Origin of the sequence: Mesorhizobium australafricanum (genome assembly GCF_033977265.1) — a bacterium.
In the GTDB taxonomy this organism is placed as follows: Bacteria; Pseudomonadota; Alphaproteobacteria; order Rhizobiales; family Rhizobiaceae; genus Mesorhizobium; species Mesorhizobium australafricanum.
Window position 1 is genome coordinate 1 of the sequence record NZ_JAVIIT010000023.1, and the last position, 56,971, is coordinate 56,971.

The 56,971-nt window shown below is 64.0% G+C and carries 53 protein-coding genes, 1 tRNA gene and 1 pseudogene (1 of these 55 cut by a window edge); 20 read left to right on the forward strand and 35 right to left on the reverse strand.

The annotated features are described in order from the left end of the window. Positions 1-193 precede the first annotated feature (193 nt). The gene (locus tag RFM98_RS28370) at positions 194-622 is read right to left on the reverse strand and encodes an Lrp/AsnC family transcriptional regulator (protein WP_320311871.1); all 429 of its coding nucleotides are present in this window, start codon (positions 620-622) and stop codon (positions 194-196) included. Positions 623-818: 196 nt separating this feature from the next. On the opposite strand from RFM98_RS28370, the gene RFM98_RS28375 reads away from it, so the two are divergent. After that, the gene (locus tag RFM98_RS28375; protein ID WP_320311872.1) at positions 819-1,928 is read left to right on the forward strand and encodes a saccharopine dehydrogenase family protein; all 1,110 of its coding nucleotides are present in this window, start codon (positions 819-821) and stop codon (positions 1,926-1,928) included. A 36-nt stretch (positions 1,929-1,964) separates the two neighbouring features. On the opposite strand, the gene lpdA is transcribed toward RFM98_RS28375, so the two are convergent. The 4 genes from lpdA to RFM98_RS28395 all read right to left on the reverse strand — a co-directional run bounded on the left by lpdA (position 1,965) and on the right by RFM98_RS28395 (position 7,150). Further along, positions 1,965-3,377 (reverse strand): dihydrolipoyl dehydrogenase, encoded by a 1,413-nt coding sequence (gene lpdA / locus RFM98_RS28380; protein WP_320311873.1) that lies wholly within the window; start codon positions 3,375-3,377, stop codon positions 1,965-1,967. 197 nt (positions 3,378-3,574) lie between these two features. Then, entirely contained in the window at positions 3,575-4,885 is a 1,311-nt protein-coding gene (locus tag RFM98_RS28385) for a dihydrolipoamide acetyltransferase family protein (RefSeq protein ID WP_320311874.1), read from the reverse strand. 16 nt (positions 4,886-4,901) lie between these two features. Beyond that, positions 4,902-5,915: an alpha-ketoacid dehydrogenase subunit beta gene (locus RFM98_RS28390; protein WP_320311875.1), complete on the reverse strand. Its 1,014-nt coding sequence runs from the start codon at positions 5,913-5,915 to the stop codon at positions 4,902-4,904. Positions 5,916-5,917: 2 nt separating this feature from the next. After that, complete coding sequence (locus tag RFM98_RS28395; RefSeq protein ID WP_320311876.1) at positions 5,918-7,150, reverse strand: 3-methyl-2-oxobutanoate dehydrogenase (2-methylpropanoyl-transferring) subunit alpha; 1,233 nt, start codon at positions 7,148-7,150, stop codon at positions 5,918-5,920. A gap of 459 nt (positions 7,151-7,609) precedes the next feature. On the opposite strand from RFM98_RS28395, the gene holA reads away from it, so the two are divergent. Beyond that, positions 7,610-8,653 (forward strand): DNA polymerase III subunit delta, encoded by a 1,044-nt coding sequence (holA, locus tag RFM98_RS28400; protein WP_320311877.1) that lies wholly within the window; start codon positions 7,610-7,612, stop codon positions 8,651-8,653. 34 nt (positions 8,654-8,687) lie between these two features. Here holA and RFM98_RS28405 read toward each other — a convergent pair whose 3' ends face one another. The 7 genes from RFM98_RS28405 to mnmE form a co-directional block, all read right to left on the reverse strand. Further along, complete coding sequence (locus RFM98_RS28405; RefSeq protein ID WP_320311878.1) at positions 8,688-9,464, reverse strand: DUF2182 domain-containing protein; 777 nt, start codon at positions 9,462-9,464, stop codon at positions 8,688-8,690. Positions 9,465-9,509: 45 nt separating this feature from the next. Further along, positions 9,510-10,136, reverse strand: coding sequence for a DUF1326 domain-containing protein (locus tag RFM98_RS28410; RefSeq protein WP_320311879.1), 627 nt, complete (start codon positions 10,134-10,136; stop codon positions 9,510-9,512). A 665-nt stretch (positions 10,137-10,801) separates the two neighbouring features. After that, the gene (locus tag RFM98_RS28415) at positions 10,802-11,695 is read right to left on the reverse strand and encodes a ParB/RepB/Spo0J family partition protein (RefSeq protein ID WP_320311880.1); all 894 of its coding nucleotides are present in this window, start codon (positions 11,693-11,695) and stop codon (positions 10,802-10,804) included. 65 nt (positions 11,696-11,760) lie between these two features. Further along, positions 11,761-12,558 carry a ParA family protein gene (locus RFM98_RS28420; protein ID WP_027169565.1) on the reverse strand — a complete coding sequence of 266 codons (798 nt, stop codon included), beginning with the start codon at positions 12,556-12,558 and terminating at the stop codon, positions 11,761-11,763. Positions 12,559-12,575: 17 nt separating this feature from the next. Continuing rightward, positions 12,576-13,211 carry a 16S rRNA (guanine(527)-N(7))-methyltransferase RsmG gene (gene rsmG / locus RFM98_RS28425; protein ID WP_320311881.1) on the reverse strand — a complete coding sequence of 212 codons (636 nt, stop codon included), beginning with the start codon at positions 13,209-13,211 and terminating at the stop codon, positions 12,576-12,578. Beyond that, the gene (mnmG, locus tag RFM98_RS28430; protein ID WP_320311882.1) at positions 13,208-15,082 is read right to left on the reverse strand and encodes a tRNA uridine-5-carboxymethylaminomethyl(34) synthesis enzyme MnmG; all 1,875 of its coding nucleotides are present in this window, start codon (positions 15,080-15,082) and stop codon (positions 13,208-13,210) included. Before mnmG ends, rsmG begins: the two co-directional genes overlap by 4 nt. A 162-nt stretch (positions 15,083-15,244) precedes the next feature. Continuing rightward, the gene (gene mnmE, locus RFM98_RS28435) at positions 15,245-16,555 is read right to left on the reverse strand and encodes a tRNA uridine-5-carboxymethylaminomethyl(34) synthesis GTPase MnmE (protein ID WP_320311883.1); all 1,311 of its coding nucleotides are present in this window, start codon (positions 16,553-16,555) and stop codon (positions 15,245-15,247) included. A gap of 139 nt (positions 16,556-16,694) precedes the next feature. Between mnmE and RFM98_RS28440 the strand changes: the two genes are divergently transcribed. Continuing rightward, the gene (locus RFM98_RS28440; RefSeq protein ID WP_320311884.1) at positions 16,695-18,707 is read left to right on the forward strand and encodes a thioredoxin domain-containing protein; all 2,013 of its coding nucleotides are present in this window, start codon (positions 16,695-16,697) and stop codon (positions 18,705-18,707) included. 303 nt (positions 18,708-19,010) lie between these two features. On the opposite strand, the gene rho is transcribed toward RFM98_RS28440, so the two are convergent. From rho to hemE, 3 genes are all read right to left on the reverse strand, one after another. Then, entirely contained in the window at positions 19,011-20,276 is a 1,266-nt protein-coding gene (gene rho, locus RFM98_RS28445; protein WP_320215772.1) for a transcription termination factor Rho, read from the reverse strand. Positions 20,277-20,455: 179 nt separating this feature from the next. After that, on the reverse strand, positions 20,456-20,992 hold the full coding sequence (hemJ, locus tag RFM98_RS28450) for a protoporphyrinogen oxidase HemJ (protein WP_320311885.1): 537 nt from the start codon (positions 20,990-20,992) through the stop codon (positions 20,456-20,458). Further along, positions 20,989-22,017, reverse strand: coding sequence for a uroporphyrinogen decarboxylase (hemE, locus tag RFM98_RS28455; RefSeq protein WP_320311886.1), 1,029 nt, complete (start codon positions 22,015-22,017; stop codon positions 20,989-20,991). Before hemE ends, hemJ begins: the two co-directional genes overlap by 4 nt. A 401-nt stretch (positions 22,018-22,418) precedes the next feature. Between hemE and RFM98_RS28460 the strand changes: the two genes are divergently transcribed. The 5 genes from RFM98_RS28460 to dnaQ all read left to right on the forward strand — a co-directional run bounded on the left by RFM98_RS28460 (position 22,419) and on the right by dnaQ (position 26,361). After that, on the forward strand, positions 22,419-23,240 hold the full coding sequence (locus RFM98_RS28460) for a pyruvate, water dikinase regulatory protein (RefSeq protein ID WP_320311887.1): 822 nt from the start codon (positions 22,419-22,421) through the stop codon (positions 23,238-23,240). 307 nt (positions 23,241-23,547) lie between these two features. Continuing rightward, complete coding sequence (locus RFM98_RS28465) at positions 23,548-24,147, forward strand: Maf-like protein (protein WP_320311888.1); 600 nt, start codon at positions 23,548-23,550, stop codon at positions 24,145-24,147. After that, positions 24,140-24,973 carry a shikimate dehydrogenase gene (locus tag RFM98_RS28470; RefSeq protein ID WP_320311889.1) on the forward strand — a complete coding sequence of 278 codons (834 nt, stop codon included), beginning with the start codon at positions 24,140-24,142 and terminating at the stop codon, positions 24,971-24,973. Before RFM98_RS28465 ends, RFM98_RS28470 begins: the two co-directional genes overlap by 8 nt. Before the next feature lie 4 nt (positions 24,974-24,977). Continuing rightward, the gene (gene coaE / locus RFM98_RS28475; RefSeq protein ID WP_320311890.1) at positions 24,978-25,583 is read left to right on the forward strand and encodes a dephospho-CoA kinase; all 606 of its coding nucleotides are present in this window, start codon (positions 24,978-24,980) and stop codon (positions 25,581-25,583) included. Between the two features lie 73 nt (positions 25,584-25,656). After that, positions 25,657-26,361, forward strand: a complete 705-nt coding sequence (gene dnaQ / locus RFM98_RS28480) for a DNA polymerase III subunit epsilon (protein ID WP_320311891.1) — start codon at positions 25,657-25,659, stop codon at positions 26,359-26,361. A gap of 156 nt (positions 26,362-26,517) precedes the next feature. On the opposite strand, the pseudogene RFM98_RS28485 reads toward dnaQ, so the two are convergent. The 3 genes and pseudogenes from RFM98_RS28485 to RFM98_RS28495 form a co-directional block, all read right to left on the reverse strand. Next, positions 26,518-26,806 (reverse strand): annotated as a pseudogene (locus RFM98_RS28485) (GIY-YIG nuclease family protein). Positions 26,807-27,047: 241 nt separating this feature from the next. Continuing rightward, entirely contained in the window at positions 27,048-27,548 is a 501-nt protein-coding gene (secB, locus tag RFM98_RS28490) for a protein-export chaperone SecB (RefSeq protein WP_320215781.1), read from the reverse strand. Positions 27,549-27,963: 415 nt separating this feature from the next. Beyond that, the gene (locus RFM98_RS28495) at positions 27,964-28,458 is read right to left on the reverse strand and encodes an FxsA family protein (RefSeq protein WP_320311892.1); all 495 of its coding nucleotides are present in this window, start codon (positions 28,456-28,458) and stop codon (positions 27,964-27,966) included. Positions 28,459-28,659: 201 nt separating this feature from the next. On the opposite strand from RFM98_RS28495, the gene RFM98_RS28500 reads away from it, so the two are divergent. The 4 genes from RFM98_RS28500 to RFM98_RS28515 all read left to right on the forward strand — a co-directional run bounded on the left by RFM98_RS28500 (position 28,660) and on the right by RFM98_RS28515 (position 31,512). Beyond that, complete coding sequence (locus RFM98_RS28500; RefSeq protein WP_320311893.1) at positions 28,660-29,364, forward strand: Tim44/TimA family putative adaptor protein; 705 nt, start codon at positions 28,660-28,662, stop codon at positions 29,362-29,364. Positions 29,365-29,499: 135 nt separating this feature from the next. Next, positions 29,500-30,603, forward strand: coding sequence for a murein transglycosylase A (mltA, locus tag RFM98_RS28505; RefSeq protein WP_320311894.1), 1,104 nt, complete (start codon positions 29,500-29,502; stop codon positions 30,601-30,603). Next, on the forward strand, positions 30,600-31,124 hold the full coding sequence (locus RFM98_RS28510) for a Smr/MutS family protein (RefSeq protein WP_320311895.1): 525 nt from the start codon (positions 30,600-30,602) through the stop codon (positions 31,122-31,124). Before mltA ends, RFM98_RS28510 begins: the two co-directional genes overlap by 4 nt. A gap of 25 nt (positions 31,125-31,149) precedes the next feature. Beyond that, positions 31,150-31,512 carry a helix-turn-helix domain-containing protein gene (locus RFM98_RS28515; RefSeq protein WP_320311896.1) on the forward strand — a complete coding sequence of 121 codons (363 nt, stop codon included), beginning with the start codon at positions 31,150-31,152 and terminating at the stop codon, positions 31,510-31,512. A 401-nt stretch (positions 31,513-31,913) separates the two neighbouring features. Here RFM98_RS28515 and RFM98_RS28520 read toward each other — a convergent pair whose 3' ends face one another. The 4 genes from RFM98_RS28520 to RFM98_RS28535 all read right to left on the reverse strand — a co-directional run bounded on the left by RFM98_RS28520 (position 31,914) and on the right by RFM98_RS28535 (position 35,289). Next, entirely contained in the window at positions 31,914-32,162 is a 249-nt protein-coding gene (locus RFM98_RS28520) for a hypothetical protein (protein WP_320311897.1), read from the reverse strand. A gap of 309 nt (positions 32,163-32,471) precedes the next feature. Beyond that, positions 32,472-33,089 (reverse strand): transglutaminase-like cysteine peptidase, encoded by a 618-nt coding sequence (locus RFM98_RS28525; RefSeq protein ID WP_320311898.1) that lies wholly within the window; start codon positions 33,087-33,089, stop codon positions 32,472-32,474. A gap of 187 nt (positions 33,090-33,276) precedes the next feature. Beyond that, positions 33,277-34,554, reverse strand: a complete 1,278-nt coding sequence (locus RFM98_RS28530; RefSeq protein WP_320311899.1) for a polyhydroxyalkanoate depolymerase — start codon at positions 34,552-34,554, stop codon at positions 33,277-33,279. Positions 34,555-34,926: 372 nt separating this feature from the next. Then, a complete protein-coding gene (locus RFM98_RS28535; protein WP_320215790.1) occupies positions 34,927-35,289 on the reverse strand; it encodes a septal ring lytic transglycosylase RlpA family protein in 363 nt (120 codons plus the stop codon). Positions 35,290-35,598: 309 nt separating this feature from the next. Between RFM98_RS28535 and RFM98_RS28540 the strand changes: the two genes are divergently transcribed. The 7 genes from RFM98_RS28540 (at position 35,599) to RFM98_RS28570 (ending at position 44,180) form a co-directional block, all read left to right on the forward strand. Further along, positions 35,599-35,784 carry a hypothetical protein gene (locus RFM98_RS28540; protein ID WP_320311900.1) on the forward strand — a complete coding sequence of 62 codons (186 nt, stop codon included), beginning with the start codon at positions 35,599-35,601 and terminating at the stop codon, positions 35,782-35,784. 690 nt (positions 35,785-36,474) lie between these two features. Next, positions 36,475-37,815: an FAD/NAD(P)-binding protein gene (locus RFM98_RS28545; RefSeq protein ID WP_320311901.1), complete on the forward strand. Its 1,341-nt coding sequence runs from the start codon at positions 36,475-36,477 to the stop codon at positions 37,813-37,815. 410 nt (positions 37,816-38,225) lie between these two features. After that, a complete protein-coding gene (locus tag RFM98_RS28550; protein ID WP_320311902.1) occupies positions 38,226-39,662 on the forward strand; it encodes a pyridoxal-phosphate dependent enzyme in 1,437 nt (478 codons plus the stop codon). Then, positions 39,659-40,840, forward strand: coding sequence for a trans-sulfuration enzyme family protein (locus tag RFM98_RS28555; protein ID WP_320311903.1), 1,182 nt, complete (start codon positions 39,659-39,661; stop codon positions 40,838-40,840). The genes RFM98_RS28550 and RFM98_RS28555 overlap by 4 nt, the downstream gene beginning before the upstream one ends. 561 nt (positions 40,841-41,401) lie before the next feature. Beyond that, positions 41,402-42,643, forward strand: coding sequence for a D-amino acid dehydrogenase (locus RFM98_RS28560; RefSeq protein ID WP_320311904.1), 1,242 nt, complete (start codon positions 41,402-41,404; stop codon positions 42,641-42,643). Between the two features lie 11 nt (positions 42,644-42,654). Continuing rightward, entirely contained in the window at positions 42,655-43,461 is an 807-nt protein-coding gene (locus RFM98_RS28565; protein ID WP_320311905.1) for a maleate cis-trans isomerase family protein, read from the forward strand. 542 nt (positions 43,462-44,003) lie between these two features. Then, complete coding sequence (locus RFM98_RS28570; protein ID WP_320311906.1) at positions 44,004-44,180, forward strand: hypothetical protein; 177 nt, start codon at positions 44,004-44,006, stop codon at positions 44,178-44,180. Between the two features lie 122 nt (positions 44,181-44,302). Here the strand turns inward: RFM98_RS28570 and RFM98_RS28575 are convergent, their stop codons facing one another. Both RFM98_RS28575 and RFM98_RS28580 read right to left on the reverse strand, forming a co-directional pair. After that, complete coding sequence (locus RFM98_RS28575) at positions 44,303-44,809, reverse strand: GNAT family N-acetyltransferase (protein ID WP_320311907.1); 507 nt, start codon at positions 44,807-44,809, stop codon at positions 44,303-44,305. Next, on the reverse strand, positions 44,806-45,051 hold the full coding sequence (locus tag RFM98_RS28580; protein ID WP_320311908.1) for a type II toxin-antitoxin system TacA family antitoxin: 246 nt from the start codon (positions 45,049-45,051) through the stop codon (positions 44,806-44,808). The genes RFM98_RS28575 and RFM98_RS28580 overlap by 4 nt, the downstream gene beginning before the upstream one ends. Before the next feature lie 402 nt (positions 45,052-45,453). On the opposite strand from RFM98_RS28580, the gene RFM98_RS28585 reads away from it, so the two are divergent. Next, on the forward strand, positions 45,454-45,645 hold the full coding sequence (locus RFM98_RS28585; protein ID WP_320215802.1) for a Flp family type IVb pilin: 192 nt from the start codon (positions 45,454-45,456) through the stop codon (positions 45,643-45,645). 101 nt (positions 45,646-45,746) lie between these two features. On the opposite strand, the gene RFM98_RS28590 is transcribed toward RFM98_RS28585, so the two are convergent. The 11 genes from RFM98_RS28590 to queG all read right to left on the reverse strand — a co-directional run. After that, the gene (locus RFM98_RS28590) at positions 45,747-46,052 is read right to left on the reverse strand and encodes a UBP-type zinc finger domain-containing protein (protein WP_320311909.1); all 306 of its coding nucleotides are present in this window, start codon (positions 46,050-46,052) and stop codon (positions 45,747-45,749) included. A gap of 28 nt (positions 46,053-46,080) precedes the next feature. Then, the gene (locus RFM98_RS28595; RefSeq protein ID WP_320311910.1) at positions 46,081-47,754 is read right to left on the reverse strand and encodes an FAD-dependent oxidoreductase; all 1,674 of its coding nucleotides are present in this window, start codon (positions 47,752-47,754) and stop codon (positions 46,081-46,083) included. Positions 47,755-47,842: 88 nt separating this feature from the next. After that, complete coding sequence (locus RFM98_RS28600; RefSeq protein WP_320311911.1) at positions 47,843-48,565, reverse strand: hypothetical protein; 723 nt, start codon at positions 48,563-48,565, stop codon at positions 47,843-47,845. 121 nt (positions 48,566-48,686) lie between these two features. Then, positions 48,687-48,771, reverse strand: a tRNA-Leu gene (locus RFM98_RS28605). A gap of 310 nt (positions 48,772-49,081) precedes the next feature. After that, the gene (locus RFM98_RS28610) at positions 49,082-49,702 is read right to left on the reverse strand and encodes a 2,3-bisphosphoglycerate-dependent phosphoglycerate mutase (RefSeq protein ID WP_320311912.1); all 621 of its coding nucleotides are present in this window, start codon (positions 49,700-49,702) and stop codon (positions 49,082-49,084) included. 89 nt (positions 49,703-49,791) lie between these two features. Continuing rightward, complete coding sequence (dapB, locus tag RFM98_RS28615; RefSeq protein WP_320311913.1) at positions 49,792-50,613, reverse strand: 4-hydroxy-tetrahydrodipicolinate reductase; 822 nt, start codon at positions 50,611-50,613, stop codon at positions 49,792-49,794. Then, positions 50,610-52,481 carry an ABC transporter ATP-binding protein gene (locus RFM98_RS28620; protein ID WP_320311914.1) on the reverse strand — a complete coding sequence of 624 codons (1,872 nt, stop codon included), beginning with the start codon at positions 52,479-52,481 and terminating at the stop codon, positions 50,610-50,612. The genes dapB and RFM98_RS28620 overlap by 4 nt, the downstream gene beginning before the upstream one ends. Before the next feature lie 390 nt (positions 52,482-52,871). Beyond that, positions 52,872-53,891, reverse strand: a complete 1,020-nt coding sequence (locus tag RFM98_RS28625) for a glucokinase (RefSeq protein ID WP_320311915.1) — start codon at positions 53,889-53,891, stop codon at positions 52,872-52,874. Between the two features lie 155 nt (positions 53,892-54,046). Further along, positions 54,047-55,129, reverse strand: coding sequence for a penicillin-insensitive murein endopeptidase (gene mepA, locus RFM98_RS28630; protein WP_320311916.1), 1,083 nt, complete (start codon positions 55,127-55,129; stop codon positions 54,047-54,049). A gap of 137 nt (positions 55,130-55,266) precedes the next feature. Continuing rightward, positions 55,267-56,169, reverse strand: coding sequence for an SDR family oxidoreductase (locus RFM98_RS28635; RefSeq protein WP_320311917.1), 903 nt, complete (start codon positions 56,167-56,169; stop codon positions 55,267-55,269). A gap of 13 nt (positions 56,170-56,182) precedes the next feature. Next, positions 56,183-56,971 carry the 3' portion of a tRNA epoxyqueuosine(34) reductase QueG gene (gene queG / locus RFM98_RS28640; protein ID WP_320311918.1) on the reverse strand. It continues 363 nt past the right edge of the window, so the window shows 789 of its 1,152 coding nt (coding positions 364-1,152); its start codon lies beyond the right edge, outside the window; it ends in the stop codon at positions 56,183-56,185.

Consider the following 56,971-nt stretch of genomic DNA (forward strand, 5'->3'; position numbering starts at 1 on the left):
CGTACTTCTCGCAAGATCGACAAAACCAATGGCATTGCGGCCTCCTCTGCTTCGAGAAAGCCACTCAAGAATCCTTCTTTTGCTGCATGGCAATACACAATCGACTTATCTGCGATTCCCCTGCCCTTGAGGGGGAGATGTCCGGCAGGACAGAGGGGGGCGCTGTCCCGCCAGCATCTCCAACTGGCTCCGCCTACCGATCCACCCTTGTCGACAGAATAATCGACGACGACGTCCGCTCCACCCCGTCCATCGCCCCGATCCGGTCGAGCAGCGCGTCGAGATCCCTGATCGACGGCGCCTCGACGATGACGATCATGTCGAAATTGCCGCTCACCGAATGCACCGTGCGGACCGGCGGCATCGCCTGCAAGGCGCGCACCACCTTGTCGGCGAGTTTCGGCGTGACGGTGAGCAGCACATGCGCCTTGACCAGCCCCTGCTCATAGTCGGGCGACAACCTGACCCCATAGCCGGCGATGATGCCGCGCTGCTCCAGCCGCTCGATGCGGCTTTGCACCGTGGTGCGCGACACGCCGAGCTGTCGCGCCAGCTCGGCCGTCGAGGCGCGGGCGTTGGCGCGCAGCAGGGAAAGCAGGGCTTGTTCGGCTTCAGTGATCATTTCGACGATACCTTTCGGCAGATCGCTTAAAGTTAAGCGTCATATTGCCAGATTCCACGCTTCCTTTCGACCGGCAAGCTGCGATGATTCCTAGCAATTCGCAATTCCAGGAAAGATGTGAAGCGGCCGGGGTCGGCGGCTTCGCCGCAGCCTTCCACCCGGAACTGCGAAAGCAACTCAGGAATTGGCAGGGGTATTGATCATGAAGAACATCGTTGTCGTCGGCGCCGGCAAGATCGGCTCGACCATCGCGGAAATGCTGAGCAGCACCGGCGACTACCGCGTCATCCTCGTCGACCGCTCGGCCGCCCAGCTTGCCGCCGCCGAATTGCCGGCCGGCGTCGCGACGCAGGAGCTCGACATCGCCGCCGCGGGTGAGCTTGAGAAAGTCCTTGCCGGCAAGTTCGCCGTGCTGAGCGCCGCCCCTTTCCACCTCACCACGCGCATCGCCGAGGCCGCCGCCGCCACCGGCGTGCACTATCTCGACCTCACCGAGGATGTCGTCTCGACCCGGCGGGTGAAGGAGCTGGCGCGTGACGCCAAGAGCGCCTTCATTCCGCAATGCGGCCTGGCGCCGGGCTTCATCTCGATCGTCGCCAACGACCTTGCCAGCCGCTTCGACACGCTGGAAAGCGTGCGCATGCGCGTCGGCGCGCTGCCGCAATATCCGTCCAACGCGCTGAACTACAACCTCACCTGGAGCACCGACGGCGTCATCAACGAATATTGCGAGCCCTGCGAGGCGATCGTCGAGGGCGAGCTGATCGAAGTGCCGCCGCTCGAGGAGCGCGAGGAATTCTCGCTCGACGGCGTCACCTATGAGGCCTTCAATACCTCCGGCGGCCTCGGCACTTTGGCCGAGACGCTGAAGGGCAAGGTGCGCACGCTGAACTACCGCACCATCCGCTATCCCGGCCACGCCGCGATCATGAAGGCGCTGCTCAACGATCTCGGTCTGCGCCACCGCCGCGACGTGCTGAAGGACATCTTCGAAAGCGCGCTGCCGGCGACGCTGCAGGACGTGGTCATTGTCTTCGTCACCGTGTCGGGCCGCAAGAACGGCCGCCTGCTGCAGGAAACCTACGCCAACAAGATCTATTCCAAGCGCGTCGGCAATTTGGTGCGCAGCGCCATCCAGATCACGACGGCTTCCGGCATCTGCGCCGTGCTCGACATGCTGGCCGACGGCAGCCTGCCCGCGAAGGGTTTCGTGCGCCAGGAAGACATCGCGCTCGACGCCTTCCTCGCCAACCGCTTCGGCCGCGCCTACGCGCAGCACGAGATGGTAAGCCGGCTGGCGGGTTGAGCTCTTCCCCTTCTCCCGTTGTGGGAGAAGGGGGAGCTAAATATGCAGCGCGTGGCCCAGCGCCTTCAGCGCCGCTTCCTGGAAGCCTTCGCCTTGCGTCGGATGCGCATGGATGGTGCCTGCGATATCCTCCAGCCGCGCGCCCATCTCGAGCGCCAGGCCAAACGCCGCCGACAATTCCGACACGCCTTGCCCGACCGCCTGGATGCCCAGCACCAGATGGTTGTCGGCGCGGGCGACGACACGCACAAAGCCGTCCTCGCCCTGTTTCGTCATGGCGCGGCCGTTGGCGGCGAACGGGAACTGCCCGATCTTGATCTCGCCGGCGAGCGCCTTCGCCTCTTCCGGCGACAGGCCGGCGGTGACCAGTTCCGGATCGGTGAAGCAGATCGCGGGAATGGCGCGCTTGTCCCAGCTTCTTTTGTGGCCGGCGACGATCTCGGCCACCATCTCGCCCTGCGCCATGGCTCGATGCGCCAGCATCGGCTCGCCGGTGACGTCGCCGATGGCATGGATGCCGCGCATCGAGGTGCGACACTGGTCGTCGATGCGGATGAATTTTCCGGCCCTGTCGAGATCGATCTGTTCCAGTCCCCAGCCCTCGGTGAGCGGCTTGCGGCCGACCGTCACCAGGATCCTGTCGGCGGCGACCTTGGTGTTTTTGCCATCGGCCGTCTCCACCAGCAGCGCATCGCCCTTGCCCGCCTGTCCCTGGGTCGACAGGCCCTTGGCTTTGGCACCTGGCATCACCTCGACGCCAAGGTCGCCGAGGCGCTTGAGCACCGGCCGGGTCAGCTCGGCATCATATTGCGCCAGCACACGCGGCAAGGCCTCGACCACGGTGACATGAGAGCCCATCTTGGCGAAGGCCATGCCGAGCTCGAGCCCGATATAGCCGCCGCCGACGACCGCGAGCTTCTTCGGCACCTCGCTCAGCGCCAGCGCCTCGGTGGACGAGATGACCGGTCCGCCAAAGGGCAGGAACGGCAGCTCGACCGGCGCCGAGCCGGTGGCGATCACGACCGTCTCGGCGCGGATCACCTGCATGCCGGTCTCGGTTTCGACCTCGACCGTCTTGCCGTCCCGGAACGTCGCCCAGCCCTGTACGGTCTTGACCTTGGCCTTCTTCAGCAGGCCGGCGACGCCGCTGTTCAGCCGGCTAACGATCCCGTCCTTCCAGCCGACGGTTCTCGCCAGATCGAGCGTCGGCGCGGCGACCTCGATGCCGAGCGGGCTCTTGCCGCCGGCCATATGCGCGATCTTCTCGAACTCGTCCGCGGCATGGATCAGCGCCTTGGACGGGATGCAGCCGACATTGAGGCACGTGCCGCCCGGCTTGCCCGCCTCGACAATCACCGTGTCGACGCCAAGCTGACCGGCGCGGATGGCGCAGACATAGCCGCCCGGACCGGCGCCGATGACGAGCAGCTTGCAGGAGATTTCTTTCATGGGGTCACGCTATTTTGGTTGGAGGAGACCCCCTCATCCGGCCGCTTCGCGGCCACCTTCTCCCCGGGGGGAGAAGAGGACAGCGAAGGCGCCGGCGACCTCCTCTCCCCCCGGGGAGAGGTCGGATTGCCCCGAATTGCCCTTCGCAATTCGGCTGGCAATCCGGGTGAGGGGGTCTTTGCGACCGTTGTCATTCTTCAATCCACGAAAATCAGCGCCGGCGTCTCCAGCAGCGCCTTGATCCGCTGGACGAACACCGCGGCATCCCAGCCGTCGATGACGCGGTGGTCGAAGCTGGACGACAGGTTCATCATCTTGCGCGGGATGAACTGCGTGCCGTCCCACACCGGCCGCACCATCATCTTGTTGACGCCGACGATCGCCACTTCCGGATAATTGATGACCGGCGTCGTCGCCACGCCGCCCATGGCGCCCAGCGAAGTGATGGTGATGGTCGAGCCGGAGAGTTCCTCGCGCGTCGCCGTGCCGGTCTTCGCCGCGTCGGCCAGCCGGTTGACTTCCGCCGCGCAATCCCACAGGTCGCGTGCCTCGGCATGCTTGACCACCGGCACCACCAGCCCGTTCGGTGTCTGCGCGGCGATGCCGATATGGATGCCTTCATGCTGGCGGATGATGCCGGCATCGTCGTCGAATAGCGCGTTGAGGTTGGGCTGCTCGGCGATCGCCTTGACCATCGCGCGCATCAGGAAGGGCAGCAACGTCAACTTCGGCCTTTCCGTCCCCTTGGCTCCGCGCTTCTCCTTGTTCAGCGTCGCGCGCAATTCCTCCAGCGCCGTGACGTCGATCTCCTCGACATAGGTGATGTGCGGGATGCGCGATTTGGCCAGCGACATCTTTTCGGCGATCTTGCGCCGCAGACCGACCACCTTGATGTCCTCGACGCCGTCCTTTTGGGCAAGCCCGGTGGCGCGCGCGACTTGCGGACCGCGCGCGACAAACGCGTCGATATCCTCATGGCTGATGCGCCCGGCCGGCCCGCTGCCCCCAACCTGGCGCAGATCGATGCCGGCCTCCCTGGCGCGCAGCCGAACGGCAGGCGACGCCAGCGGCTTTTCGCGCTGCGCCCGTGGCGCGCCGGAAACGGATGCCGGGCGCGAAGCTTTCGACGCGGCGGCGACTTTCGGCGCTTCGGGCGGCTTGGGCACGGCTTTCGGAGCACTCGGCGCCGGTTCGGGCTTTGCCTCGGCGGACTTAGCCGGCGTCTCAGCTTTTGGCGCCGCTTCGGCGGCCTTCACATTGCCTTCGCCGGCTACCTTCAGCCGCACGATCGGCGAGCCGATCGCCACCGTGTCGCCGATCTCGGCGCCGAGCCAAAGAATCTCGCCATCGACCGGCGAGGGTATTTCGACGGTTGCCTTGTCGGTCATGACGGCGGCGAGAACCGTGTCCTCGCGCACGAGGTCGCCGACCTTGACATGCCACTCGACAAGCTCGGCCTCGGCGACGCCTTCGCCGACGTCGGGCAGCTTGATGATGTGTTCGCCCAACTAAGCCTCCCCCACTCTAAGCTTCCAATGTTTCGACGAGCGCGCGGCCGACCCGCGCCGGGCCGGGGAAATAGTCCCATTCCTGCGCATGCGGATAGGGCGTGTCCCAGCCGGCGACCCGCGCCACCGGAGCCTCCAGATGGTAGAAGCAGTTTTCCTGCACCAGCGAGACCAGCTCGGCGCCGAAGCCGGAGGTGAGCGTCGCCTCATGCACGACGACACAGCGCCCGGTCTTCTTCACCGAGGTGACGATTGCGTCGAGGTCGAGCGGCAACAGCGTCCTCAGATCGATGATTTCGGCATCGATGCCGGTTTCCTTGGCCGCGGCCTCGGCGACATAGACCATGGTGCCATAGGCTAGCACGGTGACCGCCGAACCTTGCCGGCGGATCGCCGCCTTGCCAAGCGGGATCGTGTAATGACCGTCGGCGACCTCGCCGAGCTCATGCTTCGACCAGGGCGTCACCGGCCGGTCGTGATGGCCATCGAAGGGACCATTGTAGAGCCGCTTCGGCTCGAGGAAGATCACCGGATCCGGATCCTCGATCGCCGCGATCAGCAGCCCCTTGGCGTCATGCGGATTGGACGGCACCACCGTCTTCAGGCCGGAGACATGGGTGAACAGGGCTTCCGGGCTCTGGCTATGCGTCTGGCCGCCGAAGATGCCGCCACCGGTCGGCATGCGCACCACGATCGGGCAGGTGAAATCGCCGTTCGAACGGTAGCGCAGCCGTGCCGCTTCCGAGACGATCTGGTCGTAAGCCGGATAAACATAATCGGCGAACTGCACCTCCACGCAAGGCTTCAGCCCATAGGCGGCCATGCCGATGGCCGCGCCGACGATGCCGGATTCGCTGATCGGCGCATCGAAGCAGCGGCTCTTGCCATATTTGGCCTGCAGGCCTTGCGTGCAGCGGAAAACGCCGCCGAAAAAGCCGACATCCTCGCCGAACACGACCACACCCTCGTCGCGCCCCATCGATACGTCCATGGCGTCGCGGATCGCCTCGATCATCGTCCGTCTTGGCATGATCAGACCCCCGCCTGCTGGCGCTGGCGCCTGAGATGCGCCGGCATCTCGGCATAGACGCCCTCGAACATGTCACGCGTCGACGGCTTGCCGCCGGCATGCAGCGTGCCGTGGCTCTCGGCCTCCTTCTGCGCCGCGATCACCGTTTCCAGGATCTCGGCTTCCGCCTGGGTGTGCCGCTCTTCCGACCAGACACCCCGGTGGATGAGATGGTTCTTCAGCCGGATGACCGGATCGCCGAGCGGCCAGGCATCCGATTCCGCCTTCGGCCGGTAGGCCGACGGATCGTCCGAGCTCGAATGCGCCCCGGCGCGGTAGGTGACATATTCGACCAGCGTCGGCCCGAGATTCTTCCGCGCCCGCTCCGCCGCCCATTTCGCCACCGCGTGCACCGCGAGATAGTCGTTGCCGTCGACGCGCAGCGCCGGAATGCCGAAGCCCAGCCCACGTGCCGCGAAAGTGCCGGAGCCGCCGCGCGCAATGCCCTGGAAGGTCGAAATCGCCCACTGGTTGTTGACGACGTTGAGGATGACCGGCGCCTTGTAGGTCGAGGCAAACACCAGCGCGGAGTGAAAGTCCGACTCCGCCGTCGAGCCGTCGCCGATCCAGGCAGCGGCAATGCGCGAATCGTTGGAGATCGCCGAGGCCATCGCCCAGCCGACCGCCTGGATGTACTGCGTCGCGAGATTGCCGGAGATCGAGAAGAAGCCGTGCTCCTTCGAGGAGTACATGATCGGCAGTTGGCGGCCTTTCAGCGGATCGGCCTCGTTGGAATAGATCTGGTTCATCATCGTGACCATCGGATAGCCGTCGGCGATCAACAACCCGGCTTGCCGGTAGGTCGGGAAATTCATGTCGCCGGGCTTGAGCGCCTTGCGGAAGGCGCAGCTCACCGCTTCTTCGCCCAGATGCTGCATGTAGAAGGAGGTCTTGCCCTGGCGCTGCGCCATCTGCATGCGCGCGTCGAAGGTCCTGAGCGTCATCATGTGGCGCAGGCCTTCGAGCAGTTCCTCGTCGGTGAGCAGCCCAGCCCATGGCCCGACGGCTTCGCCGGCGCGGTTCAGCACCCGGATGATGGAGAAGGCCATGTCGCGGATCGTGCGCGGATCGACGTCGATCTCCGGACGCGGCACCGAGCCTGCCTTGGGAATGGTCACATTCGAGAAGTCGGGCGTGCCGCCGGGCCGAACCTCGGGCTCGGGCACGTGAAAGCGCAACATTCCAGCATCGGCCATGAGCTCACATCCTCCAATGTTGCCGGTGCGATAGTGGCACATCCGCGCCGCCAATTCATCGGGCGAGATGGCGGGCCGTCCTCCCGGTCATTCGCCCCCTCGAGGCGAGTGCGGCACGCACGGACAAGATGCAGATATGGCGACGAAATTTCTTGTCGATGTTCTTGGGCGTCGCGCAATTTGGTGGACGTTTGTGGGACGGTTGTCGCCAGATAAGACAATTGCGGGGTCACGAGGGCGTGGCGCGGTTCTTCCTTCTCCCCTTGTGGGAGAAGGTGGATCGGCGCGCAGCGCCGAGACGGATGAGGGGTGTTCCAGCGGAGTGAGGCGTCGGCTTTCCCTGGAACACCCCTCATCCGGCCGCTGCGCGGCCACCTTCTCCCACAAGGGGAGAAGGAAGAAGACGCTGGCGCCGATCTCCGGTTCACCCCCACCCCGCGCCATGCTAACTCACCCCGCATGGCACAGAAGAAAGGATACGAGGTCGATTCGTGGCTCGCGAGGCCGGATCCGGCCATGGCGATCGTCCTGCTTTACGGCCCCGACCGCGGCCTGGTCGCCGAGCGGGCCAAGACCTTCGCGACGAAAACCGGCCTGCCGCTCGACGACCCGTTCTCGGTGGTCAAGCTGGACGGCGCCGAAGTCGACCGCGACCAAGGCCGATTGCTCGACGAGGCGCGCACCGTGCCGATGTTCTCCGACCGCCGGCTGCTTTGGGTGCGCAATGCCAGCGGCCAGAAGGCGCTCGCCGACGACATCAAGGCGCTGACCGCCGAGCCGGCGCGGGACGCCATCATACTGATCGAGGCGGGCGACCTGAAGAAGGGCACCGGCCTGAGGGCCATCGTCGAGGCCGCCGGCAACGCCATCGCCTTGCCCTGCTATGCCGACGAGGCCCGCGACCTGGATACGGTGATCGACGACGAACTGCGCAAGGCCGGTATGTCGATGACCCTGGACGCCAGGCAGGCGCTGCGCCGCAATCTCGGCGGCGACCGGCTGGCCTCGCGCGGCGAGATCGAGAAGCTGGTGCTCTACGCGCACGGCCGGAAGGAAATCGACGCGGACGACGTCAATGCGCTGTCCGGCGATGTCTCCGGCGCCTCCTTCGATGCTGCGGTCGACGCCGTGCTGGATGGCAGGGTCGGCGATTTCGACTTGGCCTTCAACCGGCATTGCCAGTCCGGCGGTCACCCGTTCCTGGTGCTGTCCTCGGCGATGCGCCAATTGCAGGCGATGCAGGTGATGCGCGGCCAGATGGAAACCGGAGGCCGAAACGCCGCCTCGGTCGTCGCCGGCGCCCGCCCGCCGGTCTTCTTCTCGCGCCGCAAGCTGGTGGAAAAGACGCTCGAACGCTGGAATGTCGAGGCGCTCGGCCGCGCGCTGGGCCGGTTGCAGACGGCGGTGCTGCAGACGCGTAAACGGCCGGACTTGTCCGAAGCGCTGGCGAGACAGGCGCTGCTTGGCATCGCCATCGAGAGCGCGCGGCTGGGGCAGCGGTAGAAAGGCGATCCTTTCGCCCGTGAGCCGCCTTCGCTCAGTTCATCATCATGGCGTCCGCCGGCTGGAAGGTTGGCAGCGCCTGTGGAAAGACCAGCACCGCTGCGCCGTAAAGGACCAAGGCGACACCCGACACTTTCGCTATCCTCTCTCCCAAGGGAAGCGTCTTTTCCGCAAAGACCAGCAAGGTGACCACGGCCATTGCGGCGACGTTCATGATCCCGAGCGGAAAAAGAGCGAGAAACAAAAGCCAGCAGCAGCCCAGGCAAAACAGCCCATGCTCCAGGCCCATGCGCACCGCGCCCCACTGACCATCGCGCCATGAGGTCAGGATGAAGCCGACCGGCGTACGGCATTTGGCCAGGCACAGATCTTTCAGCGGGGAGAGCTGGTAGGCACCCGCAATCATCAGCAGCGCGCCGCCGATGCGCGCGGCCGTCGCCGTGGACAATCCCACATGCGCGGCAAGCATCTCCGAGCCCGCCGCGCCGGCAAAGGCGAGGACGCCCATCACGCCCCAAACCAGCAGGTACCCGGCCACGAACACCCAGGTCGAGACAAAGGTTTCGCCGCGGCCCTGTTTGCCGGCCTGCACTTGGTGAAACGTCAGGATCATCGGCGCGGCCGTTGGAAACATCATCGCAACCATCATGATCATCCAGACGGCAAGAAACAGCGGCGCCTTCATGCCCATGGTGGGGGAGTACATTTCCATGCGCATGTCCGCGTCGTTGCCGATCCGCTGCCAGACGAGCAAGGCCCACGCTGCCGCCGCGATAACGATCAGCAACGCGAGAATGACGTTTCGCTGCAACGTCGGCGCCAGGGGCGAGTGAGGTCCGATCATGCGACTGGGGTGCTATTGCTGGCCGGACCAATTGATCGGAGCGTAATGTCCGTTCCGGCGGGAATTGTCCCAACTCATGTCATGGTCGCTGAACGTACTGCCTTCCGCCCCCATCGCCAGAGCCAGCCAGTCGGGATTGATGGGATGACCGGTGGCCGCCCACATCTGCCCATCCTCGCGCATTGTCGGCAGCGGTTCGACCGCCATCTTCATGATGCCCGCAATCTCCGCCGATCGTTTCTTGCCGTCTATTCGATAGCTTATCGGAACCTTCTTGGCTCCGAGGTTCGTGCCGATCATCGGTGCCAGCAATGCCATCGGGCCACCCGCGACGCCGGTGAAGATCGCGCCTAGCGCCTCTGTTTGCCTGTCATCGGCCCGTTCGTCGATATAGGCGGCAGCCGTCCAATTGCCGTCCGCCATCGGACCTGGGGTGTGGGCAACCATCGCGACGCTGAGGCCATCCAGTCGAACATCGCCAAAATTGCCCTTGTCGATATGAAAGACCAAGCCGACGTCGCAAACGCCTTTCGTCGGTTTCGATGTCAGCTGCGCGTTGGTGGACAACAGGCAAGGGCATACGACATCGCAGCTACAATTTTCGAAATAGCTTCCAGACAATTGCCAACTCGTTGCCATTTTCACCTCCCGGCTCTGTCAGGCGGGTCGGCATGGATCGCTTTGGCGAGGTAGCGCCGCTTGGATCGTAGAAACGGCATATAGCCCAACATCGCGACTGCTCGGCACGCCAGGGCATTTAGTTTAGTTGTGTCTAATGCAGGTTACGCCGACGCCCGGGACTGTCAAGCCGAGCGCCCCCGCACCGGCGGCTGCGCTGGCCAGACAGGCCCTGCTTGGCATTGCGATCGAGAGCGCAAGGCTGGGGCAGCGATAGGCGGTTCGCCGATCTCCCCCACGTGGGAGATGTCGCCGAAGACGACAGAGGGGGTTCTATCCCGCCGGCATCGTCGCGGAACTGGCTGGTGAGCGTTCTGGACCGTGCCGGCTCTTAACCGTCACAGCATGGATTCTAGGGTCTGCGCGCGTCGCTTCGCTCCTTGCTCCGCCCTAGAATGACGAAGGACAGGTTCGCGGGCAGTGTCCTCTGCCCCAGCAGGGCACCTCCCTCACGAGGCCCCACAACGGGGAGAGCAACCGTCACCAACGCCTCGCCATTCGCCATTGCAAAAGAAAAGGGCCGGCATGGCGCCGACCCTTTCTTCGTCTATCACCGATATATCAGGCGTATCCAACCTTAAGCCGAAACCTCACATATCAGCCAAATACCGTTACGCCCCAACCGCCTACCGCTCATCCTTCAATCGCCGGCACAGCTCATCCAGCTGCTCCAGCGAACGATAGTTGACCTTGAGCGTGCCGCCTTTGCCCTTGTGATCGATGCTGACGATCATGCCGATCGTGTCGGTTACCAGCTTTTCCAGCGCCAGCGTGTCGGGGTCCTTGTCCGGGGCGCTCGCCGCCGACTTCGTCTTGGCCGGAGTCGGGCCGGCGGGCATCTGCGCCAGCGCTTCGGCCTGGCGTACCGAAAGCCCTTCCTTGACGATGCGCTTGGCGAGCCCGGCAGGGTCTTGCGCGGTGACCAGCGTTCGGGCATGGCCGGCCGACAATTCGCCATCGACCAGCATGTCATGGATGACATTGGGCAATTTGAGCAGCCGCAGCGTGTTGGCGACATGGCTGCGGCTCTTGCCGATCACGTGGCCGAGATCGGCCTGTGTGTAGCCGTGCTCGTCGATCAACTGCTGATAGCCTTGCGCCTCCTCGACCGGATTGAGGTCGGCGCGCTGCACGTTCTCGATGATCGCCAGTTCCAGCGCCGTGCGGTCGTTGACGTCGCGCACGATCAGCGGGATCTCGGTCAGGCCGGCGCGCTGCGCCGCTCGCCAGCGCCGCTCGCCGGCGATGATCTCGTAGCGGCCGGGCTGCGCGGGCGAGGGCCGCGCCACCACCGGCTGCACCACGCCATGCTCGCGGATCGACTGGGCAAGGTCGGTGAGCTCGGCTTCGCCGAAATGCCGGCGTGGATTCTTCGGGTTCGGGCTGACGAACTCGATCGGCACCTTGCCGTCGGCCGCCACCACGGCGCTCGGCTTTTCCGGCGCCGCCGGACGGTCGATTTCGCCGATCAGCGCCGCGAGGCCACGGCCCAGTCTTTTTCTTGATTGGTCTTCGCTCATTGGTTTGTCCAGATCGTTTCGGGATCGAATCGGCTAATTAACCAAGCTGCCGGAGCGCCTGGCGCTTAGGCGGCGCGCAGCTTGCGCTCGCGGCGGATCACCTCGGAGGCGAGCTGCAGATAGGCCTGGCTGCCCGAGCATTTGAGATCGTAAAGGATCGCCGGCTTGCCGTAGGACGGCGCTTCGGAGACCCGTACATTGCGCGGGATGATCGTCTCGTAGACCTTGTCGCCCATATGGGTGCGCACGTCCTGCACGACCTGGTTGGCGAGATTGTTGCGGCCGTCATACATGGTGAGCACGATGCCCTGGATGGTGAGGTCCGGGTTGATCGTGCCGCGCACCTGCTCGACCGTTTCGAGCAACTGGCTGAGGCCTTCGAGCGCGAAGAATTCGCATTGCAGCGGCACGAGAACGGAATCGGCCGCCGCCATGGAATTCAAAGTCAAAAGATTGAGCGAGGGCGGGCAGTCGATCAACACATAGCCGAACGGCGCCGATCGCTCTGCGGCGGCGCGCAGCGCATTGCGCAGCTTGAGCACCCGGTCGGGCGCGGAGGCGATCTCCATCTCGATGCCGAGCAGGTCGAGCGTCGAGGGAATGATCGATAGGCCCGGCACCGCGGTCGGCACCGCAGCCGCCTCCAATTCCAATTCGCCCGTCAAAACATCGTAGGACGAGGTGGTGCGGTCCTTGCGATCGATGCCGAGGCCGGTGCTGGCATTGCCCTGCGGATCGAGGTCGACGATCAGCACGCGCTCGCCGATGGCGGCCAGCGCCGTGGCCAGGTTGATGGCCGTCGTCGTCTTGCCGACGCCGCCCTTCTGGTTGGCAACTGTGATGATACGCGGTCCAGTTTTCATGGGTTTATGCCAGTGATTCATTGCGGTTTCGCCGGGCGCAAGTCGCTGATTTCCAGGATGACGCCGTAGGCGTCGGTCATGCTCGGATGTTCTACCAGATCGAAGGTCCAGCGGTGAGTGCTTTCTTCCACTTCGGCGCGGTAATCCCTGCCTTTGTGGAAAAGCGCGCGCGCGCCTTTGGCCAGCCAGGGCGCCGATAGATCGAGCAAGTTCGGGAGCGCGGCAAGCGCCCTGGCGGTGACGATTTCCGGTGCAGAAACAAGGGCATAGCTATCGTCGATGCGCTTGGCCACGACTCGCGCCGGCAGACTGAACTGGCCGATGACGGATTGCAGGAACGAGGCTTTCTTGCGGTTGCTTTCGACCAGATCGATCGACGCGCCGGGACGCTCGGTCAGCAGGAAGCCAAGCACCAGTCCGGGAAAACCGCCGCCTGAACCGAGGTCGACCCAGCGTGTTGCGGCGGGCGCGATTCGCGCGAGCTGGGCGCTGTCCAGGATGTGGCGGCGCCAGACGTCATCCAGCGTCGACGGCGCCGCCAGATTGATGCTGCGGTTCCATTTCAGGAACAGCTGTTCGAAGGCTTGCAGCCGCTCGAATGTTTCACGTGAAACTGGACCCGCCGCCTTCTGCAGATCTTCCCAGGCGCTCACGCCACGTCCCTTCGCGCGGCGAGTTCGGCGTTGCGGACATGCGCGACAATGATGGCAAGCGCCGCTGGCGTCATACCTTCCATGCGCTGCGCGTCGGCGATCGAACGCGGCTGACGCGCTTTCATCTTCTGCTTCAACTCGTTTGAAAGGCCGGGGACATCCGAAAAGTCGACGGTCTCGGGTATGAGCCGCGATTCCTCATGCCTGATCTGCGCGACGTCAGCCTGCTGTCGGTCGAGATAGACGGAATATCTCGCTTCTGTTTCAAGCCGCTCGGCAGTCTTGGCGTCGAGCCCGGCAAAGCGTTGCTCAACGCGGCTCAGCCAGGCCATGTCGACAGTAGGGTGCGCCAACAGCTCATAGGCCGAGCGGCGCACGCCGTCCTTGTTGATCTCCAGCCCATGCCGTGCCGCCTCATTCGGCGTCAAAGTCACCGACTTTGCCAATGTGCGGGCCTGATCGAGCTTGTCACTCATCTCGCCGAAACGCTGCATCCGCTCCGAAGATACGATGCCGAGCTTGTCGGCCCACGGCGTCAGGCGTTCATCGGCATTGTCGGCCCGGAGCGAAAGCCGGAACTCCGCGCGGGACGTAAACATGCGATAGGGCTCGGCGATGCCTCGACTGGTCAGATCATCGACCATCACACCGATATAGGCTTCGGTGCGGCTGAGCACGACCGGCTCGCCGGCGGAAGCCTTGCGCGCCGCGTTGATGCCGGCGAGCAGGCCTTGGGCGCCTGCCTCCTCATAGCCTGTGGTGCCATTGATCTGCCCGGCAAGGAACAGGCCGGCGACGCGCTTGGTCTCCAGCGTTGTCATGAGCTCGCGCGGATCGACATGATCGTACTCGATCGCATAGCCCGGCTGCAGCATTCTCGCCGCTTCCAGTCCAGGGATCGTCTTCAGTATCTCGAGCTGCACCTCCTCCGGCAGCGAGGTCGAGATACCGTTCGGATAGACGGTGTCGTCGTCGAGGCCTTCCGGTTCAAGGAAGATCTGGTGGCCTTCGCGGTCACCGAATTTGACGATCTTATCCTCGATCGAAGGGCAATAGCGCGGACCAACACCTTCGATCGAGCCGGAATACATGGCCGAACGATGCAAATTGAGGCGAATCAACTCATGCGTCGCCGTCGAGGTGCGCGTGATGCCGCAATGGATTTGCGGATTGGCGATGCGGTCAGTCATCAGCGAGAACGGCACCGGATCCTCGTCCGCCGCCTGGCTCTCCAGTGACGCCCAGTCGATGGTGCGGCCGTCGAGGCGAGGGGGCGTGCCCGTCTTCAAGCGCCCTAGCTTGAAGCCCGCGCGGCCCATGGTCGCCGACAGCCCCAGGCTTGCCTGCTCGTTCATTCGCCCGGCAACGATCTTCCTTTCGCCGATATGGATCAGGCCGCGCAGGAAGGTGCCGGTGGTCAAGACCACCGCACCGCAAGCCAGCCGCCGGCCGCCCGAAACCAACACCGCCGCCACGCGCCCGTCTTCGATTTCGAGATCGAGAACCTCGCCCTCGACCACGTCGAGATTGGCTTGCTCGCTGATCGCGCCCTGCATGGCGAGACGATAGAGCTTGCGGTCGGCCTGGGTGCGCGGACCGCGCACGGCCGGACCTTTGCGGCGATTGAGCAGCCGGAACTGGATGCCGGCGGCATCGGCAACGCGGCCCATCAGCCCGTCCATGGCGTCGATCTCGCGCACGAGGTGCCCCTTGCCGAGACCGCCGATCGCCGGATTGCAGGACATGACGCCGATCGTGTCGAAGCGCAGCGTCACCAGCGCCGTCCTGGCGCCGGCGCGCGCGGCAGCGCTCGCTGCCTCGCAGCCGGCATGGCCGCCGCCCACCACCACCACATCATAGTGATTGGTCATTATCCAGGAATCCGGTTTCAGAGATTGTCCGACACATGTCCCCGCTGCCTCGTGCTGTCAAGGACGAAGGCACGTTTCACGTGAAACATGGATGCGGCGCATCCCGCAGTGTTTCACGTGAGTCATCACCAGCGTGGAAGCCCGCCTCGTGTTTCACGTGAATCACTTACCAATGCAGAACTGTGAAAAGATGACGTCGAGCAGATCCTCGACATCGACTGCGCCGATGATCCGGCCAAGACGATCGGCCGCCAGCCGCAACTCCTCGGCGCATAGTTCCTGACTTTGTCCAGACAACGCGGCTCGCAGACAATCCGTCGTCTCATTGAGAAGCTCAACATGGCGCAGCCTTGACGGCAGGATGTCGCCCGCGTTCCCGACTGCCGCGGCCGCGCGGGCCCCGATCTCGCTGAGGACACGCTCCAGCCCGGTGCCCACCTTGGAAGAAATCACTAGGTCGTAGCCATCGCCGGCCCCGGCGCTGGCGATATCCGCCTTCGTCCCGATCTTGAGCAACGGAGCCCCGCTCGGAACATCGCCGGCAGAAGCTGGATCGGCCATATCCTCCAGCAACAGGACCAGGTCCGCCGCTCCCGCCTTGGCCCGCGCCCGCTCGATCCCGATCGACTCGACCTTGCCTGCGGCCTCACGCAGGCCGGCGGTGTCGACAATGCGCACTCTCATCCCGTTGATATCCATGACGACCTCGAGCAGATCGCGCGTTGTGCCCGGTTCATCGGTGACGATCGCCGCCTCGCGCTGCGCCAATGCGTTGAACAGGCTGGACTTGCCGGCATTCGGAGCGCCGAGGATAACGACCTCAAAACCATCGCGAATGATCTCCGCGGCCTTGAACCCTTCGATATGTCGCTCGATCTCCCTGATCATCGCCGCCACGTCGGACCAGACCGCTTCCGAAACGGACCCCGGCACATCTTCTTCGTCGGCGAAGTCGATCTCCGCTTCGATCATGGCTCGCGCATGGATCAGCCGGCGGCGCCAGCTAGAATAGAGCTCGCTCTGCGCGCCTTCCGCATTGCGCAAGGCGAAGCGGCGTTGCGCTTCCGTCTCGGCATTGACCAGATCCGCCAGCGCCTCGGTCTCGACAAGGTCGAGCTTGCCGTTGAGAAAGGCGCGCCGGGTGAATTCGCCAGGCTCGGCATGCCTCACGCCTTCGAAGCCAGTGAGGGTTTCCAGCATTTTCGCCGCGACGGCGCGGCTGCCATGGACCTGGAATTCGGCAACATCTTCGCCGGTGAAGCTGCCAGGACCCGGAAAGAACAGGACAAGGCCGTGGTCGATGACCGAGCCGTCGGTCGCCTTGAACCTCCGCAACATGGTGAACCGATCCTTAATGGCGCCCGCAATCGTTTCGACCACGAATCGAGTCCTGGGGCCGGAAATGCGGATGACGGCAATGCCGGCGGGTAGGCGGCCGCTTGAAAGTGCTACGATCGAATCCTTCGACGCCATTAGGGAATCCATTTGCCGAACCTGCCGAACCGCCTAGTTCAAGGAACAGAGCATGATGTCGCCCGAAAACCGCTTCGCACTGTTCGGCATCCTGCTCTAGCCTTTACCTAATCAAACCCAACATGCCGAGCCGCCCATCGTGACCTTGCCCGCACAAAACCTGCTTGCCCAAGAGGCCAGCCCCTATCTGCAGCAGCACAGCGACAATCCTGTCCATTGGCGAGGCTGGTCGCCGGCGGCCCTTGCCGAAGCGAAGGAACTGGAGCGGCCGATTCTGCTCTCCATCGGCTACGCCGCCTGCCACTGGTGCCACGTCATGGCGCATGAAAGCTTCGAGAACGACGCCGTGGCGGCCGTCATGAACCGGCTCTACGTGAATATCAAGGTCGACCGCGAGGAGCGGCCGGACATCGACCAGATCTATATGGCCGCGCTCCATGCCATGGGCGAGCAAGGCGGCTGGCCATTGACCATGTTCCTGACGCCCGACGGCAAGCCTTTCTGGGGCGGCACCTATTTCCCGCGCGAGGCGCGTTACGGAAGGCCAGGTTTCATCCAGGTGCTGGAAGCGGTCGATAAAGCCTGGCGCGAAAAACGGCAGAGTCTCGCCGAAAGCGCCGACGGGCTGACCGCTCATGTCGAGCAGCGGCTCGCCGGCGCTACGGGCAAGGCGGTCCTCGACCGCGACGCCTTGGCCGATCTGGCCACGCGCATCGACGGCATGATCGACCGTGATCTCGGGGGATTAAGCGGCGCGCCAAAATTCCCCAATGCGCCCTTCATGCACGCTCTATGGCTCTCTTGGCTGCGCGACGGCCAGACCGCGCATCGCGACGCCGTGCTGACCAGCCTCGAAAGAATGCTCGCAGGCGGTATTTACGATCATGTCGGCGGCGGTCTCAGCCGCTACTCGACCGACGCCGAATGGCTGGTGCCGCATTTCGAGAAGATGCTTTACGACAACGCCCAGCTCATCCGTCTGTGCAATTGGGCCCAGGCTGAGACCGGAAACAGCTTGTTCCGGATACGAATCGAAGAAACGGTCGCCTGGCTGCTGCGCGAAATGCGAGTCGAGGGCGGCGCCTTCGCCGCCAGCCTCGACGCCGACAGCGACGGCGAGGAGGGGCTTTTCTATACATGGAGCCGCGACGAGGTCGAAGCCGCGCTTGGCGACGATGCCGCGGCGTTCTTCCGCTATTTCGAGCTTGCGGCACCGCATAGCTGGGAGGGTAAGCCGATCATTCGCCAGAGCGAGACCCAGCAAGGTCACGCCGACCATGCCCGGCTCACACCTTTGAAAGCAGAACTTCTGGCCGTCCGCGAACAGCGTGTCAGGCCCGGCCGAGACGGCAAGGCGCTTACCGACTGGAACGGACTGATGATCGCGGCCCTGGCGGAAGCGGGCCGTTCCCTTGGGCGGCGCGACTGGGTCGATGCCGCGGCAAAAGCCTTCGCCCATATTGTCGGGGCCAGCCAGGACGGCCGCCTGCCGCATTCCATGCTTGGCACGAAGAAACTCTTCCCGGCGCTGTCGAGCGACTATGCCGCCATGACCAACGCCGCGATCGCGTTGTTCGAGGCGACCGGCGATCCGGCCTATTCCGATCGCGCCATGCACTTCATCGGCGAGCTTGATCGCTGGCATCAGGACACCGAGACGACCGGCTACTGGCTGACGGCGTCGGACAGCGGCGACGTTCCGATCCGCATCCGTGGCGACGTCGACGAAGCAATCCCGTCGCCCACCGGCCAGATCGTCGAAGCGCTGGTGCGGCTTTCCTCGCTCACTGGCGATCCCGGTCTCTGGGAAAAAGCCTGGACGACCGCCGAGCACGCCATGGGCCGCGCCGCGAGGCAGTCCTATGGCCAGGCCGGCATCGTCAACGCCTGCGCGCTGGCGCTAGAGCCACTGAAGCTCGTCATTATAGATAAGCCCGGTTCTTCAAGCCTTGTTCCGGTCGCGAATCGAAATCCCGATCCGCGCCGGGTCGATATCGTCGTGCCGATCGGCACGGAGGCGAATCGACCTTTATTGCCGGGTGGCGTGCTGCCGCCGACGGACAAGCCGGGCGCCTGGTTCTGCAGCGGGCAGCTGTGCCTGCCGGAGGTCACGGATGCGGGTGAGTTGGAGAAGCTGGTGCGGCGAGGGTAGTCAACCGACACAGAAGCCATACCGGGTTTCCCAATTCCCAGCGCCGGCGCTGCCCCTCATCTGGCTGCCGCCATCTTCTCCCCGTAAACGGGGAGAAGGGACATGTCGCCGCCGGCTTCGCCAATCGCCAGCATTGCAGGGAGGGCGTCGGTGATGCGGCCAGCCTCTTTCTCCCCGTTTACGGGGAGAAATGCCCGGCAGGGCAATGAGGGGCGGCGCCAACCTTTCCCATTATCGTCCAGCGATCGCACGGCAGCGTTGAAAAGCAAGAAGGGCGGGAAAGTTTCCGCCCTTCTTAGCCAATCACGTATTCATCGAATCGAAGAAGTCCGCGTTGGTCTTGGTCTGCTTGAGCTTGTCGATGAGGAACTCGATCGCATCGGTCGTGCCCATCGGCGCCAAGATACGGCGCAGCACGAAGATCTTCTGCAGGTCGGCGCGCGGCACCAGCAGGTCTTCCTTGCGGGTGCCGGACTTGAGGATGTCCATCGCAGGATAGATGCGCTTGTCGGCCACCTTGCGGTCGAGCTGGATTTCGCAGTTGCCGGTGCCCTTGAACTCTTCGAAGATGACTTCGTCCATGCGGCTGCCGGTATCGATCAGCGCGGTGGCGATGATGGTCAGCGAACCGCCTTCCTCGATGTTGCGGGCGGCGCCGAAGAAGCGCTTCGGGCGCTGCAGCGCGTTGGCGTCGACACCGCCGGTCAGCACCTTACCGGATGACGGCACGACGGTGTTGTAGGCGCGGCCGAGGCGGGTGATCGAATCCAGAAGGATGACCACGTCGCGGCCATGCTCGACCAGACGCTTGGCCTTCTCGATCACCATTTCAGCGACCTGTACGTGGCGGGCCGCCGGCTCGTCGAAGGTCGAGGAGATCACCTCACCCTTCACCGAGCGCTGCATGTCGGTCACTTCCTCCGGCCGTTCGTCGATCAGAAGCACGATCAGATAGCATTCCGGATGGTTGGCGGTGATCGAGTGCGCGATGTTCTGCATGAGAACCGTCTTGCCGGTACGCGGCTGCGCGTTGATCAACGCGCGCTGCCCCTTGCCGATCGGCGCCACCAGGTCGATCACGCGCGGCGAGATGTCCTTCGAGGTCGGATTGTCGACCTCCATCTTCAGCCGCTTGGTCGGATAAAGCGGCGTCAGATTGTCGAAATGGATCTTGTGCCGGATCTTTTCGGGATCGTCGAAATTGATGGTGTTGACCTTGAGCAGCGCGAAATAGCGCTCGCCCTCTTTCGGGCTGCGGATCGGGCCTTCGACCGTATCGCCGGTCTTCAGCGAAAAGCGCCTGATTTGCGACGGCGAAATATAGATGTCGTCGGGACCTGGAAGGTAATTGGCGTTGGCCGAGCGCAGGAAGCCGAAGCCGTCCTGCAGCACCTCGACCACGCCTTCGCCGATGATCTCGACATCCTGAGCGGCGAGCTTCTTCAGGATCGCGAACATCAGCTCCTGCTTGCGCATGACGCTGGCGTTCTCCACCTCGAGCGATTCGGCATAAGCGATCAGCTCTGGCGGCTTCTTGTTCTTGAACTCTGCGAGTTTCATTTCTTGCATTAGATAGACTCTGGGTAGGCTTTGGAGAGGAAAATCGGCTGGATGCGACAAATGCCGGGCGCGGCCGAAGCGAGTGAAAAGGGCGGCGCATGACGGGAAGGAAGACCCGTCTTGTATCGTCGCTCGACTGAAAGAGCAAGCCGCCTTTTGCTGTGGTCGGGGCTGGATCCGGGGAAGCCTCAGAACGGCTTCACGATGACCAGGATGACGATGACGATCATCAGCAATGTGGGTATCTCATTGACGATCCGCCAGTGCCTCGCCGGTTTTTCGTTCTTGTCCTCGGCGAATTTCCTGACCGCGCCGGCGAAGTAGCCGTGCAGCCCCGACAAGACGAGCACCAGCGCGATCTTGGTGTGCAGCCAGCCACCCTGGAATCCAAAGCCTTTCCAGGCCAGCCAAAGCCCGAACACCCAGGTCACGATCATCGCCGGATTGATGATGCCCCGCAGCAGCCGGCGCTCCATCACCTTGAAGGTCTCGGACTGCACCGAGCCCTTCTCGGCGTCGACGTGATAGACGAAAAGCCGCGGCAGATAGAGCATACCGGCCATCCAGGCGATAACGGCAATGACATGGACCGCCTTGGCCCACGGATAGAAACTGTCGGGCACCGCCAGATAGAGCAGCGCGGCGAGCACGACGAGAACGACAATGCCGATCACCATGCGCTTCATCGCATGGCCGGTGCTGTTGTCATTGCCTGCATTGCTCATCGGTGGCTCCTCACCATTTTCACCATCGCCTCGACATGCGCCAGCGGTGTTTCCGGCGTGACGCCGTGGCCGAGATTGAAGATCAGCGGCCCGCCACCCAAACTCCTCAGAATAGAATCGACGCCATCGGCCAGCGCCTTGCCCCCGGCAACCAGGCGCAGCGGATCGAGATTGCCTTGCACCGCCCCTTCGCGTTGCAACTCCCTTGCCATCGACAGCGGCACGGTCCAGTCGAGCCCGAGACCGGTGATGCCGGTCTTTGCCCTATAGTCGCGATAACGCTCGCCGGCGCCCTTGGGAAAACCGATCACCGGCACATCGGGGTAAACCGCCTTCACCTGCCGGACGATCTTGGCCACCGGCTCGACGCAGAAAGCCTCGAAAGACGGTTCGTCCAACACGCCCGACCATGAATCGAAGATCTGCACCACGTCGGCGCCGGCTTCGATCTGGCGGATGAGATAGGCCGCCGAATGATCGGCCAGCACCTTCAAAAGCTTTGCGAAGGCCTCGGGCTCGCGATAAGCGAAAAGCCGCGCCGGCCCTTGGTCCGGCGTGCCGTGGCCGGCAATCATATAGGTCGCCACCGTCCAGGGCGCGCCGCAGAAGCCGATCAGCGTCGTCTCAACCGGCAGCTTGGCGCGCAACCGGCGCACGGTCTCGTAGACCGGTTCGAGATTCACGTGAAACAAATCGCCGTTCAGCGCCGCAATCTCGGCCGCCGTGATCGGCTTCAGGATCGGTCCGCGGCCCTCTTCGAAACGAACATCCCGCCCGAGCGCATTGGGCACGACCAGAATGTCGGAGAACAGGATAGAGGCATCGAAGCCGAAGCGTTCGATCGGCTGCAGCGTCACTTCGACGGCAAGGTCCGGATCATAGCAGAGATCGAGGAAGGAGCCTGCCCGCTTCCTTGTCTCGCGATACTCGGGAAGATAGCGGCCTGCCTGTCGCATCATCCAGAGCGGCGGCGGTGAAACCGTCTCGCCCTTGAGGACGTCCAGCACGATCCGTTTCCCAGCCATCCAGCCCTCGCCCTCTCCAGTCCTTTAAATCAAATATCTATTTTAAAAGAGTCTTCTGATTCTAAGAGTCTGTTGGTTGTGATGGTTGCGACCTGTCCAGCCTGCGGCTCGAAAATGCCAGTCAGCATATTGTCGCGCGCTCGCTTTCGCAATTTGGAGGGATCTGGGGACGAAGCGGATTCAGGCTTTCGAGTCAAAAGCTTGGGCGTTTCGTTCCGAGCGTCGTGCTGTGGATGAAATCGGCCAAGAAAAGTTGATCCCCGGTTTTGTCCCCAGCGCCGCGACAAAGCCTACAGCGAGGCGAATTGTGGACAAGCAGCCATCTGATACAGTCGCTTTTTTACCCAAGGCCTTCCCATCCGGCCTTGTCCACAATTGCCCACAGCCTGGACCCATCCCCTGTGAACAAACCTCAGAGCTTCTTCCACCTGCACCTGATCTCCGACGCCACCGGCGAGACGCTGCTGGCGGCTGGCCGCGCCGCTTCGGCCCAGTACAAGGATGCGCGCGCCATCGAGCACATCTATCCGCTGATCCGCACCGAAAAGCAGGTCGCCAAGGTCTTCGAGGACATCGAGGAGGAGCCCGGCATCATTCTCTACACCGTGGTCGACCAGAAGCTCGCGCGCTCGATCGACGAGCGCTGCGCCACCATGGGCCTGCCTTGCGTCTCCGTGCTGGAGCCGGTGCTGACCGTCTTCCAATCCTATCTCGGCACGCCCGCCGGCCGCCGCGTCGGTGCCCAGCATGTGCTCGATGCCGAATATTTCCGCCGCATCGATGCGTTGAACTTCACCATGGAGCATGATGACGGCCAGCTGCCGGCCAATATGGACGATGCAGACATCGTGCTGATCGGCATCTCGCGCACCTCGAAGACGCCGACCAGCATCTATCTCGCCAATCGCGGCATCAAGACCGCCAACATCCCGATCGTGCTCGGCGTGCCGCTGCCCGAAAGCCTGATCGAGGCCAAGACGCCGCTGGTCGTTGGCCTCATCGCCACGGCCGAGCGCATCTCGCATGTCCGGCAAAACCGCATCCTCGGCAACAGCGCCGCCTTCGTGTCGACCGACTATATCGACCGGGCCGCGATCAACGAGGAGCTCGCCTATGCGCGCCAGCTCTGCACAAGGCATGGCTGGCCGATGATCGATGTCAGCCGTCGGTCCATCGAGGAAACGGCGGCCGCGATCGTTGCCCTGCGGGGAAAGACGCGGTAACTGGGATTGGCCGAGACGCCGGCCGCTTCGTCATCCTAGGGCGGAGCAAGGAGCGAAGCGACGCGGCGTAGACCCTAGGATCCATGCCGTGACGTCGACGCGCTGCGACGGTGTAGAATTCTGCTGCGCTGCGCCCCTCGGCTGAGGTTATGGCATGGATCCTAGAGTCTTCGCGACGGAGCTTCGCTCCTGCTTCGCCCTAGGATGACGAAGTTCGTAAGGCTTTGGCCATTCTCCAAAGTTTGTGCTGGACCCCCAGACAAACGATGGGTCAACAGGCGTCAGGGAGCTAGTTGGGCGAAAAACCATGGCCGAGAAAATCATCCTCGCTTCGGGCAGTCCGTACCGCAAGGCGATGCTCGTCAATGCCGGCCTCGACATCGAGGCGGTGCCGGCCGAAGTGGACGAGCGGGCGCTCGAGGCTCCGCTGAAGGACAGCGGCGTTTCGCCGGAGGATGTCGCTTCGATCCTGGCCGAGGCCAAGGCGACCGAGGTCAGCGAGCGCAAGCCAGGCTCCCTGGTGCTCGGCTGCGATCAGACGCTGTCGCTGGGCGACGAGATTTTTCACAAGCCCGCCGACATGGAAAGCGCGCGGCGTCATCTCCTGACGTTGTCGGGCAAGACTCATCAGCTCAACAGCGGCGCCGTGCTTTGCCGCAACGGCGAGGTGCTGTGGCGCCATGTCGGCGTCGCCAGCCTGACCATGCGCAAGCTCGATCCCGCCTTCATCGGCCGGCACCTGGCGCGCGTCGGCGCCAAGGCGCTGTCCAGCGTCGGCGCCTATCAGATCGAGGGCGAAGGCATCCAGCTCTTCGAGAAGATCGAGGGCGACTATTTCACCATCGTCGGCCTGCCGCTTCTGCTGGTGCTGCAGGAACTGCGCGCTTTGGGAGCGATCGATGGCTGAGAAAAAGGCCTTTGTCACCGGGCATCCGATCGCGCATTCGCGCTCGCCGAAGATCCACGGCCACTGGCTGGCGAAATACGGCATCGACGGCAGCTACCAGGCGCTCGACGTTCGGCCGCAAGATCTTGCCGCGTTCCTGGGATCGCTCCAGCAAAGCGGCCTCCGGGGCGGCAATGTCACCATCCCGCACAAGGAAACGGCCTTCGCGCTGGTCGACCGCCGCGACGAGGCGGCCGAGGCGATCGGCGCGGTCAACACGCTCTGGCTGGACGATGGCGTGCTTTGGGGCGGCAACACCGACGGGCTCGGCTTCGCCGGCAATCTCGACCAATATGCGCCGGGCTGGGCGGCGAACGGTCCGGCCGTGGTGCTGGGCGCCGGCGGCGCCGCCCGCGCCGTCATCCACGCGCTGAAACAACGCGGCGTGAAGGATATCCGCATCGTCAACCGCACGCTGCCGAGAGCGCTCGAACTCGCCGGGCGTTTCGGCGCCGGGGTTTCCGCGCATGGCGCGGATACGGTCGGCGAGCTGTCTGCCGATGCCGGCCTGCTCATCAACACCACCTCGCTCGGCATGCATGGCGATGCGACGCTCTCCGCCGATCCCGCCGGATTGCCGGACCATGCCATCGTCACCGACATCGTCTATGTGCCGCTGGAGACGCCTTTGCTTGCCGCCGCCAAGGCGCGCGGCCTGAAGACGGTCGATGGGCTCGGCATGCTGCTGCATCAGGCGGTACCCGGCTTCGAACGCTGGTTCGGCAGGAAGCCGGAGGTCACGTCCGAACTGCGGCGCATGATCGTCGCCGACATCGAGGGTCATTGACGGCATGATCGTGCTCGGCCTCACCGGATCGATCGGCATGGGCAAGTCGGCCACGGCCAAGATGTTCGCCGAGGCGGGCGTGCCGGTGCATGATTCCGATGAGACCGTGCATCGCCTTTATTCCGGCAAGGCCGCGCCGTTGGTCGAGGCTGCTTTCCCGGGCACGACGCAGGCGGGCGTGGTCGATCGCGTGAAGCTCGCCGGAAAGGTGCTCGCCGATCCCGCCGCGCTGAAGAAGCTGGAAGCGATCGTGCATCCGCTGGTGCGCGCCGACGCCGATGCGTTTCTGGCCAAGCATCGCGCCGCCGGCGTGCCGATAGCCGTGCTCGACATCCCGCTCCTGTACGAAACCGGCGCCCGCAACCGCGTCGACAAGGTCGTCGTCGTCACCGCTTCGCCCGAAATCCAGCGTGCCCGCGTGCTCGCCAGACCGGGCATGAGCGAGGAGAAGTTTTCGGCGATCCTGGCCAAGCAGGTGCCCGACGCCGAAAAGCGCCGCCAGGCCGATTTCATCATCGACACCGGGCACGGCTTTGAAGCCGCGCGAAAGGCGGTCGAGGCGATCGTCGCCGAAGTGGCGGGGGATAAGTCCGACAGGGACGTTTCCTGACGCCCGCTGACAGCAGTTCCTATTGCCATTTTGTTCCGGTTTGTGATTCTGCTCTTTGGAGCGATTGATTCGAATGCGTGAGATCATCTTCGATACCGAAACCACCGGCCTCGATTTGCGCGACGACCGCATCATCGAGCTCGGCGGCGTCGAGCTGGTCAACCGCTTCCCGACCGGCCGCACCTTTCACAAATTCATCAATCCGCAAGGCCGCGCGATCCACGCCGAGGCGCAAGCCGTGCACGGCATCAGCGCCGCCGACCTGGTCGGCAAGCCGACCTTTGCCGAGATCGCCGAAGAATGGCTGGCCTTCACCGACGGCGCTAGGCTGATCGCCCACAACGCCGCCTTCGACATCGGCTTCCTCAACCTCGAATTCAGCCGCCTTGATCAGGCGGCCATCGATCCTGGCAGGATAATCGACACGCTGGCGCTCGCGCGCCGCAAGCATCCGATGGGCCCGAACTCGCTGGACGCGCTCTGCCGGCGCTACGGCATCGACAACACCCGCCGCACTAAGCATGGCGCGTTGCTCGATTCCGAATTGCTGGCCGAGGTCTATATCGAGCTCATCGGCGGAAAGCAGGCGGCGCTGGTCCTCGAGGCAGTGTCGGTGCGGATGAACGGCGCCGGCGAGGTGGCCGATATCGACATTTCGGTCGGCGCCAGGCCGATTGCCCTACCGCCACGGTTGAGCGAAGCGGACCGCGCGGCCCATGCCGGGCTTGTCTCGACGCTCGGCGAAAAGGCGCTGTGGCTGAAGGTGGCGGTGGGTTGAGCCAGAGCGCCCGAACGTAGCCTGTCGAGATTAGCCGAAACTCTCGCCACTTCGTCATCCTAGGGCGGAGCAAGGAGCGAAGCGACGCGCGCAGACCCTAGGATCCATGCCGTGACAGTGGTGCTATGTTCCGGCGGTGCAAGAAACCGGACGGAGCTACCACCCTGTTCCACGGAAAAGCTCGAACCATTCCGGGTTGGTCTTCTCAATCAACTCGACCTTCCATTGTCGCGGCCAGCGCTTCAGTGACTTTTCGCGTTGGATGGCATCGGCAATGTCGAAATATTCTTCATACCGGACCAGTCGCTGCACGCTGTAGCGGCTGGTGAAACGTGAGCCAGCGCCCGCTTTGTGCTCCGGCATGCGGCGGCCAAGATCGTTGGTGACACCGATATAGATCGTGCCGCGCCTCTGGCTTGCGGTCATATAGAACGTAGCCGGTCATCGTTTCAGGGTAGCGAGCATTGATGCGGGTACAAGGCCATTCCTGATCCGTCGCATTTTACGGCTAATGTCACGGCATGGATCCTAGGGTCTGCGCGCGTCGCTTCGCTCCTTGCTCCGCCCTAGGATGACGTCCGGGGAGACCGCCTCGGCCAATCGCGAAGGTTGGCGCTGTCCCGCCAGCATCTTCAACAAAAAAGCCCGGCTTCACGCCGGGCTTTGAATGCGAAGCGGAAGGCCTCTCAGCTCACCTGAACCTTGCTCGCCGCCTGGTCCTCGGCGATGCGCTGCTGGAACATCTGCGCGAAATCGATCGGGTCGAGCATCAGCGGCGGGAAGCCGCCATTGCGGGTGGCGTCGGCGACGATCTGGCGCGCGAACGGGAACAGAAGCCGCGGGCATTCGATGAACAGGATCGGCAGCATGTGCTCCTGCGGGAAACCGCTGATGGCGAAGACGCCGCCATAGACCAGCTCGACATTGAACAGCACTTCCTGGTCGAACGAAGCCTTGGCGTTCAACGTCAGATTGACATCGAACTGCTTGTCCGAAAGCGGGTTGGCGTTGACGTTGACATTGATGGCGATGCCGGGAGCCTTGTCGCGGCCGCGCAGCGAATTCGGCGCGCCGGGGCTTTCGAAGGACAGGTCCTTCACATATTGGGCAAGCACATTGAGCGAGGGCTGGTTCTGGGTGCCGTTGCCGTTGGCGGCGCCCGTCGCGGCGTCATCGTTGCTGGCCATGAGCCTTTAGTCCTTTTGCCTGGGCAGCATTGCTGACCGGATTGAAATCGCGGGTTCGCTACCATGGTCGGCCGGACAAAACAAGTTTTGCACCTTTATCGGCGGGAGGAACGGGACAGCGCAAACGCTGGGGATTGGCCAAAGCCTCTCAACCTCGTCATTCCAGGGCGGAGCAGCCGCGAAGCGGCGTCGCGGAGACCCTGGAATCCATTCCGTGACCCTGATCAAAAGGCGCTGAGGACCAGAATTCTGCACCGCGGCAGCGCTCGGACGTCACGGAATGGATCCTCGGGTCTGCGCGGTACGCTTCGCTTCCCGCTCCGCCCGTGGATGACGATCGTCATGGCCGTTTCGGCCAATCTCCAAGGCATTCCACCTGGCCATGCAAACGACCGGTCAAAATCCTGTCGGGGAACTAATCGTTTTTCAGCCGCCGCCACGGCGAATTGTGATCCGGCCGGTTCGGATAATCGTCGCGCGAATAGTCGCTGTCGTCGAGATCGATGACATCGTCGCGCCGGCGCGCCGAAAAGCCGCTGCTGAAGCTGGTCGCCATGACGATGCGGCTCTTGAGCAGCCGCCAGGCGAAGTCGCGCACCGGCGGCAACAAGAGAAGAATGGCGAAGATATCGGTGATGAAGCCCGGAATGATCAGCAGGATCGCCGCCAGAACGATCATCGCGCCATGCGCGAGCTGGCGGCTGGGGTCGCGCCCGGCATCCATTTCCGTGCGCACCCGCGTCATGACGCCAAAACCCTGATGCCGCAGAAGCAGGCTGCCGGCGACGCTGGAAAGGATGACCAGCCCGACCGTCGCCAAAGCGCCAATTTCGCGGCCGACAATCACGAAGCCGGCGATCTCCAGAAGCGGCAGCAGGAGCAGGAACAGCGGGATGAACGAAATGCGCAAGTCTTGACCGATCGCTTTCTTCTTTTGCGGCGCTCGCGGACAATCGCCGCTGGCCTTGGCGCCTTTAGATAGGTATGGCTGCCTTTGATTTGAATGATAGCGCCTGCCGTTCTATATGCTTTGAGTGTTCAACGCTATGCGACCGCGGCCTCGGTAAGGTTATGCCGGTCGGGCAAGACAGGGATCGAGTTGGCGGAAAATATGGGTTTCTTCGACTTCGGCACGATTTTCTTCCTGATTGCGGCGGTTGTGATCTTTTTCCAGCTGCGCAACGTGCTTGGACGTCGCACCGGAAGCGAGCGTCCGCCCTTCGATCCCTATTCGGCCAGCCGCACGCGCGAGGCTGATGCGGCGAAATCCGAGAATGTGGTGTCGCTTCCGCGCAAGCGCATGCCGGGAGAAACCGCGGCCGAGACCTATGCCGATATCGACGCCTTCGCCAAGCCCGACACCGATCTCAACAAAGGCCTGCGCACGATCAAGGACAATGACGCGTCCTTCGAACCGAAGGGCTTCGTCGACGGCGCCAAGATGGCTTACGAGATGATCGTCATGGCCTATGCCGATGGCGACCGTAAGGCGCTGAAGAATCTGCTGTCGCGCGAAGTCTATGACGGCTTCGTCGCGGCGATCGGCGAACGCGAGGCGAAATCGGAAAAGATCCAGTCGTCCTTCGTCGGCATCGACAAGGCCGACATCGTCGCCGCCGAAATGAAGGGCTCGGAAGCGCATATCACGCTGCGCGTCGTCTCCGAGCTGATCTCGGCGACCCGCGACAAGGCCGGCGCCGTCATCGACGGCGACCCGGAAACCGTGGCCGAGGTCAAGGATGTCTGGACCTTCGCCCGCGACACCCGCTCGCGCGACCCGAACTGGAAGCTCGTCGCCACCGAAGAAGAAGATTGACCTAGAGCATGATGCCGAAAAGTGTGGAGCGGTTTTCGGACGACATCATGCTCCATCTCTTTGAATTAGAGGCGGATTCAGATTTCAGGTCGAACAGACCTGAAATCATCTGGCTCTAGGCGGCGGGGCTCGGTCGTGCCGCTCTCTCCCATATTCAGCGAAAAATCTTTTGATGACCTGGCCGGCTGGAGCGGGGATGACCACGCCGCGGCCTTCGCCGCGTTTCGCCGCTCGGCGTTCCACGCGCCCGTAAAACCTTATCGCACCGGATCGCTCGGCGTCGATTTCAACGCCTTTGCCGAAGCCTATGCCGAGGCGCGAGCCGTTTCGGCGCCGAATCGGTCGGAAGCGCGATCCTTCTTCGAACGGCATTTCGTTCCGATGCTGGTGAAGGCCGACAATGGCTCGGGTCTCGTCACCGGCTTTTACGAACCCGAGGTCGAAGCCTCGCCGGTCAGGACGGAGCGGTTCGTCGTGCCGCTGCTTTCCCGCCCCGCCGACCTGGTCGACATCGACGACGACAACCGGCCGGCGGGAATGGACACCTATCTGGCCTTCGCCCGCAGGACGGATGGCGGTCCGGTCGAATATTTCGACCGCGGCGCGATCGAGCGGGGCGCGCTCGCCGGCAAAAATCTCGAAATCGCCTGGCTGGCGGAAAAGGTCGATGCGTTTTTCATCCATGTGCAGGGCGCGGCGCGGCTGAAGATGGCCGATGGCAGCCTTCGCCGCGTCACTTATGCCGCCAAGTCCGGCCAGCGCTTCACCGGCCCCGGCAAAATCTTGAGCGATCTCGGCGAAATCCCGCTGGAGAAGGTGACCATGCAGTCGATCCGCGCCTGGTTCAAGGCGCACACGGATCGGGTCGACGCGATCCTCTGGCAAAACCGCTCCTACATCTTCTTTCGCGAAGCGGCGGTCGACGACGCCTTGCTCGGTCCGATCGCCGCCGCCAAGGTGCCGCTGACGCCCGGCCGGTCGGTCGCGGTCGACCGCCTGCTGCACACCTTCGGCACGCCCTTCTATATCGACGCGCCCACGCTCACCGCCTTCGACGAAAAACCGTTCCGGCGGCTGATGATTGCGCAGGACACCGGCTCGGCCATCACCGGCCCGGCCCGGGGCGATCTCTTCGCCGGCTTCGGCGACGCCGCCGGCGCGATCGCCGGCGTGGTCCGCAACGCCGCCGACTTCTACGCGCTGGTGCCGCGCGGCCTGATCCATGGAGAGCGCCGGTGAGCCGCCGCGACGACCATCTCAGCGACGACGACCGCATCCTGTGGAACCTGGTGGCGCGTTCGGCCCGGCCCCTGAAAGGCAAGACCGCCGTCGAGATCCCCGACGTCATCGAGCCGAAGCCCGAGCCATCGCCGGGCCCTGTCAATGGCGCTCCGGCCGTCGTGGCGAAGCCGAAGACACAGCATGTCGCGCAGGCGCTGGACGACCAGACGCTGCACAAGCTGAAAAAAGGCCGGCTGCCGATCGAAGGCCGCGTCGACCTGCACGGCATGACTCAGGACGAGGCCTATTCGCTCCTGCTCACCTTCCTGCACCGCGCGCATGCCGGCGGCATCCGCTATGTGCTGATCATCACCGGCAAGGGTTCGTCCTCAGGCGGCGACGGCATCCTGCGCCGCGCCGTGCCGGCCTGGCTGGCAACGCCGGCCTTCCGGCATCTGGTGTCGAGCCACGATCACGCCGCCCGCAACCATGGCGGCTCGGGCGCGCTCTATGTGCGGTTGAGGCGGATACGGTCTTGAGCGGGCCAGCCGTGAGGAGGCACCAGTGACCCCGTTCGGCGAGAAGCTTCGGGCGCTGCGCGCCGAGCGCGGCGTCAGCCAGAAGGCGATGGCCGAGGCCATCGGCGTCAGCGCCGCCTATCTGTCGGCGCTCGAGCACGGCCGCCGTGGCGCGCCGACCTGGACGCTGATCCAGAAGATCATCGGCTATTTCAACATCATCTGGGACGATGCCGAGGACCTCGCCCGCCTCGCCGAGAACTCGCACCCAAGGATCAGGATCGACACGTCGGGCCTGTCGCCGGCGGCGACCGAATTGGCCAATCTTCTGGCCGAAAGCATCGGGAAGCTGGACGAGGCGGAGCTAAAGAAGATCACTGCGACGGTCCGCTCGGCGTTACGGGGATAATGCATGGCGCCCAGAAGTGTGCAGCGGTTCTGGGACAACGACATGCATCAAAACAAAGACTTAAAGCGCGTCGCCTGAATCCGGTTCAGCGCGACGCGCTTTAGCCGGCGACAAACATTCGCGGTCGGGGGAGCGGCGAAACCTCTCCTCGTCATCCTCGGGCTTGACCCGAGGATCCATGCCGTGACCTCCGCGAAGGGTGCGACGGAGTGGAATTCTGCACCGTCGAAACGTTTGAAGGTCACGGCATGGATCCCAGGGTCTGCGCTGCGTCGCTACGCTCCTTGCTTCGCCCTGGGATGACGAAGCCGCATGAGCTGAGGTTTCGCCTGCTGCCACGCCCAGCACCGCTCTTGGCCGTCGGTGCTTGGGCTTGCTTGATCTGAAGAGGTGCCAACCGATCAAGGCTTGCCGGCGCCGTTGGTGCTGCCGCCGTTGGAGCTGCCGCGGCCGCCATTGCCGTGATGGTCGCGGCCACCGTTACCGCCGCCCAGGCAGTTCGAGTCGCCGACGCTGCAGCAGCGACCGCTCCACAAATCATTGAGATTGGTCTTGGCGCAGCTTTTGACGGTCTGGTCCGCCAGGGCCGAGCCGGTCAGGGCCGATGCCGCGACGGCGGCAAGCAGGGTGTTGCGCAGGAAAGCAGTCATTTGAATTCTCCATGGTTGGGTTTCTGTTCACGGCTGTGTGTCGCTCGCCGGACGGAAACGGTTCATGGAGTTGTGCGAAAAATTTTCGAAGGCCCATGGCCTTCGTCATCCACGGGCGGAGCGGAAGCGAAGCGGACGCGCAGACCCGAGGATCAATGCCGTGACCTTGGCCGAAGAGTGCACCGACGCAGAATTCTGCATGGTCGAGACGCTCGAAGGTCACGGCATGGATCCCAGGGTTCTACGCTGCGTCGCTACGCTCCTTGCTTCGCCCTGGGATGACGAAGCCGGGTGAGCCGAGGCTTTCGCCTACTGCACGGAGCCGACCAGCACCGCCTGGCCGTCGCGGATCGAGACCCAGCGGCCGGTGTTGTCGATCGCTTGCCGCTTGAGGAAGCGGTAGCCTGTCGCATCCCAGGCTTTGACCTTGTCGGTCAGATTGTCGAGCACGTAGTCGCCTCTGTCGGTGCGCACCGTCAAAACGGAATGGCCTTCGCCGTCCGGCTTGCGCACGACGGTGATCAAGAGATCGGCCAGCGACATGCCCATGCGGTAGAGCTCGCGGCGCTTCTCCAGCACATAGTCCTCGCAGTCGCCATAGCCATTGTCCGGATAGGTCCAGACTTCGTCCTTGCCGTAATTGTCGAGGTCGCTCATCGGCTTGACGGCGGCGTTGACCCTGGCGCTCACGCTGACCAGCCTGCGCCACAGGCCGTCCGTCATTTTGGCCGGCGCCAGGTCGGCCGGACGGATGTTGCATTCGCCCGGACGCGATTTGCAGAAATCATAGTGGCCGATCGGCTGCGAGGTCAGGCCTCCGGTGGCCATCGCGCCAGCCGCCCAGGCGGGCACTGCCCAATGCGCAGAGATCGCCAGCCCTGCGACTGCACACAAGCGCAGTATCCGCGTCATCGCTGAGGAAGTCATTGTCCCCGCCCCGTTCTTTATTAACGAAACGTTAAAGGCGATTTACAGTCCGTGTCAATTGGAGACGACGGCTAGTTTGACGGCATGGTTACCTGGGCGATCCCGTAGCGGCACTTTCGCAACAGAGGCGACGGCGCAGCACGGAGGGCCGCCGGGGTGGCGGCAGAATGGGAGCTGGCTCCAGCAATCAGCCTTTGGCGGAACGGACCAGTTTCGGCTTTACCGCCACCCGGTGCTGGCGGCCGTAGCTGGAAATGAAGTCGGCGATGCGCGGCACGATTTCCGAGCGGAAGCGCGAGCCGTTGAAGACGCCGTAATGACCGACCGCCGGCTGCATGTAATGGGCTTTCTTGTCGGCCGGGATGTTGACGCAAAGGTCGTGCGCGGCCTGGGTTTGGCCGAGGCCGGAAATGTCGTCGTTCTCGCCCTCGATGGTCAGCAGCGCGACGTTGCGGATCGCCCTCGGATCGACCGGCTCGCCGCGATGCATCATCTCGCCCTTCGGCAAGGCGTGACGCACGAACACGGTGTCGACCGTCTGCAGGTAGAATTCCGCCGTCAGGTCCATCACCGCCAGATACTCGTCATAGAAGTCGCGGTGTTTTTCGGCGCTGTCGCCGTCATGCTTCACCAGGTGCATGAAGAAGTCCTTGTGGGCGATGATGTGGCGGTCGAGATTCATGCTCATGAAGCCCGAGAGCTGCAGGAAGCCGGGATAGACCGCGCGGCCGAAGCCCGGCACAGGCCACGGCGCCTGCATGATGACATTGTCGCGGAACCAGTCGACGCCCTTTTCCTTGGCCAGAAGATTGACCGCGGTCGGGTTGCGGCGCGTGTCGACCGGGCCGCCCATCAGCGTCATGGTGGAGGGCACGAAGGGATCGCCGCGCTTTTCCATCAGTGCCACCGCCGCCAGCACCGGCACCGAGGGCTGGCATACCGCCATCACATGCGTGTCGGGGCCGAGCGCATGGAACATCTCGATGACATAGTCGATATAGTCGTCGAGATCGAAGCTGCCTTGCGCCACCGGCACGATGCGGGCATCGACCCAGTCGGTGATGTGCACGTCGGCGTGAGGCAGCATCGCCTCGACCGTGCCGCGCAGCAGCGTCGCGTAATGGCCCGACATCGGCGCCACGATCAAAAGCTTCGGGTCGGGCTTGCGGCCGGCGGGCAGCGCGCGCTCGAAACGGACGAGGTTGCAGAACGGCTTCGACCAGACGGTCTTTTCCGTGACGCCGACGCTCTTCCAGTCGACCACGGTGTTGTCCAGGCCGAATCGCGGCTTGCCGTAGCGGCGGGTGGTGCGCTCGAAGAGTTCGGCCGTCGCCGCGACGGAGCGGCCGAAAGGGGTGTGGGAGATCGGATTGAGCGGGTTCGAATAAAACAGCCGCACGGCGTCGGCGTAAAGGCGCGCGGGTTGCAGCGCCGCATGGTTCAATTCGTAGAGCTGGTAGAACATCGAGAACCCCGCTGCTGTCCGACGACCAAAAGGACGACGAACAGCGCCGAGCCTTGAATGTCTCGCAGCGACGTTAACAAGATATTGTTGCGATGCAATACGTCATTTTGTCTGACGAATGGTTCTTTCGTTCAACCTGTTGAAAAACAGCCACAAGCGGCCGAGCCGGCTCAATGTGCGTCGCAGAAGTGTGAAGGATATGTGTCCGGCCCCTCATGCCGGACACCAGACCATGATCCGGAACCTCGGGTCCGCGTTGGATCATGATCCGACAGATAGACGGCTTGCAGCAATTCCACGAAAAGTGTGAGCGGTTAAGTTCGGCGCCTTCGCCGCAACCTTCCGTCCGGAATTGCGCCAAGACAAAGAGCTCTAGACGCGCGCCATGCAGACGGCGGTGTGGCCCGAACCGATGAAACCGAGCTGGCCGGCGGCGCCACGAGAGAGATCGAGCACGCGACCCTTCACGAACGGGCCGCGATCGTTGATGCGCACGACGACGCTGCGGCCGTTGTCCTTGTTGGTGACCCTGAGCTTGGTGCCGAAGGGCAAGGTGCGATGGGCGGCAGTCAATGCCGAGGGGTTCATGCGTTCCCCTGAGGCGGTCCTAGAATGCAGCGCATACCAGGAAGCGCGGCCGCACTGCGCGGCGGCGGAGGAGGCGGAAGACGCGCCAGCCATCAGGCCAGCCGCGATCGTTACCGCGACAAGCGCGGTCTGGTTGGTTTTCTTCATGCTTTGGGGAGGGCTCCGTTAGAGGTAGACCCCGCCGATATGTGCCGAATGAGGCAGGAAATGCGGCAACCGTCTGGCGGTTCCATGGCGACGACACACGTTTGGAGTCGCCAGGAAACAGTTTGTCATGATATTTCCGGCGCCGGTCAGGCGTATTCTCAATGAATATCTGACCGATATCCGGGACGTTCCGGGCAAGATCGGTCCTCAAGATTCAAGTAGAGGGGAACGGAACTGCTTCGGTTCCTCCGTATCTTTTGTTGCGTCCCTATTGCCGTTCAGGATCGACTTTCGGAGAGGGTCTAGCCGATGCGATTGATCAGGTTTGTGCTGGCGCTGATTGTGCTTGGGCTGGGTGCGCTGTGGTCGCTGCAGGGCCTCGGCCTCGTCAAGGGCAGCTTCATGACCGGCCAGACTCAGTGGCTCTATATCGGGCTCGTCACCATGCTGGTCGGCGTCGTCGGGCTCTACTGGGCGAACCGCCCGCACGTCTGACCTACCGGCTGCGCGGAGAAGGCGGGCGCCGCGCGTCCGTCGGACGGACGGCGCCCGGTTGCGTCCAGGCGGCCTTTGCCGCCGGCTTGGCCGATTTGACGAGTTAAATCCTTCCAAGCAACCGGGCCTTTTGGAAAATGTTGCCGGGTACCGGTGGCTTGGTGGATCAGCCTTCGATCGCCTTCGGAGACTGGCTGAGCCGCCGTCTCTGTCGTCATTCCAGGGCGGAGCAAGGAGCGAAGCGACGCGCGCAGACCCTGGAATCCATGCCGTGACATGGAGGCGTCGCTACGGTGCTGAACTATCCGGGTGCTGCGCTGGGGTTTTCCTTCTGCACCGTAGTACCTATCATGGATGTAACGGCATGGATCCTAGGGTCTGCGCGGCGCTTTGCGTCGCTCCGCCCTAGGATTACGACCACGCAGATACCGCCCTCCGACGAGCAGCCCCAGCGAACAAAAATCCCCCTGGCATCCCATCTCGGTAAATCCATGCTTCAAAAGCCCCGGCAATTGGAACGCTGGTTTCGTGTGCGGCGCGGTTAGTATAGTAATCTTATCAACATTGGGAGTGAGAGAGAACGATGCGCAACCTTCTGAATACCATTCGGGCGATCGTTCGTGGCCGGCAGCCGAGGCCGGCGGCGGGCGCCGCGCGCTGACCGCTCCGTCAGGTTTCCGGCTCGCAACCATGGTTGGACGCGGCAACTCCATCATCATTGTCGGCGGCGGCGCCAGCGGCGTCGTGCTGGCGGCGCATCTGTTGAAATCGACCAATCCGGACCTGCGCGTCACGCTGATCGAAAAACGGCCGCATTTCGGCCAGGGCATGGCCTATTCGACGCTGCTTTCGGCGCATGTGCTCAACGTCAACGCTTCCGGCATGAGCGCCTTTGCCGACGACCCCACCCATTTCGCGCGCTGGGTGCTGGAGCGCGGCCTCGCCAAGCCCGACCAGGGACCGTTCTATGCGCCGCGCAGCCTTTATGCCCGCTATCTGCAGGAACTGCTCGACGGCCTCGAGGAACGCGAGCGCGAAACAAGCCGCCTCCGGCTGATCCGCGAGGAAAGCCTGTCGATTTCGCCGACGTCGTCGGGCGTCGAGGTGGCCTTGGCCAACGGCACCAGCGTCGTCGCGCATCTGGCCGTTTTGGCCACCGGTCATGACGAGCAGCCCGGCGCCTTCCAGGGCCAGGCCATCCGCATGGGCACCGAGGCCGATACACCGCTCGATCCGCAAGCCCCGGTCCTGCTGCTCGGCACGGGCCTGAGCATGGTCGACGCTTTCCTGTCGCTCGAGCAGCGCGGCCATCGCGGCGCGATCGTCGCGGTATCGCGGCGCGGCCTGTTGCCGTCGCCGCACCGCAAGGGCAATCCGATCAAGCTCGATGTCGCCGACATTCCGCTCGGCACGGAGCTTTCCTATTTCGTCGGCTGGTTCCGCAATTTGATCCGCGAAACCCAGAAGGCCGGCGGCGACTGGCGCGACGTGGTCGACGGCCTCAGGCCCTTCAACCAGACCATCTGGCAGAACTGGCCGTCTTCGGCCAAGCGCCGCTTCGTCGAGCACACCAAGGCCTGGTGGGACATCCATCGCCATCGCATGGCGCCGGAAGTCTATCAGCGCGTCACTGAGGCGGTCGGGTCAGGTCGACTGCGCCTCGTCGCCGGCCGGGTCGTGGACATCCAGCCGAACGATGGCTTCGTGGTGAAGATCCAGCCGCGCGGCACGCAGGATGTCGAGACCCTCGATGTCGCACGCATCTATAACTGCATGGGCATCGCCCGCGACATATCGAGGACGTCGAACGGCGTCGTGCGCTCGCTGGTCGAGCGCGGCCTGGCGCGCCCGGACCCGCTGCGACTCGGCCTCGATGTCACGGCGAAATGCGAGCTGGTCGCGTCTGATGGCGCGGTGTCGTCGAAGCTGCTCGCCGTCGGGCCGTTGACGCGCGGCACTTTCTTTGAGATCGACGCCATTCCGGATATCCGCGTGCAATGCGCCAAACTCGGCAAGCAGTTGCTGGGGTGAGTACGCTCCCTGTAAGCGAGATATTGAAACGCTGGCGGGACAGCACCCCCCTCTGCCCTGCCGGGCATCTCCCCCGCATGGGGGGAGATTGGCAGTTCCGCCCGCTGGCTCCCTTCTTGCAACGTCGATGATTGGCGAAAGCGGCCGCGACGTCCAATCTCCCCCCTTGCGGGGGAGATGGCCGGCAGGCCAGAGGGGGGTGTGAAGGAACTCGACATCCAAGGTTTACGGCCACCCGCCTGAAATTCCATTCCTCCACTCGCCGCCGGATTGGCACGATCTATCTTCTTTCCTGATGAAAAGGGCTGGAAAAGACGAGCGCGCGATCCGCGAAACCGGAATGGATTCCGGCGGCATCCTGCGCGAGATTGCGAAGACCCGCATCGAACTGCTTCCACGGAGCATCTGAGATGAGCGAGCAAAGACAACCGGCGCCCGGCGGCGCGGACACCAATCTGTCGAGGCTGCGGCCGCCTTACGGCTCGGTGCTCGACCTGATCGGCCAGACGCCGGTCGTCGAGCTGACCAAATTCGACACCGGCAAATGCCGGCTATTCATCAAGCTCGAAAGCCAGAATCCCGGCGGCTCGATCAAGGACCGCATCGCGCTGTCGATGATCGCGGCGGCCGAGAAGGACGGCCGGCTGAAGCGCGGCGGCGCAATAATCGAGGCCACCGCCGGCAACACCGGCCTCGGTCTCGCCCAGGTCGGCATCCCGAAGGGCTACCGCATCATCCTGGTCGTGCCCGACAAGATGTCGCGCGAAAAGATCCAGCATCTGCGCGCGCTCGGCGCCGAGGTGCGCATGACCCGCTCCGATGTCGGCAAGGGCCATCCCGAATATTACCAGGACATGGCCGAGAAGATCGCCGCCGAATTGCCCGGCGCCTTCTATGCCAACCAGTTCGCCAATCCGGCCAACCCGCTGGCGCATGAAACCACCACCGGTCCGGAAATCTTTTCGCAGCTCGACGGCGATGTCGACGCGGTGGTGGTCGGCGTCGGCTCGGGCGGTACGCTGACCGGCCTCGGCCGCTATTTTGCAAAACATTCGCCGAAGACCGAAATGGTGCTCGCCGATCCGGTCGGCTCGGTGCTGGCGCCGCTGATCAAGACCGGCAAGATGGAGGAGGCCGGCAGCTGGACGGTCGAAGGCATCGGCGAGGATTTCGTGCCGCCCAACGCCGACCTGTCGCTGGTGAAAAAGGCCTACTCCATCACCGACAAGCAGAGCATGCTGGCGGTGCGCGATCTGCTGTCGCGCGAAGGCATCCTGGCCGGCTCATCCTCCGGCACGCTGTTGTCGGCGGCCCTTCGCTATTGCCGCGAGCAGACGACGCCCAAGCGCGTCGTCACCTTCGTCTGCGACAGCGGCAACAAATACCTGTCGAAGGTGTTCGACGATATCTGGCTGGCCGAGCAGGGCCTCGCGGACCAGGAACAGCATGGCGACCTGCGCGATCTGGTGGTGCGCTCGCCGCGCACCGGCGACATCGTCTATGTCGGCCCCGATGAGAGCCTGCTCAACGCCTATGGCCGCATGCGCCGCTCCGATGTCTCGCAATTGCCCGTGCTGGATGAGGGCAGACTGGTCGGCATCGTCGACGAGAGCGATATTCTGGCCAAGGTCGACGGCCCGTATGACGGCCGCTGGGACCGCTTCAACGGTCCGGTGCGCTCGGCCATGACGTCGAACCTGCACACGCTGCAGGCCAATCAGACGCTCGATGCGCTGCTGCCGGTCTTCGACCGCAACGAGGTCGCCATCGTCTTCGATGGCGAGGAATTCATCGGCCTGATAACCCGTATCGACCTGATCAACCATCTGAGGCGCCGCGCAAAATGACTTCGCCAAGACCCGAATTGGGCAAGAACCGCCTGGCCTTTTCCACCCGCACCATCCATGGCGGCCAGAGCCACGATCCGCTGACCGGCGCGGTGATGGTGCCGATCTACGCCACCTCCACCTACGGCCAGCAGTCGCCCGGCGTGCACAAGGGCTTTGAATATGCCCGCAGCCAGAACCCGACGCGCTTTGCCTTCGAGCGCGCCGTGGCCGACCTCGAAAGCGGCAGTGCCGCCTTCGCCTTCGCCTCGGGCCTGGCCGCGATCGGCACCGTGCTCGAAATCTTCGACGCCGGCGCCCATGTCGTGGCCACCGACGACATCTATGGCGGTTCCTTCCGGCTGATGGAGCGGGTGCGCAAGCGCTCGGCCGGCCTCCAGGTGAGTTTTGCCGACTTCACCGACCTTGGGGCGGTCGAGGCGGCCATCCGCCCCGAAACAAAGCTGCTCTGGGTCGAAACGCCGACCAATCCGCTGCTGCGGGTCGTCGATCTCGAAGGCATCGCGGCGCTGGCCAAGCGCAAGGGGCTGATCACCGTCGCCGACAACACGTTTTGCAGCCCCTACATCCAGCGGCCGCTGGAGCTCGGCATCGACATCGTCGTGCACTCGACGACGAAATACCTGAACGGCCATTCCGACATGGTCGGCGGCGTGGCGGTCGTCGGCGACAACAAGGACCTCGCGGCGCAATTGAAATTCCTGCAGAACGCCATCGGCGCCATCTCCGGCCCGTTCGACAGTTTCCTGGCGCTGCGCGGCATAAAAACCCTGGCGCTGAGGATGGAGCGCCACTCCTCGAACGGCCTCAAGATCGCGCAATGGCTGGAAGCGCGAAAAGATGTGCGCCGGGTCATCTATCCCGGCCTCGCCAGCCACCCGCAGCACGAGATCGCCAAGCGCCAGATGCACGCCTTCGGCGGCATGATCTCGGTCGACCTCGACCGCGACCTCGCCGGCACGAAACGCTTTCTCGAGCGCACCCAACTGTTCACGCTTGCGGAGAGCTTGGGCGGCGTCGAAAGCCTGATCGAGCACCCGGCGCTGATGACGCACGGCTCGATCCCGGCGGAGAAACGCGGCGCGATCGGCATCACCGATTCGCTGGTGCGGCTGTCATGCGGGATTGAGGACGGGGATGATTTGATTGCGGACCTGGAGCAGGCGTTGCAGACCTAAGAATTCGTAGATACTCGTCATCGTAGTGATCCTTCGCGCCCCCCTCTGTCTCGCTAGCCGATCCCTCGTCATTCTAGGGCGGAGCAAGGAGCCGAGCGACGCGCGCAGACCCTAGAATCCATGCCGTGACCTTGATCGTAGAACGCAGCGGAGCAGAATTCTGCACCATTGCGGCGCGTCGAAGTCATGGCATGGATCCTCGGGTCTGCGCGCGTCGCTTCGCTCCTTGCTCCGCCCGTGGATGACGAGGTTGGGAAGCTTCAGCCAATCTCCATGGCATGCGATCTGCCAGCGCAAACATAGCCGATCGGCCAAGATTCCTGTGCTGCGGAACTAGTTCCTTGTTTTACGCAATCGGGACGGAAGCCTCCCCAACCTCGTCATTCTAGGGTCTGCGCGCGTCGCTTCGCTCCTTGCTCCGCCCCTAGAATGACGAAGGATACGCCATTTGCGATTGTCCTGCCACGAGAGGGGGGCGCCGCCGACATGTCTGTATGTGTGCCATTGCAGACCGCAATCCACACTCTAAACTGCCCTCAACTTGCGATCTCCGGAGGCGTCATGCGCGTGATCGTGTTGGGTGGCGGCGTGGTCGGCGTCACCACGGCCTATCAGCTGCAGAAGGACGGGCACGAGGTCGTCATCCTCGAGCGCCAACGCCAGGTCGCTGCCGAGACCAGCTGGGGCAATGCCGGCATGATCGCGCCTGGCCATTCCTTCGTCTGGTCGTCGCCCAAGGCGCCGATGATCCTGTTGAAATCGCTGCTGCTGAAGGACCAGGCGCTGCGCTTCAGGCTCTCGGCCGATCCCAGGCTCTACAGCTGGTCATGGCTGTTCCTGATGGAATGCACGGCCGACAAGGCCCGGCGCAATACACTGCTCAAGCACCGGCTCGCCGTCTACTCGCAATCCGTGCTGCAAGAGGTCGTTGCCGATGAGGCCATCGACTATGACCGAAACGATCGCGGCATCCTCTATTTCTATCGCAGCCAGCAGGCGCTCGACAAAGGCGTGGAGCATATGCGGTTGCTCGAATCCGACGGCCAGCTGATCAAGGTGCTCGACCGCGACGCCATCGTCGCGCTCGACCCGTCGCTGGCCTCCGCGCGGGAGAAGATCGCCGGCGGTATCCATTGCCCGACCGACGAGACCGGCGACCCGGCGAAATTCACCCGGGCGCTTGCCGCCAAGGTGGTCGAGCGCGGCGGCGAGATCCGCACCGGCACCACCATCACCGGCATCGAGACTTCCGCAGACGGCGTCGCCCGGGTGCTGACCGACAAGGGGAGCTTCAAGGGCGACGCCTATGTGCTGGCGCTCGGCTCCTACAGCCCGCTGATCGCGAAAACGGTCGGCATCAGCCTGCCGATCTATCCGATCAAGGGTTATTCGCTGACCATCCCGATCGGCAACCGGCCGCGCCCGCCGACCATCGCGGCGATCGACGAGCACAATCTGGTCGCCGTGTCGCGCTTCGGCGACCGGCTGCGCGTCACCGCCACGGCGGAGTTCGCCGGCTACGACACCAGCCACAAGCCGGCCGATTTCGCCTTCATGAAGGGCGTGACCCAGGAACTCTATCCCGAAGGCGCCGATTACGACCGCGCCGAGATGTGGGCGGGCCTGCGGCCGATGACGCCCAACAACTTGCCCGAGTTCGGCCAGCGGCGCCTGCGCAACCTCTATCTCAACACCGGGCACGGCCATATCGGCTGGACCATGTCGCACGGCTCGGCCCGCATCACCGCCGACCTGATCGCCGGCCGCAAGCCTTCCATTTCCATGGAAGGTCTTTTGAACTGAAAGGGAACGCCATGTCTGCCGGACTCGCCGCCTCTATCCCTGCCGCCGTCAAGACTCTTGACCTCGGCGTGCTACCATCCGAGATCGACGGCGGCCTTGCCTCGCGCGCGGCGATCGGCCTGGCGATCCTGGCCACCGACCAGACGCTGGAGCATGAATTCCGCGCGCTGGTGCGCATTCCGGGCGTCGCCTTCTACGAAGCGCGTCTCTTCAACGACAACGACATCACGCCCGACACGCTGCGCGCCATGGGGCCGCGCATCGCGCCAACCGTCGACCTCATCCTGCCCAGCATCCCGCTCGACGTCGTCGGCTTCGGCTGCACCTCGGCGACCATGACGCTCGGCGAGGAGGCTGTGTTCGCCGAGATCAGGAAGGCGCGGCCGGGCGTCGCCTGCACCACGCCGGTCACGGGCGCGCTCGCCGCCTTCAAGGCGCTCGGCGTCAAGGGCATCGGACTGCTCACGCCCTACGCGCCCGAGATCAACCAGGGCCTGGTCCGCTACTTTACCGGGCGTGGCCTCGATATCGCCGCCGTCGCCACCTTCGACCGGCGCGACGACCGCGAGGCCGCCCGCATCTCGCTCGCCTCGATCGAGGCGGCGGCCGAGACGATGGCTGCCGTGCCCGGAGTGGAGGCGATCTTCATCTCCTGCACCAGCCTGCGCGTCGCCGAGGCGGTGGCGGAACTGGAACGGCGCATCGGCATCCCCGTCACCTCCTCCAATCACGCCATGGCCTGGCACTGCCTGCGGCTCGCCGGCATCGACGACGTCGTGCCGGCCGGCGGCAGGTTGTTTGCTTTGAAAGCCGTGTGAGCGGCGAGTTTCCTCGACACGGAGATTTTTGAAAGGGTGCCGTTTGTCGAGGGCTTTCACCGCTCGTTTCCGTGAAATCGGCGCAAACGCCGACGATTTGGCGGAAGCCTCCCAACCTCGTCATTCCAGGGCGGAGCAGCCGCGAAGCGGCGTCGCGGAGACCCTGGAATCCATTCCGTGACCTGAGCCGTGGAATGCAGCGGAGCAGAAGTCTGCACCGCCGCGGCGCTCGGAAGTCACGGCATGGATCCTCGGGTCTGCGCGTCCGCTTCGCTCCCGCTCCGCCCGTGGATGACGATCGCAATGGGCGTTTCGGCCAATCTCCGACGCATGCGACTGCTAGGCTCGACGACGTCGTCGGAGCGATCCGTTCGGAATTGCGCTAAAACAATCTATACCGGCTTCCAGCCGTAACGGGTGATAGGATCCTTGTTGCGCGGATACCGGTAATCGCGGAGGAATCCCCACGTTAACCGAATCAGAAGGGGTTGTTTAACGCTTCGTCTCTATGTCCCGCCCCGGGAGGCGCAGACCGAGCGAGCATGATGAACGATAGCCCTGAAAAGCGAAATGAATGGCGCGCCATCTTCTATGTGCAGGCGCGCGTCGCCATCCTGTTTGTCCCGGTTGTCGTCAGCCTTCTGATCATCGGCGCGCTCGCCGGCAAGGACCGCGACCCCAATGCCGTCGATCGCACCGTTACGGGCTCGGTGCGTTAAAGACCTAGCAGGCGACTGGAAGTCCGGCTGCGGACTTCCCTTCAAACAAACCGGACAGTCACGAGCTCGGTGCGTTAGCGGTCCGCCGGTCCGTCTCATTTACCGGCGGGTTCCCACTTCGATCAAACATTCTCCTGCCCGATCGCCTTGCGCAGATCGGCGAGAGAGATCATCAGCGTCATGGGATCGAGAGGCGAGGGGTCGAACCCAAGCGCCGTGTGGAAGCTTCTTCCTTCATCCGAGATAGCATGGATTAGGATGCGGCGGATGCCGAGCGACCCTGCGGCGTTCATCACCCGGCGGGCTGCATCCTGGACAAGCGCCCTGCCGAATCCCTGTCGCTGACAGGAAGCGTCGATTGCCAGACGAGCAAGAATGGCTACCGGGATCGGATCGGGCATATTGCGCCGGAAACGGCCCGACACGTGGCTGGCAATGACGCCGCCCGAAGCGAGCGCGTAGTAGGCGACAACTTTGCCGTCCTTGCAAGTGACGAAGGTGCGTGTCGCGCCACTGTCCTGGTTGGCAAGCGCTCGGCGTTTAAGCCAATCATCCAAGACCGGAACGCCGGACGAAAAGGACGACAGGTCGTGCGTACGGTTCAGCGGTACCGGCGCCTGGAGCGTCACTTAGTTTCCCATGGCAGCGGCGCGTTCATCAGCTTGGACAGCCGCTCGTTCGACTTGGCCGGTGCATCGAGCAGAGCAAGGAATTCGGCATAGGCTTGCGGCGAAACCTTGATAAGCGTGCGCTCGAGCAGCGTGTCCTCGGCCATACGCCGGGCGGCGTCGAGGATGAAATCTGTTCGGGTCTTGCCAAGCGTGCGCGCGGCTTCGTCGATCAAGCCGCGCTCCTCGGGCCTGATGCGCATGTTCAGCGTGCTTCTCTTCGAAGCGTCAGGATGTTCGTGCTTCATTGTTCAAGAGTAGGAGCTTGTAATGACGTTGTCATTATAATGATAACTTGTTTTGTTCACGCCGGGATAAGTGCAGACCCCATAAAAGCCTTCCTGAGACGCTATAGACAGGAGTCTAGTGCAGAGTACACGACAAAAGTCGGTCGGCCATTCTCATTTGTTCCCTATCCGATATCGCTGATGACATATATTAGATATTGCTTTATTAATATAAGCTATCGTAACTCGACAATCATTTAAACTCTATTCCCGATATGACTGCAATAAGAGAATTTTTAACTGTTTCAATTAAGGTCTTCAAAATTGTTTCTGTATAGTTTGAGCAGCGTCACCAACGGGCAACGAGGGAATCGTCCAATGCTCAAACTAATCAAGCGTTTCAAGAACGACGAATCCGGCGCGACGGCTATCGAGTACGGCCTGATCGCGGCGCTGATCGCGCTGGCAATCATGGTCGGAGCAAGTCAGCTCGGCGGAGCGTTGAACACCAAGTTCAAGCTGATAGCCGACTGCGTCAAGGACGCGAAAGCGACTGGATGTCCACAATAAGTTCTGCCCACGTGTTACAGCACGGGCTTTGGGGCCGCCTTCGGGCGGCTCCTTTTTTGTTGCGCGCCGCGGAAGCGACGCGACGCGGTCGTAGGGCTACCTCAATAGAAGCGCGGGATCGGACCGTTCTGCGGCGTCGTGTCGTCGCCGAGGTCGATGAACACCTCGTCGACAAAGCACCATGCCCAGCCTTCCGGCGGGTCGTAGCCCTCGATGATCGGATGCTGCGTGGCATGGAAATGTTTTGTCGCGTGGCGGTTGGGCGAGTCGTCGCAGCAGCCGACATGGCCGCAGCTGCGGCAGAGCCTCAGATGCACCCACCAGGATCCGCTCTTCAGGCATTCCTCGCAGCCCAGCGCGCTCGGCGTGACCTTTTTGATGTCCTTCGTATGCCTGCATTCGTCCATCACGGTTTCCTTGCCGGTTCGGGCTGATCTATTGGTTCGAGGCGGCGCCGCCGTTCCGCGCCAGATAGGCATGCAGTGCCGCGACCACCTGCGCGCCTTCGCCGACCGCGGCCGCGACCCGCTTGGTCGAGCCGCAGCGCACGTCGCCGATGGCGAACACGCCACCTCGGCTCGTTTCCATCAGCCCTCGTCCCGGCGCCGCGTCCGGTCCGGTGCGCACGAAACCTTTCGCGTCGAGCGCCACGTTGCAATTCGCCAGCCAGTCGGTGTTCGGGTCGGCGCCGATGAACAGGAAGAGGTGGTGGATGGCGCGCGTCGTCTCCTCGCCGGTCGCCCGGTTGCGCCAGCGCAGCCGGTCGAGATTGCCCTCGTGGCCCTCCAGCGCCGCGACCTCGGTCTCGGTCAGCACCTCGATGTTCGGCTGCGCCTTGATGCGCTCGACGAGGTAGCGCGACATGGTGGCGCCGAGGCTGTCGCGGCGCGCCAGCAGCGTCACCTTGCGCACCTGGCTGGCCAGATAGACGGCCGCCTGGCCGGCCGAATTGCCGGCGCCGACCAGCGCCACCTCCTGGTCCTGGCAAAGCCGCGCCTCGATCGGTGAGGCCCAGTAATGCACCGACGTTCCTTCGAACTGCGCCAGATTGGCGATATCGAGGCGGCGGTAGCGCGCCCCGCTGGCAATCACCACGGCGCGCGTGCGCACGCTCTCGCCATCGCCGATGGCGAGCTGGTAGCGGGCACCGTTATCGCCGTCGTCGAGCAGCTTCGCCTCGTCGGGGATCACCATCTCGACGCCGAATTTCTGCGCCTGGTTATAGGCGCGCGCCATCAGCGCCATGCCAGTGATCCCGGTCGGGAAACCGAGATAGTTTTCGATGCGCGCGGAGGCGCCCGCCTGACCGCCGAAGGCGCGGCAGTCGAGCACGATGGTGGACAGCCCTTCCGAGGCTGCATAGACCGCCGCGGCCAGCCCCGCCGGCCCTGCGCCGACGATGGCCACGTCATAGATCTTGTCGGCATCGATAGGACGGAGCAGCCCGACGCAGCGGGCGAGCTCGTTCTCGCCCGGATTGTGCATCAGCTTGCCGTTCGGGCAGAGCACGATCGGCAAGTGATGCGGATCGACATGGAAACGCTCGATCAGTGTCTTGGCGCAAGGGTCGGTGTCGGAATCGAGAGCTCGATGGGGAAGCCCGCTGCGCCGCAAAAAACCCTGAAGCCGCAAGACGTCGCCATTGCCCGGCGGCCCGATGACGACCGGCCCGCTGGCGCCGCTTTCAAGCAGGCCGACGCGGCGCAGGATCAGCGCCCGCATGACGCGCTCGCCAAGATTTGCCTCCTGCACCATCAGGTCGCGCAGCCGCTGCGAGGCGATGACGATGGCCTCGACCGACTCGATCGCCTCGGCATTGACCAGCGACGGCCGGTTCGAAAGCTGTGCCAGCTCGCCGACGAAATTGCCCGCGCCGTAGCTGACGATCGCCTCACGCGGACCGAGCCCGCCGGACTGCGTGATGTCGACCTTGCCCGACAGGATAAGGATCAGCCCGGGCGAAACCGTGCCGGCCGTCACGATGTGCTCGCCGGCGGCATAGGCGCGCTGCTCGCCGAAGCGGCGCATGCGATCGATATCCGCCTCGGTGAGGACGGGAAACATCTGGTCGCGACGGGCGGCGATGGTCGGGCTGACGGAAGGGGCCATGGGGCGGACCGTAGCGCCCGGGGCGGCGGGTTTGAAGCAGTTTGTTGGGAGACTGGCCGGAAGGGGAGGTTGGTCGCTATGCTTTCATCTATCCGAGCGACGTCGCCAGCTTGCGCAGCGCCCCCTGCGGATCATCGGTGATGATGGAGCCATGCGAGACAACGATGCGCTTGAGCGCCGGCTGTTCCGCCCATCGCCTCAATTGCGCTGCGAGTGCCGGCTTGTCGCGGACCATCGTCAGCTTGACCGGCCAGGGTATATGCGGCTCATCACCGGCAAATCTCATCATGCGCAATGCCCAGCCTGCAAAGCCGGCTGCGTCGCGGATATTGCCGACGATATCATTGAGAACGAGCGTCGTGCCGTTTGGTCCGTCAATTTGCAGCGCCGCTTCGCGATCGCGGGTTCCGGGGACGGTGAGGAGCTTGACGTCAGGATCGCCAAAGTCGCCGCGCGCCGCATCGACGTGTACTGCCTTCTCGACGCTGTCGAGCGCACCCGGCGGTGCAATCACCTGAAGGGCGGGATAGCGGTTCTTCCATGGTTTTGCATCGAGCCGGTGATGATCGTTGGGGACGATCAGGAAGGCCGGCTGGCCGAAGGCCTCGATCGCGCGCATCTGTTCGTCGTCGAGCGCGATGGCGCTGAAGATGACGAGCCGTTGGTCGCGCAATCGCACCACGGTCATGCGCCGTTTCATGTTGCCGACGGGCATCGGTATGTCGCCGGTCACCGTCAGAATATTGTCGTCGACGGGAGCGAGCCTGCCATGCGGCAGAACTTTCCATTCCTTGAATGGCTCGGGCATCATGGAACCTCGGGTTGACCGGCAAGATAGGAACGGTTCAACCCGAGACGAGTTGCAGGGCACAAAAAAACCCGGAAAATCCGGGCTTTTTGCTCGTCGCTTCAGATCGTCTGAAACGGGAATTTGGTGCCCAGAAGAGGACTCGAACCTCCACTCCTTGCGGAACACGGACCTGAACCGTGCGCGTCTACCAATTCCGCCATCTGGGCTGGTGCGGGCTCATGTAAGCGGGCAAACGGCGGGTGTCAACGCGGTTTTTTCGTCGGCGTTGGCGCTGCCCCTCATTGCCCTTCCTGCAACGCTGGCGATTGGCGAAATCGGCGCGGGAGCTTCCCTCTCCCCGTCACTATACGGGGAGAGGATGCCGGCAGGCAGGTGAGGGGCAGCGACAACGCTGGTCAGATGGGGTTCCGGGTTCGCTTAGAGCCCGGACGAGTTAGTCGCTGAAGCTGGCGCTGCCCCTCATCGCCCTGCCGGGCACTTCTCCCCGTATAGTGACGGGGAGAAGGAAGCTGCGCCTCACCCCTCCAGCACGTCCTTCGACGCCACGGTGGAATCGGCGTTGAGCTTGTAGATCACCGGCACGCCGGTGCCGAGCTCGAGCTTGACGATCTCTTCGCCCGACTTGCCGTCCAGCGCCATGATCAGCGCGCGCAGCGAATTGCCGTGCGCGGCGACGAGCACGGTCTGCCCGCGCAGCACATGCGGCTGCACATCGTGCAGGTAATAGGGCCACACCCGCGCGCCGGTGTCCTTCAGGCTTTCGCCGCCGGGTGGCGCGATGTCGTAGGAGCGGCGCCAGATATGCACCTGCTCCTCGCCCCATTTCTTGCGCGCGTCATCCTTGTTGAGGCCGGAGAGGTCGCCATAGTCGCGCTCGTTGAGCGCCTGGTCGCGGATCGTCTCAAGGTCGCTCTGGCCGACGACGTCGAGAATGTGCTGGCAGGTCTTCTGCGCCCTGATCAACGCCGAGGTGTAGGCGATGTCGAACTTCAGACCGCGCGCCTTGAGCTTTTCCCCGGCGGCAAGCGCTTCGGCGTTGCCCTGCTCGGTCAGGTCGACATCGCGCCAGCCGGTGAACAGGTTCTTCAGATTCCATTCGCTCTGGCCGTGGCGCACGAGCACGAGAGTTCCCGACATGTCTGCTCCTTCAGGATGGTTGGATTTGAGCAATTCCAGGAAAAGTGTGTAGCGGTTTCCGTCCGGAACTGCGTAAGAAAAAGCCCGCCTCAGCTGAGGCCGAGCACGTCCCGCATGGAATAAAGCCCCGGCTTCTTCGCGCGGGCCCAAAGCGCGGCTTTTACAGCGCCGCGCGCGAAGATCGCCCGGTCCTCGGCATGATGGGAAAGCGTGATGCGTTCGCCGGTGCCGGCAAGGAGGACGCTGTGGTCGCCGACGACGGAGCCGCCGCGCAGCGTCGCGAAGCCGATCGAGCCGGTCTTGCGCACGCCGGTATGGCCGTCGCGCACCCGCACGCTGTTGCCGGAAAGATCGATACCGCGCCCTTTGGCCGCCGCCTGGCCGAGCAGCAGCGCCGTGCCGGACGGCGCGTCGACCTTGTGCCGGTGATGCATTTCCAGGATCTCGATGTCGAAATCGTCGTCGGCGAGCGCCTTCGCGGCCTGCTCGACCAGCACCGCCAGAAGATTGACGCCGAGGCTCATATTACCGGATTTGACGATCGTGGCGTGGCGTGCGGCGGCGGCGATCTTGGCATCGTCGTCGGCCGAGCAGCCTGTGGTGCCGATGACGTGGACGATGCGCGCCTGCGCGGCATAGCCGGCGAATTCGACGCTTGCCGCGGGCGCGGTGAAATCGAGCACGCCGTCGGCCTTGGCGAAGGCCGGCAGCGGATCGTCGACGATCGGCACGTTGATGATGCCGATGCCGGCCAGCTCGCCGGCATCCTTGCCGAGATGGGCCGAGCCCGGCCGCTCGATCGCGGCGGCGACGCGCGCGCCGGGCATGGTGTGGATGGCGCGGATCAGCGTCTGGCCCATGCGGCCGGCTGCACCCACCACCACCAGGCCCATGTCCCCCGCGTCGCTCATGCGCTTCTCCTGACGGTCTTCTTGGCGCGGCTGCGCGGCGCCGGAGTTTGGCCCGAAGTCTGGCTTGCCTTGACGTCGTCGACAAGCCCCAGCCCCTTCTTGCCCTGGATCCGGTGGAAGCGGGCATAGATGCTGTGCGGGTCGGCCATCAGCGAGGCATGCGTGCCTTCCTCGACCAGCCGCCCCTCTTCCAGCACGATGATGTGGTCGGCATTGACGACCGTCGAAAGCCGATGCGCGATCACGATCGTCGTGCGCCCTTCCATGACATGGGTCAGCGCTTCCTGGACGCGCGCCTCGGCCTCGTTGTCGAGCGCCGAGGTCGCCTCGTCGAGCAACAGGATCGGCGCCTGGCGCACGATGGCGCGCGCGATCGACACGCGCTGGCGCTGGCCGCCGGAAAGGGTCGAGCCGCCTTCGCCGACCGGCGTGTCGTAGCCTTCGGGCTGCTGGCGAATGAACTCGTCGGCCGCCGCCTGTTTCGCCGCTTGCTCGATTTCGGCGTCGGTGGCCGACAGCCGGCCGTAGCGGATGTTGTCGCGAATCGTGCCTTCGAACAGATAAGGCGCCTGCGCCACATAGGCGATCGATTGGCGCAGCGAATGCTTGGTCACCTTCGAGATGTCCTGGCCGTCGACTTCGATGCTGCCCTGGTCGACGTCGTAGAAGCGCTGCAACAGCGCCACCATCGTCGACTTGCCGGCGCCCGAGGCGCCGACGATGGCCGTGACCTTGCCGGCCGCGGCGGTGAAGCTCAGGTCCAGCAGCACCGGCATGTCGGCATTGTAGCCGAAGGTCACATTGTTGAAGCGCACCTCGCCGGTGGTGACCTTCGCCTCGCCCGCGTCGGGGGCGTCGCCCTGCTTCGGCTCGAGATCGAGCAGCTCGTAGATCATGCGCGCGTTGACCAGGGCACGTTCCATGCCGACCTGTGTACGCGCCAGGCGTCTTGCCGGGTCGTAGGCCAGGATCAGCGCGGTGATGAAGGAAAACACCGCGCCCGGCGGCTGTCCGAGCACCAGCGCCCGATAGCCGGAATAGGCAAGCACGGCGGTAATGGCGAGGCCGCCCAGAATCTCGGAAATCGGCGACAGCCGCTCCGCGACGCGGGCGATCTTGTTGTTACGCTGCTCGGCCGTGTCGGCCATGATGCCGATGCGGCGCGCCAGCTCGTCCTCCAGGGTGAAGGCCTTGACGATGGCGATGCCTTGCGTGGCCTCCTGCACCGACCCGTTCAGCCGCGAGTTGATGAGCACGGATTCGCGGTTGATCTTGCGCAGGCGGCGGGTGATGTAGATGACGGCCCAGATCAACGGCGGCCCGATCAGCAGCGAGCTGAGCGACAACACCGGATCCTGGTAGATCATCACGCCGACGAGGGCGACGAGCGAGACCGCGTCGCGGCTGATGGAGGTCAGCGTCAGCGACAGCAGGTCGCGGATGCCGCCGACATTCTCGTTGACCTGTGCCGCCAGCCGGCCGGAACGGGTCTCGTTGAAGAAGTTGACGCCGAGCTTCATCAGATGGTCGAAGCTGCGCTTCTGGTAGCGGGCGACCAGATTGTTGCCGATCGTTGCCAGCGCCACTGCCTGGCCGTAGCCGGCGAAGCCGCGCAGCAGGGAGGCGCCCATGAAACCGGCGCAGATCCAGACGATCATGTCGCTGCGCCGTTCGTAGAAGATCTGGTTGATCATCGGGGCCATGATCCACGCCGTGAAGGCGGTGGTGCCGGAAACGATCAGCAGGCATGCGACGGCGACGACATAGGTCCAGCGATATTCCTTGCCGTTTTCGGCCAGGATGCGGCGCAGCACCGCACTGACCTCGGTGGGCTGGACTTTGAGTTTGAGGGAAGTTTGAACAGTCAAATCGGAAGCGCTTTGTGGGTTTTCGGGAGACGGGGCTGCGTTTCGGCACCCCTCTTAGCGCCCCGCCTACGGCTTGCCTATGGCGAAACTTCGTCGCGGATCACTCGCGGCCTGGGGCCCGACCCAAAAGCGCACAGGTTGGAGATTAGCTGAAACACCCATCGCTTCGTCATCCACGGGCGGAGCAAGGAGCGTAGCGACGCGGCGCAGACCCGAGGATCCATGCCGCGACGCACGAGCGCGCTTGCGGTGCAGAATTCTGCTCCGCTGCAACCTTCGATCAAAGTCACGGCATGGATTCCAGGGTCTCCGCGACGGAGCTTCGCTCCTGCTTCGCCCTGGAATGACGAAGCTGGGCCGACTTCAACGGTCCACCGCTGCGCCCCGGCCTCATGCCCTCCAGTGGCGCCCCGCCGTCTGCACGCCGAACAGCGAGGGCGTCCTGGCATAGGCGGCAAGCCCAAGCAGCGCCGCCAGCGGATGGGTAATGACATAGACCGGCATTTCGCGCATCAGCGCGCTGTGCGGCGCCTTGTCCTCGAAGGCGGCGCGGAAATTGCCGGCTTTCAGCGCCGGCACGATTTTTTGCGCGATGCCGCCGGTCAGGAAGACACCGCCGCGGCTCATGAACACCAGCGCCAGGTCGCCGGCGGTGCGGCCGAGGCAGGTGACGAACAGCGCCAGCGCTTCCTCGGCCACCGGGTCGGATTTCGAAAGCGCCGCCGCGGTGACCTCGGCCGGCGTCGTGAAGGGCGCCGGCCTGGCATCGGCCTTGGCCACGGCGCGGTAGACATTGACCAGCCCGCGGCCGCACAGGATCTGCTCGCCGGAGATGCGGCCTTCCAGCTTGTCGATATGCGGAAACACCTCGAAGTCGCGCGACGTGCGTGGGCCGATATCCATATGCCCGCCCTCCCCCGGCACCGGGATCCAGCGATTGAGCGCGTAGATCAGCCCGGCGACGCCGAGCCCGGTTCCGGGGCCGAGCACGACGCGGCCCGCATTGGCTTCCGGGGTGCTGCCGCCGATCTTTTCCATATGCTCTTCGCCCAGCGCCACCACCGCCAGCGCCTGCGCCTCGAAATCGTTGAGCACGACGACCTCGCTCAGGCCCAGATTGGCAAACATCTGGTGCGGCTTGACCACCCAGGGGCAATTGGTGAGACGGATCTCGTCGCCGTCGACCGGGCCCGCCACCGCCAGCACCGCCGAATTCGGCTGGATGGATGAGCGGTCGAGCACCGCCGCCTGGATCGCCTCGTCGATGGTGGCGAAATTGGCGGTCTGGACGATTTGCGGCTCGGTCGCTTCCGAATTGGCGTCGAGCACGATCGAGAAGCGCGCATTGGTGCCGCCAATGTCGCCGATCAGGATCGGAAACCGCAGCGCTGTCTCGTTCTCGCCTGGCATTTTCTCGTTCGACCCCGTTCGGGCTATCTGCCGCTGTTTGTTCGTTGACTAGCGCATGGCCCGGCAAAGGGAAAGCGGCTTCGCTTCAGGCTTGAATTCCAGCCTACCGGGCATTCTCTCCCCTTCAAGCGGGGAGATCACGCGCGGCGATTGCCTCAGTTTCCCGGTCTAGGCCTTGGCAACGGGATGCCGATCTTGGGCGTCGGCGCGAAAGCGCTTGCCGCCGCCGGCAGCGCCGCGTTGCCGCTGGAAATCGTTTCCGCCGGCTCGGTTGGCTGCGGTTCGGCCACGGCGACGGCGGTGGCGTTGCCGCCCTGGTAAGTCACGGCCGCCAGCGACGGCGCATCCGACGCGGCAAGCACCGCCTGGCACTCTCTCGGCAGATTGGCCATCGTCAGCAGGTCGCGCGCCTTGGGCGCATCCGGGTTCTTGTTCGGCCGCCAGGGCTCCTCGGTGAACCACCAGGCGAGCGGCTTGCCGCAGCCGTCGTCCGCGGGCGTCGCCTCTTGGCGCTTGCAATCGGGCGAGCCGGGCTGGCAGCCGATGCGCATATGGAAGTGATAGTCATGGCCCCAGAACGGCCGGATCTTGCGCAGCCAGGAGCGGTCGCCGGTGACGGTGTCGCAAAGCTTCTTCTTGATGCCGGGATTGACCAGGATGCGCTCGACCTCCGGATAGCTCGCCGCGCGTTCGAGCAGCCTGGTGTGCTGCGGCGTCCACAGCGCGTCCTTCACCAGATGCGTCTTTTCGTCGACCATCAGCGTGGCGCTCATCGACTCGCGCTCGGCAAACGTCAGCGGACGCTTCGGCATCGGCGTCAGCCAGATGTCGGCATCCAGTCCGATCTGATGCGAGGCATGGCCGGTCATCATCGGGCCGCCGCGCGGTTGCGAAATGTCGCCGATCAAAAGACCCGGCCAGCCGTCGGCAACGGCGTCGCGCGACAGTTTCTCGATCAGCGAAATCATGGCCGGATGGCCCCAGCGGCGGTTGCGCGAGGGGCGCATCACTTCCCAGGTTGGCCCGTCCATAGGCAAGGCAACGCCGCCGGCGAAGCAGCCCTTGGAGTAGAAGCCGAAGGATTGCGCGGGTACCACCGCCGGCAGTTTCTTGGCGCCGAACAGGTCCTTGGCGCGCGGTTCGGCCGAAATCGCGGCGGCCGCCAGCGCAGCGAGCATCACTACCGCAAGCGCGGCGGTCAGGAACGGTTTCCTGTCGGGCAGCGATCGCAGATTCATCGGGTCGGGTCCCTCTCCAGTGGCGCGACGACATGCTTCGGGTGCGAATCATATCATGCCGTGCACGCCGCTTCGATCACGCGGCTTTAAATCAAGAAGGATGATGTCGTCCGAAAACCGCTTCACACTTTTCGGCATCATCCTTTCATCGGGCTGCGCGGCTCTCCGTCCCGCCAGTTGCCGTCGGCCCACATCCGCTCCAGCGCCACCCGGTAATCCGGGAACCGGAAGCGATAGCCGGCCGCCTTGATCGCCTTGTTGGCGACGCGCTTGTTCTCGCCATAGAAAGAACGTGCCATGGGCGAAAGTTGGGCGGTCTCGAAGGGAATTTCCGGCGGCGGCTCGACGCCCATCAGCCCTGCGGCATAGGCGACGACATCCTGCGGCGGCGCCGGCTCGTCATCGGTGACGTTGAAGATCCCGCCGAGATTGTTTTCGGCCAGAAGCCGGAGCGCGCCGGCGATGTCGTCGCAATGGATGCGGTTGAACACCTGGCCGGGCTTGACCAGCCGCCGTGCCGTGCCGTCCTCGAGGTTGGCCAGCGCGTTGCGGCCTGGCCCGTAGATTCCGGAAAGCCGCAGGATCGCTATCGGTTTGCCGATCTCACGGCCAAGCTTCAGCCATTCCTGTTCGGCCGCCACCCGCATCACCGAGCGCTTCGACACCGGCCGGCACGCGCTGGTCTCGTCCACCCAGGCGCCGCCATGATCGCCATAGACGCCAACGGTGGAGAGATAGCCGATCCACTCCAGCGCCGGCATGTTTGCCTTGAGCGCGTCGCCGGTGACGTTGAGCACCGGGTCACCGGCTTCGTCGGGGGCGACCGAGACGATGAGATGGGTCGTCTTTGCAAGCGCATTGCGCAGGTCCGGTGAAAGCGAACCATCGAATTGCAGGGGCTCGATGCCGGCCGATCTCAGCGCTTCGAACTTTTCCGGCGTCCGGGTCGTCCCGAAGACCGGCGTGCGCTGCCCGTTGGTCCGCGCGAAAGCCTTGCCGGAATAGCCGGCGCCGAAGATGAAGAAGCGTCTTTCGCCCATCAATGAACCCCCATTAATCGGCCTTCACGGAATCGACCGGTGCCGCCAGCCATTCCTCTCGGACCACCGCATCGGTTTCGGTCTTCGAAGCCGCGGCGGCAAGGTCGCCAAATTCGCGATCCGAGAGCAGTCGCGACAGGGCCCAGATTGCCGCACCCCGCACCAGCGGCGAGGCGTCGCCAAGCAGACCACGCACGCTAGGGGCAACCGAAGCGTCGCCTGAATTGCCGGCGGCGATCAGAACGTTGCGGATAAAACGATCGCGGCCGATGCGCTTGATCGGCGAGCCGGAGAACAAAGCGCGGAACGCCGCGTCGTCGAGCGCGAGCAGTTCCGAAAGCGGCGGCTCGCGAAGATCGTCACGCGCGGCAAGCTTTGCCTCGGACGCCGCACGCGCGAACTTGTTCCAAGGGCAGGCGGCGAGGCAATCGTCGCAGCCATAGATGCGGTTGCCGATCTTTTCGCGGAATTCGCGCGGAATCGGCCCCTTGTTCTCGATGGTGAGGTAGGAGATGCAGCGCCGCGCATCGAGCCGGTAAGGCGCGGGGAAAGCATTGGTAGGGCAGATGTCGAGGCAGGCGCGGCAGGAGCCGCAATGGTCGATCTCCGCTCGATCGGGCTCCAGCTCCGCCGTGGTGAAGATCGTGCCGAGGAACAGCCACGAACCATGCGCGCGGCTGACGAGATTGGTGTGCTTGCCCTGCCAGCCGAGCCCGGCCGCCTCCGCCAGCGGTTTTTCCATGACCGGCGCCGTATCGACGAACACCTTCACGTCGCCGCCGGCCCTTGCCACGATCTTGCC

Coding starts and splice junctions, on each gene's coding strand:
- RFM98_RS28550 (WP_320311902.1), top strand. CDS start 38,226: ATGAGCGAGCAAAGACAACCGGCGCCCGGCGGCGCGGACACCAATCTG.
- hemE (WP_320311886.1), bottom strand. CDS start 22,017: ATGGCTGGGAAACGGATCGTGCTGGACGTCCTCAAGGGCGAGACGGTT.
- RFM98_RS28410 (WP_320311879.1), bottom strand. CDS start 10,136: ATGGCAACGAGTTGGCAATTGTCTGGAAGCTATTTCGAAAATTGTAGC.
- mnmE (WP_320311883.1), bottom strand. CDS start 16,555: ATGGCGTCGAAGGATTCGATCGTAGCACTTTCAAGCGGCCGCCTACCC.
- RFM98_RS28465 (WP_320311888.1), top strand. CDS start 23,548: ATGGCCGAGAAAATCATCCTCGCTTCGGGCAGTCCGTACCGCAAGGCG.
- RFM98_RS28395 (WP_320311876.1), bottom strand. CDS start 7,150: ATGGCCGATGCTGGAATGTTGCGCTTTCACGTGCCCGAGCCCGAGGTT.
- RFM98_RS28415 (WP_320311880.1), bottom strand. CDS start 11,695: ATGAGCGAAGACCAATCAAGAAAAAGACTGGGCCGTGGCCTCGCGGCG.
- rho (WP_320215772.1), bottom strand. CDS start 20,276: ATGCAAGAAATGAAACTCGCAGAGTTCAAGAACAAGAAGCCGCCAGAG.
- dapB (WP_320311913.1), bottom strand. CDS start 50,613: ATGAGCGACGCGGGGGACATGGGCCTGGTGGTGGTGGGTGCAGCCGGC.
- RFM98_RS28500 (WP_320311893.1), top strand. CDS start 28,660: ATGGGTTTCTTCGACTTCGGCACGATTTTCTTCCTGATTGCGGCGGTT.
- RFM98_RS28635 (WP_320311917.1), bottom strand. CDS start 56,169: ATGGGCGAAAGACGCTTCTTCATCTTCGGCGCCGGCTATTCCGGCAAG.
- RFM98_RS28370 (WP_320311871.1), bottom strand. CDS start 622: ATGATCACTGAAGCCGAACAAGCCCTGCTTTCCCTGCTGCGCGCCAAC.
- RFM98_RS28530 (WP_320311899.1), bottom strand. CDS start 34,554: ATGTTCTACCAGCTCTACGAATTGAACCATGCGGCGCTGCAACCCGCG.
- RFM98_RS28535 (WP_320215790.1), bottom strand. CDS start 35,289: ATGAAGAAAACCAACCAGACCGCGCTTGTCGCGGTAACGATCGCGGCT.
- lpdA (WP_320311873.1), bottom strand. CDS start 3,377: ATGAAAGAAATCTCCTGCAAGCTGCTCGTCATCGGCGCCGGTCCGGGC.
- RFM98_RS28610 (WP_320311912.1), bottom strand. CDS start 49,702: ATGTCGGGAACTCTCGTGCTCGTGCGCCACGGCCAGAGCGAATGGAAT.
- RFM98_RS28570 (WP_320311906.1), top strand. CDS start 44,004: ATGATGAACGATAGCCCTGAAAAGCGAAATGAATGGCGCGCCATCTTC.
- RFM98_RS28470 (WP_320311889.1), top strand. CDS start 24,140: ATGGCTGAGAAAAAGGCCTTTGTCACCGGGCATCCGATCGCGCATTCG.
- RFM98_RS28540 (WP_320311900.1), top strand. CDS start 35,599: ATGCGATTGATCAGGTTTGTGCTGGCGCTGATTGTGCTTGGGCTGGGT.
- RFM98_RS28625 (WP_320311915.1), bottom strand. CDS start 53,891: ATGCCAGGCGAGAACGAGACAGCGCTGCGGTTTCCGATCCTGATCGGC.
- RFM98_RS28525 (WP_320311898.1), bottom strand. CDS start 33,089: ATGACTTCCTCAGCGATGACGCGGATACTGCGCTTGTGTGCAGTCGCA.
- RFM98_RS28560 (WP_320311904.1), top strand. CDS start 41,402: ATGCGCGTGATCGTGTTGGGTGGCGGCGTGGTCGGCGTCACCACGGCC.
- hemJ (WP_320311885.1), bottom strand. CDS start 20,992: ATGAGCAATGCAGGCAATGACAACAGCACCGGCCATGCGATGAAGCGC.
- RFM98_RS28420 (WP_027169565.1), bottom strand. CDS start 12,558: ATGAAAACTGGACCGCGTATCATCACAGTTGCCAACCAGAAGGGCGGC.
- secB (WP_320215781.1), bottom strand. CDS start 27,548: ATGGCCAGCAACGATGACGCCGCGACGGGCGCCGCCAACGGCAACGGC.
- RFM98_RS28580 (WP_320311908.1), bottom strand. CDS start 45,051: ATGCGCATCAGGCCCGAGGAGCGCGGCTTGATCGACGAAGCCGCGCGC.
- RFM98_RS28600 (WP_320311911.1), bottom strand. CDS start 48,565: ATGATGCCCGAGCCATTCAAGGAATGGAAAGTTCTGCCGCATGGCAGG.
- RFM98_RS28390 (WP_320311875.1), bottom strand. CDS start 5,915: ATGCCAAGACGGACGATGATCGAGGCGATCCGCGACGCCATGGACGTA.
- holA (WP_320311877.1), top strand. CDS start 7,610: ATGGCACAGAAGAAAGGATACGAGGTCGATTCGTGGCTCGCGAGGCCG.
- RFM98_RS28585 (WP_320215802.1), top strand. CDS start 45,454: ATGCTCAAACTAATCAAGCGTTTCAAGAACGACGAATCCGGCGCGACG.
- RFM98_RS28555 (WP_320311903.1), top strand. CDS start 39,659: ATGACTTCGCCAAGACCCGAATTGGGCAAGAACCGCCTGGCCTTTTCC.
- mnmG (WP_320311882.1), bottom strand. CDS start 15,082: ATGACCAATCACTATGATGTGGTGGTGGTGGGCGGCGGCCATGCCGGC.
- RFM98_RS28590 (WP_320311909.1), bottom strand. CDS start 46,052: ATGGACGAATGCAGGCATACGAAGGACATCAAAAAGGTCACGCCGAGC.
- coaE (WP_320311890.1), top strand. CDS start 24,978: ATGATCGTGCTCGGCCTCACCGGATCGATCGGCATGGGCAAGTCGGCC.
- RFM98_RS28545 (WP_320311901.1), top strand. CDS start 36,475: ATGGTTGGACGCGGCAACTCCATCATCATTGTCGGCGGCGGCGCCAGC.
- RFM98_RS28595 (WP_320311910.1), bottom strand. CDS start 47,754: ATGGCCCCTTCCGTCAGCCCGACCATCGCCGCCCGTCGCGACCAGATG.
- dnaQ (WP_320311891.1), top strand. CDS start 25,657: ATGCGTGAGATCATCTTCGATACCGAAACCACCGGCCTCGATTTGCGC.
- mepA (WP_320311916.1), bottom strand. CDS start 55,129: ATGAATCTGCGATCGCTGCCCGACAGGAAACCGTTCCTGACCGCCGCG.
- RFM98_RS28520 (WP_320311897.1), bottom strand. CDS start 32,162: ATGACTGCTTTCCTGCGCAACACCCTGCTTGCCGCCGTCGCGGCATCG.
- RFM98_RS28565 (WP_320311905.1), top strand. CDS start 42,655: ATGTCTGCCGGACTCGCCGCCTCTATCCCTGCCGCCGTCAAGACTCTT.